The organism is Flavobacterium melibiosi (genome assembly GCF_048158545.1).
In the GTDB taxonomy this organism is placed as follows: domain Bacteria; phylum Bacteroidota; class Bacteroidia; order Flavobacteriales; family Flavobacteriaceae; genus Flavobacterium; species Flavobacterium melibiosi.
Window position 1 is genome coordinate 1 of the sequence record NZ_JBLNKU010000020.1, and the last position, 57,458, is coordinate 57,458.

The 57,458-nt window shown below is 34.6% G+C and carries 32 protein-coding genes; 23 read left to right on the top strand and 9 right to left on the bottom strand.

From position 1 onward, the window contains the following. The 3 genes from ACM55F_RS18005 to ACM55F_RS18015 all read left to right on the top strand — a co-directional run. A partial coding sequence (locus tag ACM55F_RS18005; protein ID WP_416855204.1) for a gliding motility-associated C-terminal domain-containing protein occupies positions 1 to 2,020 on the top strand: 2,020 nt, incomplete at its 5' end. Positions 2,021 to 2,079: 59 nt separating this feature from the next. Further along, a complete protein-coding gene (locus ACM55F_RS18010) occupies positions 2,080 to 2,997 on the top strand; it encodes a PorP/SprF family type IX secretion system membrane protein (protein ID WP_416855205.1) in 918 nt (305 codons plus the stop codon). Between the two features lie 17 nt (positions 2,998 to 3,014). Then, positions 3,015 to 4,880: an OmpA family protein gene (locus ACM55F_RS18015; RefSeq protein WP_416855206.1), complete on the top strand. Its 1,866-nt coding sequence runs from the start codon at positions 3,015 to 3,017 to the stop codon at positions 4,878 to 4,880. Between the two features lie 98 nt (positions 4,881 to 4,978). On the opposite strand, the gene ACM55F_RS18020 is transcribed toward ACM55F_RS18015, so the two are convergent. Then, positions 4,979 to 5,560: a MiaE family protein gene (locus ACM55F_RS18020; RefSeq protein ID WP_416855207.1), complete on the bottom strand. Its 582-nt coding sequence runs from the start codon at positions 5,558 to 5,560 to the stop codon at positions 4,979 to 4,981. A 110-nt stretch (positions 5,561 to 5,670) separates the two neighbouring features. On the opposite strand from ACM55F_RS18020, the gene ACM55F_RS18025 reads away from it, so the two are divergent. Continuing rightward, entirely contained in the window at positions 5,671 to 6,912 is a 1,242-nt protein-coding gene (locus tag ACM55F_RS18025) for a glycosyltransferase (protein ID WP_416855208.1), read from the top strand. A 53-nt stretch (positions 6,913 to 6,965) separates the two neighbouring features. On the opposite strand, the gene ACM55F_RS18030 is transcribed toward ACM55F_RS18025, so the two are convergent. From ACM55F_RS18030 to porU, 5 genes are all read right to left on the bottom strand, one after another. Beyond that, positions 6,966 to 8,615 (bottom strand): pyruvate dehydrogenase complex dihydrolipoamide acetyltransferase, encoded by a 1,650-nt coding sequence (locus tag ACM55F_RS18030; protein ID WP_416855209.1) that lies wholly within the window; start codon positions 8,613 to 8,615, stop codon positions 6,966 to 6,968. 7 nt (positions 8,616 to 8,622) lie between these two features. Then, on the bottom strand, positions 8,623 to 9,621 hold the full coding sequence (gene pdhA, locus ACM55F_RS18035; RefSeq protein WP_416855210.1) for a pyruvate dehydrogenase (acetyl-transferring) E1 component subunit alpha: 999 nt from the start codon (positions 9,619 to 9,621) through the stop codon (positions 8,623 to 8,625). 143 nt (positions 9,622 to 9,764) lie between these two features. Further along, positions 9,765 to 10,247, bottom strand: a complete 483-nt coding sequence (cdd, locus tag ACM55F_RS18040; protein ID WP_416855211.1) for a cytidine deaminase — start codon at positions 10,245 to 10,247, stop codon at positions 9,765 to 9,767. 79 nt (positions 10,248 to 10,326) lie between these two features. Next, positions 10,327 to 11,496, bottom strand: coding sequence for a type IX secretion system outer membrane channel protein PorV (gene porV, locus ACM55F_RS18045; RefSeq protein ID WP_416855212.1), 1,170 nt, complete (start codon positions 11,494 to 11,496; stop codon positions 10,327 to 10,329). Positions 11,497 to 11,534: 38 nt separating this feature from the next. Further along, a complete protein-coding gene (porU, locus tag ACM55F_RS18050) occupies positions 11,535 to 15,365 on the bottom strand; it encodes a type IX secretion system sortase PorU (RefSeq protein WP_416855213.1) in 3,831 nt (1,276 codons plus the stop codon). 210 nt (positions 15,366 to 15,575) lie between these two features. Here porU and gldJ point away from each other — a divergent pair, with 210 nt between their 5' ends. Further along, positions 15,576 to 17,261 (top strand): gliding motility lipoprotein GldJ, encoded by a 1,686-nt coding sequence (gldJ, locus tag ACM55F_RS18055; protein ID WP_416855214.1) that lies wholly within the window; start codon positions 15,576 to 15,578, stop codon positions 17,259 to 17,261. 64 nt (positions 17,262 to 17,325) lie between these two features. Next, entirely contained in the window at positions 17,326 to 18,612 is a 1,287-nt protein-coding gene (locus ACM55F_RS18060; protein WP_416855215.1) for a UDP-N-acetylmuramoyl-tripeptide--D-alanyl-D-alanine ligase, read from the top strand. 62 nt (positions 18,613 to 18,674) lie between these two features. Here ACM55F_RS18060 and ACM55F_RS18065 read toward each other — a convergent pair whose 3' ends face one another. Then, positions 18,675 to 21,539, bottom strand: coding sequence for a triple tyrosine motif-containing protein (locus ACM55F_RS18065; protein WP_416855216.1), 2,865 nt, complete (start codon positions 21,537 to 21,539; stop codon positions 18,675 to 18,677). Positions 21,540 to 21,885: 346 nt separating this feature from the next. On the opposite strand from ACM55F_RS18065, the gene ACM55F_RS18070 reads away from it, so the two are divergent. The 10 genes from ACM55F_RS18070 (at position 21,886) to ACM55F_RS18115 (ending at position 37,736) form a co-directional block, all read left to right on the top strand. Continuing rightward, positions 21,886 to 24,996, top strand: a complete 3,111-nt coding sequence (locus ACM55F_RS18070; RefSeq protein WP_416855217.1) for a SusC/RagA family TonB-linked outer membrane protein — start codon at positions 21,886 to 21,888, stop codon at positions 24,994 to 24,996. Positions 24,997 to 25,010: 14 nt separating this feature from the next. Beyond that, positions 25,011 to 26,519, top strand: coding sequence for a RagB/SusD family nutrient uptake outer membrane protein (locus ACM55F_RS18075; protein ID WP_416855218.1), 1,509 nt, complete (start codon positions 25,011 to 25,013; stop codon positions 26,517 to 26,519). A gap of 14 nt (positions 26,520 to 26,533) precedes the next feature. Further along, on the top strand, positions 26,534 to 27,631 hold the full coding sequence (locus ACM55F_RS18080) for a hypothetical protein (RefSeq protein WP_416855219.1): 1,098 nt from the start codon (positions 26,534 to 26,536) through the stop codon (positions 27,629 to 27,631). 7 nt (positions 27,632 to 27,638) lie between these two features. Beyond that, on the top strand, positions 27,639 to 28,595 hold the full coding sequence (locus ACM55F_RS18085; protein ID WP_416855220.1) for a hypothetical protein: 957 nt from the start codon (positions 27,639 to 27,641) through the stop codon (positions 28,593 to 28,595). Between the two features lie 73 nt (positions 28,596 to 28,668). Next, positions 28,669 to 29,757 carry a family 16 glycosylhydrolase gene (locus tag ACM55F_RS18090; protein ID WP_416855221.1) on the top strand — a complete coding sequence of 363 codons (1,089 nt, stop codon included), beginning with the start codon at positions 28,669 to 28,671 and terminating at the stop codon, positions 29,755 to 29,757. Between the two features lie 117 nt (positions 29,758 to 29,874). Continuing rightward, positions 29,875 to 30,720: an endonuclease/exonuclease/phosphatase family protein gene (locus ACM55F_RS18095; RefSeq protein WP_416855222.1), complete on the top strand. Its 846-nt coding sequence runs from the start codon at positions 29,875 to 29,877 to the stop codon at positions 30,718 to 30,720. A 25-nt stretch (positions 30,721 to 30,745) separates the two neighbouring features. Then, on the top strand, positions 30,746 to 32,182 hold the full coding sequence (locus tag ACM55F_RS18100) for a glycoside hydrolase family 30 protein (protein ID WP_416855223.1): 1,437 nt from the start codon (positions 30,746 to 30,748) through the stop codon (positions 32,180 to 32,182). 27 nt (positions 32,183 to 32,209) lie between these two features. Then, on the top strand, positions 32,210 to 33,667 hold the full coding sequence (locus ACM55F_RS18105) for a glycoside hydrolase family 30 protein (RefSeq protein WP_416855224.1): 1,458 nt from the start codon (positions 32,210 to 32,212) through the stop codon (positions 33,665 to 33,667). Between the two features lie 32 nt (positions 33,668 to 33,699). Continuing rightward, on the top strand, positions 33,700 to 35,448 hold the full coding sequence (locus ACM55F_RS18110; RefSeq protein ID WP_416855225.1) for a cellulase family glycosylhydrolase: 1,749 nt from the start codon (positions 33,700 to 33,702) through the stop codon (positions 35,446 to 35,448). Positions 35,449 to 35,510: 62 nt separating this feature from the next. Beyond that, positions 35,511 to 37,736, top strand: a complete 2,226-nt coding sequence (locus ACM55F_RS18115) for a glycoside hydrolase family 3 N-terminal domain-containing protein (protein WP_416855226.1) — start codon at positions 35,511 to 35,513, stop codon at positions 37,734 to 37,736. Positions 37,737 to 38,251: 515 nt separating this feature from the next. On the opposite strand, the gene ACM55F_RS18120 is transcribed toward ACM55F_RS18115, so the two are convergent. After that, the gene (locus ACM55F_RS18120) at positions 38,252 to 40,894 is read right to left on the bottom strand and encodes a TonB-dependent receptor (RefSeq protein ID WP_416855227.1); all 2,643 of its coding nucleotides are present in this window, start codon (positions 40,892 to 40,894) and stop codon (positions 38,252 to 38,254) included. A 28-nt stretch (positions 40,895 to 40,922) separates the two neighbouring features. Continuing rightward, complete coding sequence (locus ACM55F_RS18125) at positions 40,923 to 43,247, bottom strand: glycoside hydrolase family 3 C-terminal domain-containing protein (RefSeq protein ID WP_416855228.1); 2,325 nt, start codon at positions 43,245 to 43,247, stop codon at positions 40,923 to 40,925. Positions 43,248 to 43,580: 333 nt separating this feature from the next. On the opposite strand from ACM55F_RS18125, the gene ACM55F_RS18130 reads away from it, so the two are divergent. The 7 genes from ACM55F_RS18130 (at position 43,581) to ACM55F_RS18160 (ending at position 57,231) form a co-directional block, all read left to right on the top strand. Next, the gene (locus ACM55F_RS18130) at positions 43,581 to 44,336 is read left to right on the top strand and encodes an NUDIX hydrolase (RefSeq protein WP_416855229.1); all 756 of its coding nucleotides are present in this window, start codon (positions 43,581 to 43,583) and stop codon (positions 44,334 to 44,336) included. A gap of 397 nt (positions 44,337 to 44,733) precedes the next feature. Beyond that, the gene (locus ACM55F_RS18135) at positions 44,734 to 46,188 is read left to right on the top strand and encodes a DUF6377 domain-containing protein (protein ID WP_416855230.1); all 1,455 of its coding nucleotides are present in this window, start codon (positions 44,734 to 44,736) and stop codon (positions 46,186 to 46,188) included. 216 nt (positions 46,189 to 46,404) lie between these two features. Continuing rightward, entirely contained in the window at positions 46,405 to 49,428 is a 3,024-nt protein-coding gene (locus ACM55F_RS18140; RefSeq protein WP_416855231.1) for a SusC/RagA family TonB-linked outer membrane protein, read from the top strand. Positions 49,429 to 49,440: 12 nt separating this feature from the next. Continuing rightward, positions 49,441 to 50,922, top strand: coding sequence for a RagB/SusD family nutrient uptake outer membrane protein (locus ACM55F_RS18145; protein ID WP_416855232.1), 1,482 nt, complete (start codon positions 49,441 to 49,443; stop codon positions 50,920 to 50,922). Between the two features lie 11 nt (positions 50,923 to 50,933). After that, on the top strand, positions 50,934 to 52,409 hold the full coding sequence (locus ACM55F_RS18150) for a SusE domain-containing protein (protein ID WP_416855233.1): 1,476 nt from the start codon (positions 50,934 to 50,936) through the stop codon (positions 52,407 to 52,409). 63 nt (positions 52,410 to 52,472) lie between these two features. Then, positions 52,473 to 54,233, top strand: coding sequence for an endo-dextranase (locus tag ACM55F_RS18155; protein WP_416855234.1), 1,761 nt, complete (start codon positions 52,473 to 52,475; stop codon positions 54,231 to 54,233). 334 nt (positions 54,234 to 54,567) lie between these two features. Next, entirely contained in the window at positions 54,568 to 57,231 is a 2,664-nt protein-coding gene (locus ACM55F_RS18160) for an alpha-L-rhamnosidase-related protein (RefSeq protein WP_416855235.1), read from the top strand. Positions 57,232 to 57,458: the final 227 nt, after the last annotated feature.

Consider the following 57,458-nt stretch of genomic DNA (forward strand, 5'->3'; position numbering starts at 1 on the left):
AACCTTAACTATTAATCCAATACCACTTGTTCCGTTAAGCGGAGGAGATCAAACGGTATGTGCTTCATCGCCAATCACACCACTGACAGCCACTGCAACAGTTCAGCCAGGCGAATCGATAGTTTGGTATGATGCAGCAATCGGAGGAACTATAGTGCCAGATCCTTCTTTAGGTTCATTAGGAACTATTACTTATTATGCTGAAGCGGTAAATAGCACAACGTCTTGTGTAAGTACATCGCGTGTGGCAGTTACTTTAACTTTAAATCCAAAACCAATCGCTCCAATAAGCGGAGGGAATCAAACGGTATGTGCTGCGTCACCAATTCAGACTTTGACTGCTACAGCCACAGCTGAATCAGGAGAGTCAGTAGTATGGTATGATGCATTAACCGAAGGAAATGTAGTATCAGACCCTTCATTAAGTGCATTAGGAAGCATTACGTATTATGCGGAATCGGTGAAAAATGCAACGCTATGTGTAAGCGACTCCCGTACTGCGGTAACCTTAACTATTAATCCAATACCACTTGTTCCGTTAAGCGGAGGAGATCAAACGGTATGTACTGCATCGCCAATCCAACCACTGACAGCCACTGCAACAGTTCAGCCCGGAGAATCAGTAGTTTGGTATGATGCAGCAACTGGAGGAACTATAGTGCCGGATCCTTCTTTAGGTTCATTAGGAACTATTACTTATTATGCTGAAGCTGTAAATAGCACAACATCTTGTGTAAGCACATCGCGTGTGGCAGTTACTTTAACTTTAAATCCAAGGCCTGTCGTTCCTGTAAGTGGTGGAGATCAAACAGAATGTACTGATGGAACATTGACACAAACATTAACAGCGACGGCAACTGGTGATTCTGTAACATGGTATACAGCCGCAGTTGGAGGTAGCATAGTGACTAATCCAACGCAAGTTGGAGTAGGTACAATCACTTATTATGCTGAGTCATCAAACGGTATTTGCCCGAGTCTTACGCGTACTTCTGTTACTTTAACAATTGTTGGAGTGGTGCCAAATCCAGTAGCAACTGACCAGACTGTTTGTTCAAACGGAATAGCTAGTCAAACTATAACTGCAACAGCACTTGGTAATACAATAACTTGGTATACAGATTTAGTGGGTGGAGTTGTAGTGACTAATCCTACTCAAGTTGGTGTGGGAACAGCTACTTATTATGCTGAATCATCAATCGGAAGCTGTTTAAGTGTTTCTAGGACTAGAGTAATATTGACAATAACAGCGACTCCGGCAATACCGACAGCAATAGTTACTAGGCAGCCTACTTGTGCTAATACAACTGGAGAAATAACAATTGCATCTCAGTCTGGTGTTGAGTATAGTGTTGGGAATGGATTTCAGGATAGTCCGATTTTTACTTTGCCGTCAGGTAGCTATACAGTAATTGTACGTTTTAAAAATAATATTGCATGTGAGATTAGCGGAGCTGCCAGAATAATTAATCCAGTTCCTCCAACAATTCAATTTGAAACCATTGGGGATTGTAGCAATAAAGTATATACTTTAACTGCAAATCCACTGTCAGGATCTTACGACCCAAACAATGTATCGTATCAATGGGAAGATAAAGATGGAAATCCTGTGGGAACAAATTCAAATATTCTAAATGTAACCGATGTAATAGCGTCAACTCCCGGTGCACAAGTAGTATTTCCTGTAGCATATACGCTAACTGTGACTTCTGCAAGTACAGGTTGCGCAACAACTGCTACTTCGACTGTTGAATCCATTTATTGTGATATACAAAAAGGGATTTCACCAGACGGTAACGGATCAAATGACACTTTTGATTTAAGATTAATGGATGTTAAAAACCTGGAGATATTTAATAGATATGGTATTAAAGTCTATAATCAATCCAATTATACAGATCAATGGAATGGCCAATCAAATAAAGGAGATGAACTTCCGAGCGCAACCTATTATTATGTTATAGAATTCAATAATGGACAAACAAAAACAGGTTGGATCTATCTAATCAGAGAAAAATAATAGATTAATGTATTTATGCAGGCCTTCAATCGGTCAGCAGAATAATAAAACAAATAGATATGAATAAAATATTTTTGACTTCTCTTTTAGTTCTTATTGCCTATATAGATGTGAAGGCGCAACAAGATCCCCATTATACACAATACATGTATAATATGAATGTTATAAATCCAGCCTACGCGGGATCCAAAGAAAGTATTTCTTTTGGTCTTTTATTTAGAAAACAGTGGGTAAATATTGAAGATGCTCCAACCTCTCTTTCTTTTTCCGGACATACTCCGGTGGGAAAGAATGTAGGTGTCGGATTGTCATTAATTTCGGATAAAATTGGTCCGGTTACCGAGCAAAATGTATTTGGAGATTTCTCGTATACATTGAAATTAGGAGACACACAAAGACTGGCATTTGGTTTGAAAGCAGGAGCGTCTTTTCACAAAGTTGGACTAAGGGATATTCAATCGAGTTTGCCAGATCCTTCAGAAGGTGTTTTTGGGACCGACATTAATGATACTTCTTTGAATTTAGGAACAGGGGTGTTTTATTACACCGATAAATATTACGTTTCTCTTTCAGTTCCTAATATGATAAAATCAGCCCATTTGGATTATAATGGTAGAGAATATGGATCTGATGTATCACACTATTTTTTAACTGCCGGATATGTATTTGATATTAACTATGAATTAAAATTCAAACCGTCCTTTATGTTGAAATCTGCATTTAATGTTTCGCCTTCCGTAGATGTTTCAGCTAATTTTTTATATCAGGAAAAATTCGAATTAGGAGCAACTTATCGATTGGAAGACAGTTTTGGAGCAATGGTGAATTTTGCGATTACGCCTGAATTGCGTATTGGTTATGCTTACGATCATGTGATTTCTGATTTGAAAATAACGTCACCATCCTCTCATGAATTCATCATTTTATATGATTTATTTGAGTCGAAAAAAGTTTCACGTTCTCCAAGATTTTTCTAATATTAAATTAATAGTTAATGAAAAAAAATACTCTATTATTGTTTTTTGTGCTGGTTGGTATTTCACTTTCTGCACAAAATAAAGATACTAAGAATGCAGATAAATTGTTTGAAAGCTACGATTATGTCGAAGCCGCTAAAGAATATCTGTCATTAGTTGAAAAAGGAAATTCGGATGCTTATGTAAGTAAGCAACTTGGTGATAGCTATTATTATATGCACAATACCATAGAGTCCGAAAAATGGTATGCCAAAGCGGTACAAACCAATCAAGATCCTGAGACGTATTACAGATATGCCCAGATGTTAAAATCTAATGGCAAATACACGGAAGCAGATGTACAAATGAAAACATTTGCAGCTTTAGTGCCGGACGATCTGAGGGCTAAACAATTCAATAAAAATCCAGATTATCTTTCTGAGTTATTGAATAAAGAAAAGCTTTTTGTTGTGGACAAAATTTCAGTTAATTCAGAAAGATCTGACTTTGGTGCTATTCTTTATGGAGATATACTTTATTTTGCAAGTGCAAGAAATGAAAACAACAAAATATACAGTTGGAATAACGAACCTTTTTTAGATATCTACCAATCTACTTATAATGCTGCCGGAAGCTATTCAGAGCCAGTTGCTGTAGATGAATTAAATAGTAGGTTTCATGAAGGTCCGGTTACAATGACTAAAGATGGTAGTGTGGTTTATTTTTCAAGTGAAAGCTTCAAAGATAAATTATTTGAGAAAGACAAAACACATAAACTGAAGTTTGGTCAAGTGAGTCTTTATAAAGCAGTTAAAGAAAATGGTAAATGGGGTGTTGTTACTTCACTGCCATTCAATAGTAAAAGCTATTCTATGGGTAATCCATCGATAGACAAAGATGGGAAAGTGCTTTATTTTGCGTCTAATATGCCAGGTTCTGTCGGAGGAACTGATATCTGGAAAGTAACTGTAAATAGTGATGGGACATTTGGGGTGCCAGAAAATTTGGGAAATAAAATTAACACAGCTGGTGACGAGAATTTTCCTTTTGTAACTGAAGATGCTATTTTATATTTTTCTTCAAATGGCTTAATGGGTTTTGGAAGTTTAGACGTTTTTTCTGTAGATTTAAATAAAGATGAGGATCCATATAATATTGGAAAACCTGTAAATACTGAGAAAGATGATTTTGCCTTTACATTTAATAAAGAAAAAAATATCGGATATTTATCCAGTAATCGTAGTGGTATAGATCATATTTATAGTTCTATTCCAGTATGTAAAGGGCAAATTCTTAGTGTGGTAAAAAATGCCAAAACTGGAGAACTATTGGCTAATTCAAGAGTTGTTATTTTGGATTCAATGAATACTATTTTAGATACTCAAATATCTAATGATAATGGCGAAGTTCTCTATAAAGTGGAATGTCAAAAACCATATACCATAAAGGTTTTTAAAGATGGTTATGTTTCGAAATCTTTTCCTGTTGCTAAAATTGAAGAGGGGAAAATTACCGTTGACGCTGTAATAGATCCAGTTGAAGTGATTGTTACTGAAACAGAGATTGTTTTGAAACCTATTTATTTCGAATACAATAAAAGTAATATAACGAAGAAAGGAGCAGCAGAACTTGATAAATTAGTTTATGTAATGTCTCAAAATGATAAATTAAGGATTTATGTTAAGTCGCATACTGATTCCAGAGGAACTGATGAATTTAACTTAGATCTTTCTGAGAGAAGAGCAAATTCTACTGTGGCATATATAGTTTCTAAAGGAATTAGTGTTGATAAAGTAATAGGAAAAGGTTTTGGAGAATCAGAATTTAAAGTGGATTGCCAAGATAACTGTACCGATGACGAACATGCCTCAAACAGACGTTCTGAGTTTATGATTGTTAAATAATTCACTTAGATTGTAAATAACAAAAAAACAGGATACCGTTAAGGGTCCTGTTTTTTTGTTTATTATGTTTTTCAGATTTTGTTGAACCTGTTTTTTAATTAACCGTGGATAGTTTCTTGCTTACCATAGTTAGTGATAATGGAAGTTTCAAATTCAATCCATTCCTTCCAACGTTTATCTACATCAATATTGTCAGCATATTTTCTCGCAAAGCCCAAGAAAGTAGTATAATGTCCAGCTTCTGAAATCATAAGGTCTCTATAAAATGTAGCTAGTTCTGGATCTTTTATGTTTTCGGATAGTACTTTAAAGCGTTCACAACTCCTGGCTTCAATCATAGCAGAAAATAACAATCGGTCACAAAGAGCATCTTTTCGGCTGCCATCTTTTTTCATGAATTTGAAAAGTTCATTAACATAATGGTCTTTTCTTTCTCGGCCTAAAGTCAATCCTTTGCTTTTTATTAAATTATGGACCAATTGTAAATGATCTAATTCTTCCTTTGCTATAATCAACATTTCGGTTACTAATTCTTCTAATTCTGAATTGTAAGTAACTAAACTTATTGCGTTTGATGCTGCCTTTTGTTCGCACCAAGCGTGATCAGTCAAAATTTCTTCGATATTTGATTCGACAATATTTACCCAACGTGGGTCTGTGGCTAATTTTAATCCTAACATCTTATTGGAATTTATTTAATGTAAAATTAGTCTTTTCTAACTGATTTTTCTTTGAAATGATGTTATTGCCATCTAAATAGCATTATTTTGCAATCGAAATTATAACAATTATGAATCAGGTTCAAAAGCTCTTAATTATCGGTTTTGTTTGGCCAGAGCCCAATTCATCGGCAGCGGGAGGAAGAATGATGCAATTGATTTCACTTTTCAAAGAGCAGGGTTTTAGTATTACCTATGCAAGTCCTGCTCAAGACAGTGATTTTATGGTGGATTTACAAGAATTCGGAGTTGATAAAAAATCAATTGAGTTAAATAATTCCAATTTTGATATTTTTGTAAAAGAACTGAATCCAACGGTGGTTTTGTTTGATCGCTTTATGATGGAAGAGCAATTTGGTTGGCGTGTTGCTGAAAATTGTTCAGATGCATTGCGAGTTTTAGACACTGAAGACTTGCATTGTTTGCGCATAGCACGGCAGAAAGCATTCAAGGAAAAGCGTCTATTCAATACAAATGATTTGTTTAGTGAAGAGGTTGCGAAACGGGAAATCGCCAGTATTTTACGTTGTGATTTGTCTCTAATGATTTCTGAATTTGAAATGGAACTATTGGAATCTGTTTTTAAAATCGACAAGGTTTTATTGTATTATTTGCCTTTTTTATTGGAACCAGTCGATAGTGCCGAAATTCCGGGATTACCTTCTTTTGAACAACGAAAAGACTTTGTTTTTATCGGAAATTTTCTTCATGAGCCCAATTGGAATGCTGTTCAGTACTTAAAAGAAACGATTTGGCCTTTAATTAAAAGACAATTGCCGGAAGCTGTATTGAATGTTTATGGAGCATATCCTTCTCAAAAAGTACTGCAATTACACCAACCTAAGGAGGGGTTTTTAATTATGGGTCGTGCTAATGAAGCGCAAGAAGTAGTTAAAAGTGCCCGTGTTGTTTTAGCGCCTTTACGTTTTGGCGCGGGTATAAAAGGAAAATTCTTGGAAGCAATGCAATGCGGAACGCCAAGTGTTACGACTTTTATTGGTTCTGAATCAATGCATGGAGATTTGCCTTGGAATGGTTTTATTACGGACGATGCGGGTGATTTTGCGAATGTAGCGGTACGTTTGTATCAAAACAAATTAATCTGGCTAATAGCGCAGCAAAATGGGATGAAAATTATCAATCAACGGTATTTGAAAAAATTATTCGAAGCTGATTTTTCAAAAAAAATTGAATTACTACAAACCGATTTACAAAAACATCGTTTGACTAATTTTATGGGAGCTATGTTGCAACATCATACTTTAAAAAGCACAAAATATATGTCGCGTTGGATTGAGGAAAAGAATAAATAAAAAATCCCGCTATGAAGTGTCATAACGGGATTCCTAATTTATAAATTAATAGATTACGCTAGCATCGTAACTGGGTTTTCTATAAATTGTTTCAATGTTTGTAAAAATTGAGCTCCAGTTGCGCCATCAATTGTTCTGTGATCACAAGCTAAAGATAGCATCATTGTATTTCCTACTACAATTTGTCCATTTTTTACAACCGGTTTTTCTACAATAGCTCCTACTGAAAGGATTGCAGAGTTTGGTTGATTGATGATAGAATTGAATTCAGTAATACCAAACATTCCAAGATTAGAAACTGTAAAAGTACTTCCTTCCATTTCTGTAGGTAATAATTTTTTGTTTTTAGCTCTTCCTGCAAGATCTCTAACGCTTCCGCCAATTTGAGATAAACTCATAGCATCTGTAAATCGCAATACAGGAACCACTAATCCGTCTTCAACAGCTACAGCAACTCCAATATTCACGTGATGGTTGATGATGATAGCATCTTCTCTCCATTGAGAATTTATTTTCGGATGTTTTTTCAATGCTAATGCACAAGCTTTTATCACCATATCGTTAAAAGATACTTTTGTATCTGGAACGCTGTTAATGATAGCTCTTGATTTCATTGCTTCATCCATAGTAACTTCTATTACTAAGTTGTAATGTGGCGCAGTAAATAAAGATTCTGCTAAACGTTTAGCAATGATTTTTCGCATTTGCGAATTCTTGATTTCTTCTGTGAAAACTTCTCCTGCTGGAACAAATGGTTTTGCAGTAGCTACAGTTTCTATTTTCGCTGGTGCAGCACTTGTCTGCGCTGGAGCAGCAGCAGTTTGTGGGGTAAAGTTTTCGATATCGCTTTTTACGATACGTCCGTTTTCACCTGAACCTTTTACTTGTGTTAATTGAATTCCTTTGTCAGTTGCAATTTTCTTAGCCAATGGAGACGCTAAAATTCGTTGTCCATCAGTTGATGCTTCTTGTACAATTGGTTCTGCTGTTTTTTCAGCTGGTGCCGATTTTGCTTCTTCAGTTGTAGCAGGAGCTTGTGGAGCTTCTCCAGTTTTATAATTTTCAGCAATACCGCTAATGTCGGTTCCTTCAGGTCCGATGATAGCTAAAAGACTATCAACAGGCGCTGTATTTCCTTCTTGAATTCCTATGTATAATAGAGTTCCTTCGTTGAAAGATTCGAATTCCATTGTTGCTTTATCTGTTTCGATTTCAGCAAGAATATCGCCTTCAGAAACTTTATCGCCTACTTTTTTCAACCAAGTTGCAACTGTGCCTTCAGTCATTGTATCGCTCAATCGAGGCATAGTAACTACAATTACTCCTTTTGGTAAAGATAAAGCTGCAGGAGCAGTCGTTTCTTCTTTTTTAGCCTCTGGAGCTGTTGCTGTTTCTGTAGCGGCAGGTTTGGCTTCTTCCGTTGCGGGAGCTGTTTTTCCTGCTATTAAAGCAGAAACATCTTCACCTTCATTTCCTATTATTGCTAATAGAGAATCTACCGGTGCAGTTTCTCCTTCTGGGATACCAATATATAAAAGAGTTCCTTCATTGAAAGACTCAAATTCCATTGTTGCTTTATCAGTTTCAATTTCTGCAAGGATATCACCTTCGTTGATTTTGTCTCCTACTTTTTTTAGCCAAGTCGCTACCGTTCCTTCCGTCATCGTATCGCTCAAACGAGGCATTGTTATTATTGTTGCCATAATTGATTTATAGTTTATGAGGTAAAAATGGATAGTTTTCTTGATCGTATACTACGTCGTATAATTGTTGAATTTCAGGATAAGGAGATTCTTCTGCGAATTTCACACATTCTTCCACTAAATCTTTTACTCTTTGGTCAATTGCTTCGATTTCTTCTTCTGTAGCATATTTTTGATCTTTAATTACGTCTAAAACTTGTGTAATTGGATCAATTTTTTTGTATTCTTCTATTTCTTCTTTCGAACGGTATAATTGTGCATCCGACATAGAGTGACCTCTATAACGATATGTTTTCATTTCTAGGAAAGTTGGTCCGTCACCACGACGTGCTCTGTCAATTGCTTCTGTCATTGCTTCAGCAACTTTTACCGGATTCATTCCATCAACTGGTCCGCAAGGCATTTCATATCCTAAACCTAGTTTCCAAATATCTGTATGATTGGCTGTTCTTTCTACAGAAGTTCCCATGGCATAACCGTTGTTTTCAACAATAAAAACCACTGGAAGTTTCCATAACATGGCCATGTTGAAAGATTCATGCAAAGAACCTTGACGAGCAGCACCATCACCAAAATAGGTCATAGTTACCCCGCCTGTTTCAAAATATTTATCTGCAAAAGCCAGTCCTGCTCCTACAGGAATTTGGCCGCCTACAATTCCGTGACCACCATAAAAACGGTGTTCTTTTGAGAAAATATGCATAGAACCACCCATTCCTTTAGATGTTCCGGTAACTTTTCCCATTAGCTCGGCCATTACGCGTCTTGGATCAACACCCATTCCTATTGGTTGAACGTGATTTCGATAAGCGGTAATCATTTTGTCTTTTGTCAAGTCCATGGCGTGTAATGCACCTGCCAGAACGGCTTCTTGACCATTGTATAAGTGTAGAAATCCCCTAACTTTTTGTTGTATGTATAATGCTGCAAGTTTGTCCTCAAACTTTCTCCAAAGCAGCATGTCTTCATACCACTTTAAATAAACTTCTTTTGTAACTTCTTTCATCTGAATTAATTCTTTTGCTAAAGTGTTATTGTATTATCAATTGGTACCATAACGCAAAATAGTTTCCTCCCACAAATTTGCGAATCGCAAAAATAAGACATTCCAACTAAGAAGTAAAATTTATACGCTAGTTTTTGGCTTTTTTACAAGAAGTTTTTGTCAAACATGAAAGGAAGCAAGTTTTTTAGGGATGCTGATTTATAAATTGCACCTGTTTCTCCCATAAAATAGATTTCGATAGGGGTGTCCTGTTTTATTTCATATTCTGCTATTGATTGCCTGCAAGAACCGCATGGAGGAATTGGCATTGTTGTTTTGTTGGTATCTGAAGCTGCTGTTATAGCCATTTTTATAATTTTTGCTTCAGGAAAAATTGCTCCAGCTTGAAAAATTGCGACACGTTCAGCACAAAGACCAGAAGGATATGCAGCATTTTCCTGGTTTGAACCCAGTACAATCTTTCCATTGTCTAAAAGAATGGCAGTGCCTACTCGAAATTTTGAGTAGGGAGCGTACGCTTTCTTTCTAATGGCTACAGCCTGCCCCATTAAGCTGTAAATATCATTTGGCAAATCTTCAAGAGAATCAAAAACAGAAAATTCTGTTGTAATGGTAATTTTTTTCATTCTTTTTACAGGAAAAAAAATCCAAATTTCAACGATATGAAATTTGGATTTGGAGTTTATATTTTAAAATTTACTTTAACTAATATTCGTCATACTTGTCACCAAAATTAAAAGTAAGTGAAAATCTAAGCGTGTTCTCCAAAGGGTTTTTTACTTTCGATGCCGAGAATAAATACGATACATCCACTTTTACAATATTATATTTAAATCCTGCTCCTAGAGAGAAAAATTCTCTGGCACCTTTTTCTGGGCTTTCATGAAAATACCCCAAGCGCATAGCAAATGAATCTTGATATAAGTATTCGGCACCTACTGCATAAGTGAATTCTTTTAATTCTTCGCTGAAACCATCTGGAGCATCCCCAAATGATTTAAATACACCTGAAACCCATCCGACAGAGCGATAATTTTCATTGTTTTCTGCTCTTTCCTCTGCCGTTACATCTCCGTCTCCATTTAAATCCGGATTTTGTGGAGTTGGTACCAATAATTTATTGAATTCAAGATTTAAAGCTACTTTACTGTAATCATCTAGTATGAAATCAAATCCAGTACCTATTTTTAAATTGGCGGGTAAAAAATTATTACTAAATTCATCATTATCATAACTTATTTTTGGACCTAAATTTTGAATATTAAATCCCGCTCTCCATCTTCCGTTAAATTCGCTATACGCTATTTCTTCTGATTGATAGAAACCTGCTATGTCAACTGCAAACGAACTTGCTGGTGAAGCATCACCATTATCGGTTGCGACTTTTAGACTGGAATGGATGTAGCGACCGGCAACTGCCATAGAGAATCTTTCGCTTAATTTTAATGAATAAGAGCCGTCTAGGGCAAATTCATTTGGAGAAACTATTCTTGGTACTTCATCAGCATTGCCAGTTTCACGTAATTCTATTTCGCCTAAACCAAAATAGCGTAAGCTTCCTGCAAATGCACTTCGTTCGTTAAGCTTGTTGTAATAGGTTAATTGTCCTAATGAAATGTCGTTAACTAAATCAGTAAGATATGGAGTGTAGCTAATGGAAAAACCTTGTTTGTCAATAGCAAAAGCGTATTTTGCCGGATTCCATTGTTGTGAAAAAGCATCGGTAGATGATGCAACACCAATGTCAGCCATACCTGCAGCTCTCGCGTCTGCTGAAACTAATAAAAACGGAACTCCTGTAGTTATAACTCTATCCTGCGCTTTAGCAAGTGAGACAATAAATAAACAGATAAAAACCGACGTAATTTTTTTCATTATTGTAAGAATATTGATTAAACAAATATAGTATATTATTAAAGTATTACAAGTTTTTCAAACTTTTCGGTTTTTTTATTTGTTAAGTTTGATTTTACCGTAAGTTTATAAACATAGACACCTTTTCCTATTTTACTGCCAAAATCATCTTTACCATCCCAAGTGATTTCTTTTGATAAAAACCCTTCGGTTGAAATGATTTGATTTTTCGTCCAAACCACTTTTCCTGTTATTGTCATAACTTGAACCTGTACCTCTAATGGTTCATACGGTCTATTGTGCGTGAACCAAAACTCAGTATAATTGACAAATGGGTTAGGGTAGTTCAATACATGTGTTAATGTTAATGTTTCGTCACCAACTACTACAAACTGAATTTCGGTTAGTATTGGGTTGTTATATACATCCCAGGCTTTGAACGTAATAGTGTGTAATCCCACTGATAAATCACGTAGCGGAAACCGGACTGTTCCATTTGTATAGTCGTCTAATTTTGTTTGGTAATAATCATTTAAAATGTAAGGATTATTCACATCGCCATCTAATATTGCAACAATGTCATGACCAATTCCACTGGCTGTATTTATACCATTTTCATCTTCAAGAAAAGCAAGCAGGAAAGGCGATTCATTAGTTGTGCCCCCCGAAACAAAAGTTTCGTCATTCATATATAACTTCACTCTTGGACTTATATTGTCCGCAACTGCATTTTCGTTAATTCCCCCCACTTTTATACTAGTGTTATAGCCCGTTTCATTTTCTAATATTTGATTTTTTTTTGCGTAAAAACTGATTCTGCCATTGGCTAATGGAATTCTAATATCTCTTGGAACAACAAAGCTAAATTCAAATTTTCCATTGGTAATGGATGCATTTCCTCTAAAAATAGTTTCACCTAAAACATTAAAATTTATTGGCGTGCTATTTCCATCGTTATTGAATGTAGTTCTTGAAATAATCTTGTCAAAAATAGTGGTGGAAACCTCGCCATTGTAGTTCGTTAGCAAGTTGTTGTTTTCGTCCGTAATTTCTCCGGTCAATTTAATCTTTGCTAATGATTTGAAATCATCAATAGGTTGAGAAATGGAAATATCATTTACTTTGGTGAGATTTATTTTAGGTTTGGATATGGCCAGCATTAATGCAGGATCGCCAATATAAAAAACGACGTTAGTCGCAGAGTTTGGATTACTGTTTTTGGAAATTCTTAGTGCTTCCGCAATAGAAGTGTATTGGTTAGATCCAAAGGATAATAAGTTTTTAGAAAGTATGTCGTTGAAATTTTCGGCACTATATTGTCCTATTGATCGTGTTGTAGTAATCATTGCAATAGCTCCTCCCTTTGGATTCCAATAGGTATATTCGCCCGCAGTTGGTCTGGAAGGATTGTCAAAACGAGAGAACTCGCAAGTGATTGTTATGAATAATGGATATTTGTATTGATTGCTTAAGTTTTGACCATCTGATTTTTCCCAAATGCGTTCACTGGATAAACCATCTTCTCCGCCATGTCCCAAATAATTAAATACTAAAGCTCCTTTTTCGAAAGCATTAAAAAAATCTGTTCTCGCCTTAGGATATCTGAAGCCTCCTGCTGAAGCTTCCTGGACGTAGGAGTCTAATATTATTTTATTGATATTCAAAAATGGTTTCTCGGAAGCTATGACATCAGCTAAATTATTTTGTCTGCTTTGTAAACTTGCGTCCGAAGATTGATCTGAGTCATCAGAAACTAGGACGAAATTATTTCTCCAGCTTCCATATGATTTTAAATCATGGTATTCTATAACTTTATTAACCATTTCATCCGCTTGCTTGGTGTCGTTTATCAGCATTCTTCCTACTGCAATATCGATTCCTCCAAAATAAGAGATAATATTTCCTTCATTAGAATCCATTAAACCATAAAAATCATCAGAAGCAAAGGAAGCTTCGCCTGATGTATTACTCCTTAATGAATGATAGATAGGGACAATATTACTGTTGTTGACTACTCGGTTTTTAAAATCATAGGATGCGTCGCCAAAAAGATTTACATATTTTATTTTTTTTTCAGGTGTTGATGCATTGTCATAGATGTATTTTACACAATTTCTGATGGCAGAAATATCCTGTTTTCCTGAGGAGAATTCTTGGTAAACAGATTCAAGAGAAATCACTTTTACATTCAGATTGGAATTTGTGCGATGAAAACTGGCTAGTTTCTCTGCTTGTGTTGTTAAGAAACTCGGAGTTATAATTACGTAATCTATATCTTGAAATTGACCTTGAGCATTTTTAAAAAGTGTTCCTTTTAAGTTTTGATTGGCAATTTTTGTTTTATTGTCTTTTAAAGGGGTGAAATAGTCTGCAGCATCAATGGCGATGTATTTTCTGAGGTCACCCAGATTTGCTTTAAAAGTGAATGAGCTTTGATTTGAATTTTCGATTTTAGTTACATTATACAAATCAGTTACGTCCCAAACTTGTGAAATAGCGGTAGCATCAGAAAGGGTATAGCTTACAATCCCCAGACTTGAATTTGATAAATCGTATTGAAAATGAAATTGCTTTCCGTAACCTTGAAGTTTTCTTTTGGCAATAAGCCGAATATTATCCAAATACCCTTTTGAACCAGGAACGCCGTTGTTATTATAGGTTAATTTTATTTTTACATTTTCAGAACTGCTAAAAGAGGTGTTGTTTGGTAAAAAGCCCAAGTTGAATTCAATGTCGGAATTGAGATTTAATGATGGAAAAGAAATGTTTCCTATTTCCTGGCCATTTGCAGCTATTTTGAAGGAAGTAGGAGTGAAAGCAGCAGCAGCTGTTGTTGCCAAGAGTTTTATGGGCGTTGTTGAATCGTAGTTTGGGAAATTAAACTCAAATTCCTGTTCTTGGTTGATATCAAACGATTCGCCGAACCATTGGCGTCCAAGATGTGCGATATTTACAAGATCTAATTCATGGTATTGGTGGTCATCAAACGTATTTAATGTTACCGAGCTATTTCCGCTAGGCTGCGTCATTTGTGGAATTCTTTTTCCATTATCTCCTTGAACTGTTATGTGATAATAGGATTTTGTAGCGTATAAATTATTAAAGGTCTGGCTTTCATTGTTCCAAGTGTCAAGGCCTTCGCCATAAAACAAGATAAAATCGTCATTATCAAAAATGCCGTCACTTTCTCCAATAATTTGAATAGCGTTTTCGGTTAAATCTTGAGGATAGTAGATGCTGTTTAATAACGGTAACATTTTTCCGCCATTGCCATAAATTTTTATTTTCTTGGGGTTTATACTGCTCATGTTGATTCCTAATTGCTGCAAAAAACTTTTAGAAATTTTATAGACGCCTGATTTTTCAATATAAAATTGATACCAATCCCCAGAAGCTAAAATGGAATTATAAACAACGCTTGTGCTCTTGTCGGATTGTGAAATTTTTGAAGTGTTGCTTTTTATGCTGTAAGAAAATGATTTGATTCGTTTGTATCCAAAGTCATCTTTTACAATTGGTGATAAGGAAAGAAAAGCCTGCTTAATAGCTCTGGAGTTATTGATTTTTAAGGAGGTATTCGGAGTTTTTGGTATGTTTTCCAAAGCCAATTCGCCAAGTTGAGAAATTAGAATTGGTTCGTATACAACATTTGAAATTTGCAAGTCATTTTCATTAAAATCAGCTGACTCTGATATTGGTAGCGTATAAAATATTGCTTTTTTTGAAACATCAAAATAATAGCTATTCCCAGCAAATTGAGGAACATTAATTTTATAATTTCCAAAATAAATTTCTTTTTTTTCTAACCATTCTAAGGACACATCTCCTTTAATTTGAGTAAAAGAAACAAAAGGAATTAGGAATAAATAAACCAAAAGTATTTTTCTCATTATTTTTTTAAACTGGATAGATAGTGAATTATTATTAATGAGTAAAAATAAATCATTTAGTGTGATAGTAAATAATAAATATTATAAATTTGCGTTTCTATTGTATATTTTCTGATAAAATACAGCGGATTAAATTTATTAAAAAAGGACGTTGCAGGTTAATGGTTAATTATTATATTGCGGCACTTAAATTATTACCTAATAAAGAGTATGAAAGTAAACAAAATTATGGCTTTACGATTGATGATATCTATGATGTTGATTGTAGGTCTAGCGAGTTGCAGCAAAAAGTCTAGCTCAAAAAACGCATCACGAGCTACTGGCTGGAATGTGGACGGTAAAAAAGCTTCAGGAGCCCAAAAGCAAGTAGCTGGACCAGGTTTGGTTTTTGTTGAAGGCGGGACATTTACAATGGGTAAAGTTGAAGATGATGTTATGCATGACTGGAATAATACTCCGACACAGCAGCATGTTCAGTCTTTTTATATGGATGAAACTGAAGTTACAAACTTTATGTATTTAGAGTATTTGGATTATTTGAAAAAAGTGTTTCCTCCAACGGAAGAAAATTACAAAAATATATACGAAGGTGCCTCACCAGATACTTTGGTTTGGAGAAACAGATTAGGTTATAATGAAACAATGACCAATAATTATTTGAGACATCCATCTTATGCAAATTATCCTGTCGTTGGGGTAAATTGGATTCAAGCGGTAGAGTTTAGCAAATGGAGAACTGACCGTGTGAATGAAGCTCTTTTAGAAAAAAATGGTTACCTTAAGAAAAATGCTAAAACGGAAGATGTAACAGCCGAAAGTTCTTTTAGTACTGAAACCTATTTGAATAGTCCAACACTAACTTATGGTGGAAATGAGGAAATCGTTTTAAAAGGAGGAAGAGGTGGTAAAAAAGCACCAAAAGCAGGAAAAGACGGTAAGGTTACAGAGCAAAAAAATGTTTATGCACAACGTTCTTCTGGAATTATACTTCCAGAATACAGACTTCCTACCGAAGCTGAATGGGAGTACGCAGCAGCAGCTGATGTTGGTCAAAGAGAATACAACATTTATAAAGGTCAGAAAAAATATCCTTGGTCAGGTAGTTATACTCGTTCAGGAAAAAGACAAAGCAAAGGAGATCAATTAGCCAATTTCAAACAAGGAAATGGAGATTATGGTGGAATTGCAGGTTGGTCTGATGATGGTGCTGATATTACTAATGAAGTTAAAAAATATCCTGCAAATGATTTTGGACTATATGATATGGCAGGAAATGTAGCCGAGTGGGTACAAGATGTTTACAGACCTATTATTGATAATGAATCGAATGATTTTAATTATTTCAGAGGTAATTTATATACCAAAAATAAAATTGGATCAGACGGAAAAGTTGAAATTGTTACAAAAGAGAATATGAAATATGACACTTTGAGTAATGGTAAAATAGTTGCCAGAAACTTTCCGGGTCAGATTGCTCAGGTTCCAGTTGATGAACAAGAGACTTATTTGAGACAAAATTTTGATAAAAGTGATAATATCAATTACAGAGACGGTGATAAACAATCTACCAGATATTATAACTTCGGATCTTCTGAATCAGATGATGACAAAGATAAAGACGAGAAAATCATGTACAATTCACCTAAGCACAATGTTACTACAGACAGTTTAGGAAAAATGGTGAGAAAGTACGATAAGTCAAGTAAAAGAACCACTTTGATAAATGACGAAGTAAGAGTTTATAAGGGAGGATCTTGGAGAGACAGAGCGTATTGGTTAGATCCTGCACAAAGAAGATATTTTCCTCAAGATATGGCTACTGATTACATTGGTTTCAGATGTGCCATGTCAAGAGTTGGTCCAAAAGCAGATAAGAAAAAATCAGCCAGAAATTAATTTTAATATAAAATAGCAATAAAAGCCCTTTGATTAGGGCTTTTATTTTTTTAAATCGTTTCAAATGGATATTAATTACATTCATAGTTTATTTTTAAAATGTAAATCGGTTTCGATAGACACACGTAAGATTGAGTTAAATTCATTATTTGTTGCCATAAAAGGAGAACGTTTTGATGCCAATACATTTGCTAAGGAAGCATTAGAAAAAGGTGCTTCTTATGTGATAATTGATGATGAGTCTTATTTTATTGACCAAAGAACTATTTTGGTTGATGATAGTTTAACAGCACTGCAAAATCTGGCTAAATTTCATCGTGAATATTTGAAATTACCTATAATTGCGCTTACGGGAAGTAATGGAAAAACAACTACCAAAGAACTAATCCATGTTGTTCTTTCTAAAAAATTCAATACCAAAGCGACAGTTGGAAACCTAAACAATCACATTGGAGTTCCATTGACATTGCTTTCGTTTACTTCAGAAACAGAAATTGGAATAGTTGAGATGGGAGCGAATCACAAAAAAGAAATTGAATTTCTGTGTGATTTAGCAAAGCCTGATTATGGTTATATCACTAATTTTGGAAAAGCACATTTAGAAGGTTTTGGCGGTGTTGAAGGAGTGATTGAAGGGAAAAGTGAAATGTATCAATACCTTTCGGCAAATAATAAGCTCGCTTTCATAAATTTGGAAGACCCAATTCAAGTTGAGAAATCAATGTCCTTAAAGGCTTATTCTTTTGGTGTAAATAAAACAAATGCGGATGTAGATATTATATCGATTAAAGCAAATCCATTTGTAGTAATAAGTTATTCTAATCTAACTATTTCAACTCATTTAATTGGCTTATACAATGCGAATAACATCAATGCAGCTCTAACTATTGGAAAGTATTTTAGTATTGACGATGTCGCAATAAAAGAAGCTTTGGAAAGCTATGTGCCTGAAAATAATAGATCGCAACTATTAACAAAAGGAACAAATCAAATTATTCTTGATGCCTATAATGCTAATCCTAGTAGTATGGCTGTTGCTATTGAGAATTTTATACAATTGGATAGTCCCAATAAGATTATGATATTGGGGGATATGTTTGAGCTGGGTCAAGAAAGTCAACAAGAGCATCAGGCAATTGTGGCAATGCTTTTAAATGAGGAAGGAGTAAAATGTTATTTTGTTGGTTCTTCATTTTATACCAATAGAATTGATGGAAATCATTTTTATTTTTATGAGACATTTGAAGCGCTGGCAAGTCATTTAAAAGAGACTAAAATTGAGAATAGTACTATATTGATAAAAGGTTCCAGAGGTATGGCATTAGAACGGACATTGGATTTCTTATCGTAAATCCTTTGATGAAATTGAACTAAAAAGGCCATCATTTAATTTTTGATGGCCTTTTTTATAAATTAAATACTCATTAAAAATCCAATTAGATTTTCTTTCTTATTCAATTCTAATTTCTTCCTTAATCGGTAACGTGCTAATTCAACACCTCCGTTTGAAATATTCATGATTTCGGCAATTTCTTTTGTTGACATGTTCATCAATAAATAGGTTGATAAATCTAATTCTCGTGGAGAAATTGTTGGATATTTTTCTTTCAATCTTTTTAGAAAATCAAAATGGACATTCTTAATGTGTTTTTCTAAATCTTTCCAGCTTTTGTCTGCATTTACTTCCTTCGTAATACTTTTGTTCAGTTTTGTAAATTGGAATTTGGTGGACTCATCAAAGGATTCTACATTAATATCTTTTAGTTTATAGATAATTCCATTCAGGATTTTATTTTTCTTTACAACTTGTAAAGAATTGTTTACTAGCTCTTTGTCTTTTGCTAAAATTTTAATTTGAAGCTTATCATTTTTTAATTTTTCAATTTCTTTTTCCAGCTCGTATTGTTCTTGCCTAATTTTTGATTCTTTTTCCAAATAGAGCCTTCTTTGTTCAATAGTTTCATAGTATTTGTTTTTTCGTATTTTGGTTTTTATTCGTTTTCTAATAAAATATACAGAAGCGATAACAAGTGAAATATAAAATAAATACGCTAAAAAATGTCTGTACCAAGGAGGAGAAATGCAGAAATTTAATGTGGTTTGTTCCGATTGTTTACCATAATTAGTTCTGGCTTTTAACTTCATAGTGTAATCGCCTTCTCTTAGATTGGTGTATTCTTTAATGACATTTGTAGACCAATTGCTCCATTGGTTATCAAAACCCTCCAGCTGATAAGAAAATTCAAGATTCTCAAGATTTTCATACGAAGGAGATGAAAAAGTGAATTTTACATGATTAGAAGCATATGGAATTTTATAATTATCCAATGCTTTTTGGCCATTTCCTAAAACTATGGTGTCTCCGGGGAACGAAAAGCCTCTTATATAGGCTTTTGGTTTTGCTTCGTAATTGGTTAATAAATTAGAATCATAATGAGCTAATCCATCTGTTAAACCAATGAATGTATCATTAGGGCCAGTCGTATTTATGGATAGATTATTGTATACTATATTACCGGTAAGTTTTGAAAAGGGAGACACAATATTTTTGTAATTACCCGTTTTGGTTTTCATTAGGACACCTAATGATTCACCAAAAATGTACCAAATGTTTCCATATTTATCTTGAGTTAAAGTGTTTATTTCTGGAACATTAGCAAATAAATCACTCATTTTTTTATCTTCAAAAAATAAATTTTGTTCGTAGGAATAGTTATAAAAGTGATTGTTTGTTTGAAAATAGACCTTGTTTTCCAACTGTTGTATATTTCCAATTCCTTTTACAGTTTCCGACAAATCTTGATATGTTTTTATAGATTCGAACCTTTTCAGGTCGTTACTTAATGTCATTCTATAGGCTAAGTTGTCTTTTTTTATCCAAATGTTTTTTCCTTCCATTTCAAATGATCCGGATGACTTAGAAAAGCCTTCAATTCTATTTTTAAATTGCCAACCGTTTGGTGTTTTTTCAAATATTGAAAAGCCATTATAATTGGAGCCAATTAAATAATTTGGATGATTGGGAATTTGCATAAATTTCCAATAGCCTATGTTGTCCAATATTTTTATAGTTTTTGCACCCGCAATCAATAGCGCTCCTGTGTTGTGTGAACAAAACAATTGGTCGTCAATCACTTGTATGTTCCATGCTTGTCCGGTAGTTCCTTCTACTAGTTTAAAAGTATCTTCTTTGGTTGAATTATTCCAAGAATGATAAAAAACACCTTGATTAGTAGCTACGTATAGATTCCCTTTATGCAATGCGGTGCCATAAACAGTACTTAGATTGTAACTAAATCCAAAATAAGTAAAAGGAGAGTTTTCATTCACAAAAGAGATTCCGTTATCAAGGCCTAGCCAAAGATTGTTTTTGCTGTCAACAAAAGAGGTGAGAACGGTATTGTTTTGCAACCCTTTTGTGCGGTTGATATGTTGAATAATTTTCCCATTTAAATCACATACAATTATCCCCTCTAAAACGGAATTGAGTACAATGAATTTATCTTTTATTACTACACCACCAAGTGAACTATTCTTTCTAATGAAGACATTCGCTTCGGTATCCCAAGGGATTATTTTTTTATTGTCATAAATAAAAAGACCTTTATTTAAAGTAGCGATTAGCAGCTTATTTTCAGGCAAGGAAAACATACTCCAGATTTCTGTGTTATTTAAAATGGCAGTATTTTTTAGCTGGAATAGTTTTCCGTTTTTGTACTCCAATATTCCCATTGAAATATCTTGGATATAGATGTGGTTTTTTACTTGAAATGAGAATTGGAATCTTTTAGGGGCTTCAAGGATTTTAATTTTTTTGTTTTTGAAGATGTACGTTCTTTCAAATGATTGAAAAATGACTTCATCATTATGAATGTGTATTTTCCAGATAAAATCCATCAGTTTGAGATTACTCTTGTTTATTGTTTTTGATAATGAAAAATAAACCAGTTTCCCTTTAGCATTAGATTTAAAATAGCCAAATTCACTGTAACCTCCCACGAAAATTTTCCCTGAATTATCAATTTTTACACATCGTACAGCTATAGAGTTTGGGATATTGTACTTTCTCCATGATGAGCCATCAAATTGAAAGAGACCGTTGTTGTTAGCAAAATATAAATTACCGTTTTTATCTTGGTCAATATCCCAATTTTGAGTGCCTCCTTTATAATCGGAGCGTTTATAATTTTGAATATCTGGAAGACCAATGTTTTTAACCTGGCTACAGAGTGCTGTGGTTACTAATAAAATTAGAAGATGGAATTTTGTGAATCTCATGATTAAATTCTAAATGTAATGAATTGATTATTATTTAAAAAGACTTCAGTTTCTACTCCTGAATAATATAAAGTAGTGTTGCTTTTAGTTGAATTTTGATAAAAAAAGGAGGTATTCATATATTTTATAAATGTAGTGGTTTTTTTTTAAATTAACATTTGTATAACAGTGTAAAATAAAATTAAATAATTTATAATGAGATTGTTATGTGTGTTTTGATGTGTTTTTGTCAAGTAATAAAAATGACTTTGATGTGTTTTTGTAAGGAAAGATAAATAAGAATATAGAAAAAATAAATATAATATTGCTTCAAATTACTAATTAATTAACCAAAATTTTTAGAAATATGAAATTTACAAAACTGTTCATTTTTTGTCTTTTATCTATTCTATTCTCAGTTTATGCACAAGCACAAGATGTTACTGTAAACGGAAAAGTATATGACGAAAACGGGCTGCCTATCCCAGGAGTAAGCGTTTTAATTAAAGGAACTTCCAAAGCTACGGCTACGGATTTTGATGGGAACTATCAAATTAAGACCGATTCCAAAGGTACTTTAGAGTTCAGCTATTTAGGTTATATTACCGCAAAGGAACCTATTAATGGAAGAAGTCGAGTTGATGTTAAACTTAAACCTTCAACAGAAAGCTTACAAGAAGTTGTCGTTGTAGGTTATGGAACTCAAAAGAAAAGTGTTGTTACTGGTGCAATATCCAGTGTAAAAGCAAAAGATCTTGAGAAAGTACCAAATGGTCGTATCGAGCAAGCTTTACAAGGTAGAGTTTCTGGTGTTACTATTGCTGCCAGTTCTGGGCAACCAGGTTCTGGATCCACAATCCGTGTCAGAGGGGTAACTACTTTTGGCGATGGTGGTAATAACCCTCTTTGGGTTGTTGACGGTGTTGTTGTAGATGGTGGTGGAATAGGATTCCTTAATCAATCTGACATAGAGTCGATTGAAGTGCTTAAGGATGCTGCTTCTGCTGCAATTTACGGTACGCGTGCTGCAACAGGAGTAATTTTGGTTACAACCAAAAAAGGAAAATCTGGAAAAATTTCTGTGAACTACAATGGTTTTTCAGGGGTTTCATCACCAGAAAAAACTTTAAATTTACTGAACGCCACACAATATGGTGCTTTGCTAAATGAAAAATCAGTTGCTGCCGGCGGACCTGCTATATTCCCTAATTTATCTGCTTTAGGTGTTGGTACAGATTGGCAAAAAGCGATTTTTAACACAAGTGCTTTCCGTTATTCTCATGAATTGAGTATCAGTGGGGGAACTGATGTTTCTAATTTTTATGCTTCTTTTGGACTTCAAGAACAAGAAGGAATAGTTTCAACAGAAATTTCAAATTATAGCAAAAAGAATTTCCGTTTAAACTCAACACATAAAATATCTAAAGTATTTACTTTCGGACAGACTTTAGGTTTTTCGAGACAAAAAACAATTGGTATTGGAAATACAAATAGTGAGTTTGGTGGACCGTTAAGTTCAGCAATCAACTTGGATCCAACTACTCCTTTGATAGAAACGGATCCTGTAAAAGCTAATAATGCGCCTTACAGTACGAATCCTGTAATTCGCGATGCAAATGGAAATCCTTATGGAATCTCAAGTTTAGTTGGTCAAGAAATGACGAATCCCTTGGCTTATGCCAAAACAAGATTAGGAAGTTATGGAACTTCAGATGACATTGTTGGTAACGCATATATTGAAGCGGCTATAACAAGTCATATAAAAGTGAGATCAACTTTTGGTGCAAAATTAGCAACATGGGGAGGTCAAGGATTCACACCTGTTTTCTATTTAAGTGCAACTTCAAATGTGCTAAAAAATAACTACAGTAAATATGAAAACAAAAGTTTTGCGTGGAATGTTGAAAACATATTGACGTACACAAATCAATTTGGAGATCATAACTTAACAGTTTTATTAGGTCAGGGATCTTATGTTGATAATATTGGCGGAGGTCTAGGTGCTACATTATTTGGATTGCCAGTGACAAGTTATAAAGATGCTTCTTTTAACTTTGATATCCCACAATCTGACAGAAGTAGTTACACTTACGATTCTACTCATCATAAATTGAATTCTTTATTTTCACGTGTGAATTACGATTATAAAGAGAAATATTTATTTACAGGGATTATTCGTCGTGATGGTTCCTCTCGTTTCGGAGGTAATAATAAATTTGGAATATTTCCATCGTTTAATTTAGGATGGGTTTTAACCAAAGAAGATTTTTGGAAAGAAAGCAAAGTACTTAATACTTTTAAAATAAGAGGTGGTTATGGAGTTGTTGGGAATGATGCCATACCAGATTTTAGATACCTTTCTTTAGTTGAAGGAGGTTATAATTATTCTTTTGGAAATTCAGGGGCAATCACTACTGGTTATGCTAACCTTACACTTGATAATCCGGATTTGAGATGGGAGGAAACTTCTCAGGGAAATGTTGGTTTCGAATCGAAACTTTTTAATGACATAAGCCTTACTGTAGATTTATACAAAAAATCAACCAAAGGGATTTTGCGTCCAATAAATATTCCAGGTTATGTAGGTGTTACGGCAAGTCCAATAGGGAATGTAGCCGATATGGATAATAAAGGAATCGAGGTTGAATTAGGATATAAAAAGACTTTTGGTGACTTTAATTTTTCTGCAAATGGTAACGTTGCTTACTTAGAAAATAAAGTCACTTATGTAGCAACTGATTCCGATTATATTCCTGGAGATGCTTCTTTCCAATCTATGGGACAAGTGACAAGAACGCAAGTAGGACAATCCTATAATTCATTTTACGGATTTAGAACAGCAGGTATTTTTCAAAATCAAGCGGAAATTAATGCTTACACGAATTCATCAGGAGGCTTAATTCAGCCAACTGCACGTCCTGGAGATTTCCGTTGGGTTGATACTGACGGTAATGGTTCAATTGGTGATGATGACAAACAATTTTTGGGAAGTAATATTCCAAAATACACTTTTGGTTTGACATTAAATTTAGATTATAAAAACTTCGATTTGATGGCATTTGCTCAGGGAGCAGCGGGGAATAAAATTTTCCAAGGCTTGCGTAGACTTGATGTAGGAAATGCAAACTATCAAACAATTGCTTTGAGCAGATGGACAGGTGAAGGAACTTCAAATGATTTTCCTAGACTAACTAATGATGATACCAATGGAAATTTTGGAAAAATGTCAGATTTCTATTTAGAAGACGGAGATTATCTTAGACTGAAATTAGTTCAACTTGGATATTCATTGCCTAGTAGTGTGGTGAGTAAAATTGGAGCCAATAAAGTACGCTTTTATTTAACTGCCGAAAACTTATTGACTATAACTAAATACACGGGTTATGATCCTGAAATTGGTGGAGGTGTATTCGGGATAGACAAAGGGATTTATCCACAAGCAAGAACATTTATGCTTGGAGCTAATTTACAATTTTAATACAATCAAGAATTATGAAAACGATAAAATTTAAATATTTATTTATTGCAGCGGCTGTGGTTTCATTCGGTTCCTGTACTGAAGAATTTGTAGATGTAACACCTAAAGGGTCATTTCTTTCGGATAATTATTATGCGAATCAAGACCAAGCAACTGCAGCTCTGGTAGGAGTTTATGATGCCATTAGAAAAAACACAGGTGGATTTGAAAACATGGTGGGAATGATGAATGCTGGTTCAGATGATCATTTTGCCGGTGGAGGTGGTTCTACAGATGGAGCAGGAATTCAAGGTTTTTCTACGCATACCCTTACAGGTACAATAGTTCCCGGAAGTTTTTGGAATGATCATTACCAAGGGATTTTTAGAGCAAACACTTTGTTGTTGAAATTACCGGGTGTTGCAATGCCAGATGATGTGAAAGCGCGATTTTCCGGAGAATCAAAAGCTTTAAGAGCGATGTATTACTTCAACTTGGTTAGATTGTTCAAGAATGTTCCATTATTGTTAGATCCCTTGACCGCTACCAATATGTATGAAGTTGAGCAAGCAACATCAGAAGCGGTGTATGCTCAAATAGAAAAAGATTTAATTGAAGCAATAGGTACTTTACCAACAACTGTTCCTGCTGATACAGAATCTGGACGTCTTACAAAAGGGGCTGCACAAGCCTTGCTTGGAAAAGTCTATTTACAAGAAGGTAAAAAGACGGAAGCTGCAGCTATTCTAGCTTTGGTGAATGGTACGCCGGGTGGAACAAATCAATATGGAAATCGATTGTTGACTAATTTTAGTGATTTATGGGTAGTTTCTAATAAGTTTAATACGGAGTCACTTATTGAAGTTTCCCATACCAGTGCCGGTAATTCTGACTGGGGATTCTGGGGTTCAGGTAGAGACGAAGGAAATTCATTGAATGTAATGATAGGCCCTAGAAGTTATTCAAGACCTTCAGGTTCTACAGCGCCTGATTTACCATCAGGATGGAGTTTTAATGTTGTTACTCAAGATTTATATGATGCCATAAAGTTAGATCCTAGGTTTGGAGCTACAATATTAGATTTGAAAGCTTTGAAAGCTGCCGGTAAAGCAGATTATATTGGAGGATATCAAGATACAGGCTATTTCTTAAACAAATTCCTTCCTCGAAAAGAAGATGTTAGAACTGGTGGTGGAGCAGCAGAATTGAATTACAGACAAAATTCTTATATCATTAGATTAGCGGATACTTATTTAATGGAAGCTGAAGCATTAGGTTCAGGAGCAAGAGCTCAAGCTTTACTTGATGCAGTTAGATCAAGAGTTGGTTTGCCCTCTATTCCGGTTACACTAGCAGCCATTAAAAATGAAAGAAGAATGGAACTTGCAGGGGAAGGACACCGATTTTTTGATCTAGTTCGATGGGGTGATGCAGCTACTAAGTTATCAAACAGAGGTTTTGTTGCCGGTAAAGATGAAATTTTCCCAATACCAATAAGAGAACTTCAAGGAACCAAATTGAAACAAAACCCTGGCTATAATTAATAAAAGATAAAATTATGAAAAAGATAAAATTAATTTTCAGCTTTATACTGGTACTGTTTGTAGCTATAAGTTGTACGGTGGAGGGAATCAGTGATGATACGGCTCTTTTAGGCACAGAATCATCTGCTAATCTTAATAAGATATTTGATATCAGTACGGATAATTCGGGAAAAGTAATAATAACTCCAACAGCAGATGGGGCAATTTCTTTCAAAGTAGAATATGGTCACGGAACCGTATCGTCAGTTACAGTGCAACCCGGAGCTAGTACAACCCATATTTATCCAGAAGGAAAATATACGGTAAAAATTACTGCTACATCAATTTCTGGAGCGACTACTGAGCAAACATTTCCGTTAGATGTTGTGTATAGAGCACCAGAAAACGTAGCTGTTACTTTAAATAAAAACATTCACAATTTAAAAGTAAAAGCCAAAGCAGATTATGCAAAATCGTATTTAGTTTATTTTGGGGATGTTCCTAATGAAGTTGGTACGCCATTATCTACTGATGGAGAAGTTTCTCATGATTATGCAGTTGCCGGAACTTATAATGTAAAAGTTGTTGCGTTAAGCGGAGGTGCTGCCAAAACGGAAAAAACGACACCAACAATTATTTACGATGCTTACGGGTTACCAATTACCTATGAATTAGCGACTCAAAATTATGGAGTTGGTGGAACTTTTGGTGGAATTTCAACAGCAGTAGTAGCAAATCCTTTTCCAATAGGATTAAACACTAGCGCAACTGTTTGGAAATACACAAAAACGACAGGAGCAGAAACTTGGAGTGGGACTTATTCTCCTTTAGATTCTCCAATAGATTTTGCTACAGGAAATAAAATCAAATTATTGATGTATGCAACAGAAGTTGGTAAAAGTCTAAATGTAGAATTAGAATGGGCTGTTGGCGGAACACCTACAAATGGTGTTGCTGTTTTAAAAGTAGCCAATACTGTAGCCAATTCTTGGCAAGAATTAGTATTTGATTTCAGTACAATTGCAGCAATTCCGGCTAATGCCAAATTTACTCAACTTGTATTTAGGTACGATGATTCAGCAAAAGGGTCAGGAGAAGTAATTTACATAGACAATATTAGATTAACTAATTAAAAAAAATATGAAAACAAATATCAAATATATTTTAGGGCTTTTCATAGTAGCACTAACATTTATTAGTTGCAACGAAGAAGAATATAGTTTGGGCGAATTGTCGGCACCTGCAAATGTTGTAATAAATGCTGAGGTTGTCGGAGTAGATGCAGCGCATCCAAATGGTGATGGCTCTGGAAGCGTAAAAATTTCTGTAACAGGAGACAATGCTCTTTCGTATAAAATTGATTATGATGCTAATACTCCATTGGATTTAGTGTATTTACCAACGGGTATGACCACTAAAAAATACACTTCTGTTGGTGTAAACACGTATAGAATAACTGTTGTAGCTTTTGGCAAAGGTGGGTCATCTACTAATGTTACTAAAGACGTAACCGTAAGAAGTGATTTTACTGTTGCTCCAGAAATTGTTACTGCATTAACTAATAATGCTTCAAAAACGTGGGTAGTAGATAAAAGTGTAGCTGGTCATATAGGTGTTGGCCCTTGGAACGTGGCTTCTATCAGACCGGAATGGTGGGCTGGTGGTGTTAATGAAAAAGCAGCTTCTGCAAATTGTTTTTATACAGCCACTTTTACTTTTGCTAAAGTTGCTGCTTCCGGAACGTATTCGTTGCAAGTAGCTACTCCGGACGGTGCATTTACAAAAACGGGTTCACTAACAACTCTTCCGGGTATTCCGGGTTCAGGAGATGAAGGATGTTATAATTATGGTGGCGGAACTTCTGCTTTTAGTTTTATACCAGCATCATCTGGTGCACCGGTAGTGATTACTAATGCTGATAATTCAACGTCTACCCAAACCAGTATTTTATTGTCTGGTGTTGATACTTTCATAGGATATGGTGCAGTTCAAAAAGAATATGAAATTTTGGTTATAACACCAACTTATCTATATGTTCGTGTACAAGGAACCGAAACTGGAAATGCTTGGTATCTAAAATTGAAACCAGCGCTTTAATAAATCATAAAATGTAAGCTCAGAATTGTCAAAAGTTCTGAGCTTTATTTTAATCATAAATAGTTTTTAAAGGATGGGAAATAATCTGGTATTTCAATTTTCGAAAAATAAGAATTATATGTTTTTATTGGCTTTGGCTAATTTTTTCATGTTGTTTTCATGCAGTGGTAGTAATAATACCGAAGAAGGAACGGTAACTGCACCTTCAAATCTTACGGTTTCAGCAACAGTAGCTGGTGCAACGACACAAAATCCAAACGGAGATGGCAGCGGAACAGTAAATTTTAACATCAGCGCAACTAATGCGACTTCCTATAAAATTTTACTTGGTAATGGAGAAACTAAAGAGCTAACAAATGGAAATTTTACTTATACCTATACAACAGCGGGTACAAATACCTATGTTATATATGTGTCAGCATATAATTCAGGACAGTTTGTTTCTTCCACTATTTCAGTAACAGTTTTTGTGGGTTCTGCTTTAGTTTGGTCAGATGAGTTTAATGTCAATGGTGCTCCCGATAGTTCAAAATGGGGTTATGATTTAGGTGCAGGTGGCTGGGGAAATAACGAATCCCAATATTACACAAACAGACCTGAAAACATAATTGTTCAAGATGGTTTGTTAAAAATTAAAACGCTAAAAGAAAGTTTCAGCGGAAGCAATTATACTTCGGCTCGAATTCTTACAAAAGATAAATTTTCGTTCAAATACGGGAGAGTTGAAATTAAGGCAAAACTGGCTTTGGGTGCTGGAACTTGGTCTGCTTTATGGATGTTAGGAAGTAACATAAGCACAACTGCTTGGCCCGCATGTGGAGAAGTTGATATTATGGAACATGTTGGCAACAGCCAAAACAGGGTTCATGGTTCCTTGCATTCTCCCGGACGTTCAGGAAATACACCAGATACAAGTACGGTTATGGTTCCTAATGCTTCAACAGAGTTTCACGTCTATGCTATAGATTGGTCAGCAACATCCATTAAGTTTTACGTTGATAGTCAGCTATTTTATACATTTACTAATTCGGCTAGTCTTCCTTTTAATCAGAATTTTTTCTTAATCATAAATTGTGCAATGGGAGGAAATTTTGGTGGAGCAATAGATTCTAATTTTACGGCTTCCACTTTTGAGGTGGATTATATAAGAGTTTATAATTAATTATATTTTTGTTTAGTTAGGTTCTTCATTGGGAGCTTCTATTTGTAAGTTGGATAGAAGCTCTAATGAAGTGTTATATTTGGTGTCAAATATAAATTCATCAAAAAAACAGTATAAATGAATCAGATAAAAAAAATAATTGTTTCGGTAGTTTTGATGTTAATAGGCGTTTTTTCCAATGCGCAAACATTGAAAGTGATGACGTACAATATCCGCTTAGATGTTGCCAGTGATGGAGAGAATGCTTGGAGTCATCGTAAAGATTATTTCATTTCTCAAATTCAATTTTACAATCCTGATATTTTTGGAGTCCAAGAAGCAAGACCCAATCAGGTTGTTGATATTGCAACCTCACTTTTGGAATACAATAATGTAGGTATTGGAAGAGACGGAATTGGGCAAGGAGAATCGTCCAATATTTTTTATAAAAAAGAAAGATTTACGGTTAAAGAAAGCAATACGTTCTGGCTTTCTGAAACGCCAAATACAATTTCAAAAGGTTGGGACGCTGCCTACAATAGAGTTTGTACGTACGCGCTGTTCAGGGATTTGAAAAGAAAACAACTATTTTGGGTTTTTAATACCCATTTGGATCATATTGGCGAAGCTGCAAGAACCAAAGGAATCGAATTAATTCTTTCGAAAATAAAGGAAGTAAACACCAAAAATTATCCTGTGATTTTCATGGGTGATTTAAACTCAGAGCCTAAAGAAGACAGAATAATACTGCTTAAAAAAACAATGGATGATACCAGAGAAGTTTCGAAAGAGAAACCTTTTGGGCCTTATGGGACATTCAATAATTTTAAACACAACGAACCTGTAACTAAATTGATAGATTACATTTTTATTTCGAAAAACAGTATTTTGAAAGTAAAAAAATATGCCGTTTTGAGCGATTCAAAAGACTTGAAATATCCATCAGATCATTTACCGGTTTATATTGAAATAAACTTTAGATAAAAATATGAATTATATAAAACATACCATGAAAATTTTCATCTTACTAGCCATGTCAGTCATGCTGTCAAAATGTTCTCCGTCTGGAGATACTGTTAATCCGGCTCCAACTCCAGTTCCGCCAGTGGTGGTTACTAATGAAATGGATTTTTGGTTGACAAAAGGCAATCAAAGTGTGGCGCTTCAAAAGCAAACATCAGTTTTAGCATTTGGTACAACCTTTAATAACTATGCAAATATTGAGGTTGATGATGCTAAAACATTTCAAACCATCGACGGTTTCGGATATACTTTAACGGGAGGAAGTGCTCAGGTTATAAATCAATTAAACGCACAAAAGAGACAAGAATTATTAAAAGAATTATTTGGTTCTGATGCTAATTCAATTGCCATTAGTTATTTAAGAATTAGTATTGGTGCTTCAGATTTGAATGCTGCACCATTTACGTATGACGATTTATCAAGCGGACAAACGGATATAAATCTGGACAATTTTAGTTTGGAACCAGATAAAACGGATTTGATTCCAATGCTAAAAGAAATTGTGGCAATCAATCCAAATATTAAAATCATGGCAACTCCATGGTCGCCACCAGTGTGGATGAAAGACAATAATGGTTTTGTTGGCGGAAGCTTGAAACCGGAATATTACGCAGTTTATGCAAAATATTTTGTGAAGTACATTCAAACAATGAAAGCCGAAGGAATTACCATTGATGCCGTTACGCCACAAAACGAACCATTGCATCCTGGCAATAATCCAAGTATGTTGATGATTGCATTACATCAGGCTGATTTTATAAAAAATCATTTAGGACCAGCTTTTAAAGCTGCAAATTTGTCAACCAAAATTGTGGCGTATGACCATAATTGCAACAAACCGGAATATCCTATTGCAGTGTTGAATGATCCAGGAGCGAATCCCTATGTTGATGGTTCTGCATTTCATCTGTATGAAGGAGATATAAGTGCTTTGTCTACAGTTCACAGTGCTTTCCCCAATAAAAACATCTATTTCACGGAGCAATACACGTCTTCTACAGGAAGTTTTGAAGGGGATTTGAAATGGCATGTGAAAAATGTAATTATTGGATCGATGCGAAATTGGAGTAAAACAGCATTAGAATGGAACTTAGCCAATAACGCTTCTTTTGGACCAAATACTCCGGGCGGTTGCACCACTTGTAAAGGTGCATTGACAATTAACAGCAGTGATAGTTTTACAAGAAATGTAGGATATTATATCATTGCTCACGCTTCTAAATTTGTTCCTGCAGGTTCTGTGAGAATTTCGAGTAACTTTAGTGGGAATTTGAATAATGTGGCTTTTAAAACGCCTAGTGGGAAAAAAGTTTTAATTGTTGAAAATGACGGAAACACTTCCGAAATTTTTAATATAAAATACAATGGAAATTGGATAACAACTTCACTGGAAGCAGGTTCAGTAGGAACGTATATCTGGTAAAATAATAATAGCATAATAATTTCTATCATGAAAAGAATAACGACAGTAGCCCTTTTAGCAGTGACTTTTTTGGCTTTTTCGCAGCAAAAAAATAAAACAAAACAAGTGTCTTTTTCTACTAAAGATAAAACGATTACCGTTTATACTACAGCAGAAAACACAAAGTTACGATTGACACAAACCGATAAATTGAGTTTTAGTAGTTCAAAACAACCTTTGGAAACAGAAATTTCTGTTTTTGTGGAGCCTAAAAAAACATTCCAAAATTTTATGGGAATCGGCGGAGCAATTACGGATGCCAGTGCTGAGGTTTTTGCAAAATTGAGCAAAGAGAAACAACAAGAACTTTTGAACGCCTACTATAATAAGGAAAAAGGAATTGGGTATTCCTTATTGAGAACCACCATTCACAGTTCTGATTTTTCTAGTGGAAGTTATACCTATATCAAAGACGGAGATAAGAATTTAGAAACGTTCAATATTGATCACGATAGACAATATCGCATTCCAATGCTTAAACAAGCCATAAAAACGGCTGGCGGAAAATTATTGCTTTATGTTTCGCCATGGAGCCCTCCCGCTTTTATGAAAAGCAATGGCAACATGCTTAAAGGAGGAACTTTACTTCCTGAATATTATCAATCTTGGGCAAATTATTACACAAAATTTATCAAAGCGTATGAGAAAGAGGGAATGCCAATTTGGGGATTAACCGTTCAAAACGAACCTATGGCAACACAAACTTGGGAATCCTGCGTGTATTCTGCAGAAGCTGAAAGAGATTTTTTGAAGAATTTCCTGGGACCAACAATGAAAAAAGAAGGTTTAGGAGATAAAAAAATAGTGGTTTGGGATCACAACCGTGATTTGATGAACCAGAGAGCCAATGTTATTTTTTCTGACCCGGAAGCTTCAAAATATGCTTGGGGAATGGGATTTCATTGGTACGAAACTTGGGCAGGAGGAGAGCCAATGTTTGATAATGTTCGAAAAGTGCATGAAGCTTATCCCTCTAAAAATTTAATGTTTACTGAAGGTTGTGTCGAAAGGTTTGATGCCAAAAAATACCAATTTTGGGCAAACGGAGAACGATATGGAACTTCTATGATTAATGATTTTAATAATGGAACTGTGGGTTGGACGGATTGGAATATTCTTTTGGACCAAAACGGCGGACCAAATCACGTAGGGAATTTTTGTTTTGCACCCATTCATGCAGATACTAATTCAGGAGAATTAATTTACACACCTTCGTATTATTACATCGGACATTTTTCAAAATTCATTCGACCAGATGCTAAAAGAGTCAGTACAGCAGTAAGCCGAAGCAGTTTGATAAGTACTTCATTCCTGAATAAAGATGGAAAAATGGTTACTGTAGTAATGAATCATAGCGATAAAAGTGTTACGTATAATTTAATTATTGCTACTGAGAAAACGGTTGTTGTAATTCCGGCTCACGGAATTCAAACACTAGTGTATTAAATTTTAAACGGTCTTATTTTAAAACCTACTTTATGAAGAAAATAGTTTTAATGGTCTTTATTTCTTTTTCAATTGCCTCGTTTGGACAGGGTTTTTTACATAGAAATGGACAAGAAATTGTCGATGGAAACGGGAAAAATATTGTGTTGCGCGGTTTGGGATTGGGCGGATGGATGGTTCAGGAAGGATATATGCTTCAAACCGGTTCATTTGCAGGTCCTCAACATATAATTAAGCAAAAAATAACGGATTTAATTGGTGCCAAAAACACCAAAGAATTTTATGATGCGTACAAAGCAAACGGAATAACTAAGAGCGATATTGATTCATTGGCGGCTTGGGGATTTAATTCCGTTCGCTTGCCGATGCATTACAATTTATATACGTTGCCACTTGAACAAGAAGTGATTTCCGGTCAGAATACTTGGCTGGAGGAGGGTTTCAAAATGACCGATGATTTATTAAGCTGGTGTGCTGCTAATAAAATATATTTGATTTTGGATTTGCATGCAGCTCCGGGTGGCCAAGGAAAAGATGCTAATATCTCCGATTATGATCCTGCAAAACCATCACTTTGGGAAAGTACCGCCAATCAGGATAAAATGGTGGCGCTTTGGGAAAAATTAGCAGAACGGTATAAAGATAATCCTTGGGTAGGAGCTTATGATATTATCAATGAACCCAATTGGAATTTTACGGGAACGAATCAAAATGGTTGTGATGAAACTTCGAATGCGCCTTTAAAAGCCTTGCAAGTTAGAGTTACAAATGCCATTAGAGCCATCGATAAAAATCATTTGATTTTCATTGAAGGGAATTGCTGGGGAAATAATTACAACGGAATGTTTCCGCTTTGGGATGATAATATGGCGTTGAGTTTTCATAAATATTGGAATCAAAATGACACCGCTTCTATACAAAAAATGTTGGATTACAGAACCCAATACAATGTGCCAATTTGGTTGGGAGAAAGTGGTGAAAACTCTAATGTTTGGTTCAAGGAGGCCATCTCTTTAGTGGAGACAAATAATATTGGTTGGGCTTTTTGGCCAATGAAAAAAATTGAAAATTTAGCTGGAGTTACTTCAGTTACAAAAACTCCGGAATACGATCAATTGTTGCAGTATTGGAATAATGAAAGAGCTAAGCCTACTGTAGATTTTGCCAAAAAAGGATTAATGGATATCGCTGAAAACTTCAAAATGAAAAACCTTACCATCAGATATGATGTTATTGATGCAATGTTCAGACAAGTTCAAACAACCGATACTAAGAAATACAAAAACCATTCTTTGCCAGGGAAAGTATTCGCAACCGAATATGATTTAGGACAAAACGGATACGCTTATTTGGATAAAGATGTCGCTAATTATGACGGTACTAAATTTACCAAATGGAACAAAGGCGGAATGATGCGAAATGATGGAGTTGATATTGAGTCTTGCAATGATACAATGACAAACGGATTTCAGGTTGCCTTTATTGAAGATGGTGAATGGTTGCAATACACGGTTGAGGTAAAAGCAAAAGCTACTTTTGATGTTGCCATTCGTTATGCGAGTGAGGCTTCAGGCGGAAAACTTTATTTAGAAGATGAAAACGGGAGAATTTCTGAAACAATAACAATTCCATCTTCTGGAGGAATAAATAATTGGAAAACGATTACTTTAAAAAATGTGATTTTAAAACAAGGGACGAATAAAATCAAAGCGCGTTTTGAAAAAGGGAATTTCAATTTGAACTTTTTGGAATTTAAAAAATCAAAAAAAATAAAGGCATAGAAGACTATAAACTCGTTTCATACTATTTTATTTATAGCATTGAAACAACTAAGAAATTTGAAATGAAAAAAATAGGAACTACAATTCTTTTATTGGCTTGCTTTCTTGGGTTTTCCCAACAAAAAACAATTGACCAAAAAGTGAATGCTTTGCTAAAGCAAATGACACTCGAAGAGAAAATAGGACAGCTCAATCAATATACAGGAAATAATCAGGCGACTGGACCTATAACCATAAATCCAAATAAGGAAACCGAAATTAAAAAAGGTTTAATTGGTTCTATGTTGAATGTTTTAGGAACTAAATATACCCGCCAATATCAAGAATTAGCGATGCAATCTCGATTGAAGATTCCGTTATTATTTGGTCAGGATGTGGTGCATGGATACAAAACTACTTTTCCACTTCCTTTAGCAGAAGCTGCAAGTTGGGATTTAGAAGCGATGGAACTTTCGGCAAGAATTGCTGCTGTAGAAGCATCTGCAAGTGGAATTCACTGGACATTTGCGCCCATGGTAGATATTGCTCGTGATCCGCGTTGGGGACGAGTAATGGAAGGCGCAGGAGAAGATACTTATTTAGGTTCAAGAATCGCCTACGCCAGAGTTAAAGGTTTTCAAGGAAATTTGGGTGATGTCAATTCGGTAATGGCTTGCGTAAAACATTTCGCTGCTTATGGCGCCGCTGTTGGTGGGAGAGATTACAACTCGGTTGATATGAGCGAAAGAATGCTTTGGGAAACGTATTTGCCTCCTTTCAAAGCAGCACTAGATGCTGGAGCGGCTACTTTTATGAATTCGTTTAATGATATAAATGGAATTCCGGCAACAGGAAATAAATACCTGCAAAGAGACATTCTTAAAGGAAAATGGAACTTTCAAGGTTTTGTAGTTTCCGATTGGGGTTCTATAGGAGAAATGGTCAATCACGGATATTCAAAAGACAATAAAGAAGCAGCATTACAAGCCATAACTGCAGGAAGTGATATGGATATGGAAAGCAATGCGTATCGATACCATTTAGCGGAATTAGTTAAAGAAAATAAAGTGCCAATTGCGTTGATTGATGATGCCGTAAAAAGAATTTTACGCAAGAAATTTGAATTAGGACTTTTTGATAATCCTTATAAATACTCGAATCCGGAAAGAGAACAAGCTGCATTGAATAATCCTGAGCACAGAAAAGCAGCAAGGGATATTGCAGCAAAAAGTATCGTGTTATTGAAAAACGAGAAAAACATTTTACCTCTTTCTAAAGACACAAAAACAATCGCTTTTATTGGACCTTTGGTTAAAGAACACAAGCAAAATATGGGTTTTTGGGCAGTAGAATTACCAGAGCTGGATTATGACAAACAAGTTGTTTCCCAATGGGAAGGTGTTCAAAATAAAATAGGGAATTCAACTAAATTGCTTTACGCCAAAGGGTGTGAAATTGAAGGGGATAACAAAGATGGTTTTGCGGAAGCAATTGCTGTTGCCAATCAAGCCGATGTTGTGATTTTGAGTATTGGTGAAAGAGCAGATATGAGTGGCGAAGCTAAAAGTCGCAGTAATATTCATTTGCCTGGAGTTCAGGAAGAATTGGTAAAAGCGATTCAAGCAACCGGGAAACGTGTCGTGGTTTTGATTAACGCGGGAAGACCGCTTGTTTTTAATTGGACTGCAGATAATGTCCCTGCAATTGCTTACACATGGTGGTTAGGAAGCGAAGCAGGAAATGCGATTGCTGATATTTTGTTTGGCGATTACAATCCTTCGGGGAAATTACCAATGTCTTTCCCAAGAGAAGAAGGGCAGATTCCCATCTATTACAATCATTTTAATACTGGAAGACCAGCTAAAAACGAAACGGAATCCAATTATGTTTCGGCATATACCGACTTAAAAAACAGTGCTAGATTTCCTTTTGGATACGGTTTGAGTTATACTTCTTTTGAATATTCGAATTTGAAGTTGTCCAAAAATAAAATTAAAAATACTGAAAATATAGCCGTGTCATTAAGTGTAACCAATTCAGGAAAAGTGGCAGGAGAAGAAGTAGTTCAATTGTATTTGAGAGACAAAGTAGGTTCTGTAGTCAGACCAATAATTGAACTGAAAGATTTTCAAAAGATAAAACTGAATGCAGGTGAAACTAAAGTTGTGAAATTTATCATTGACAAAGAAAAATTATCTTTTTACAATGCGGAATTAGAATGGATTGCTGAGCCGGGAGATTTTGATTTGATGATTGGTTCATCTTCTTCAGATATTCGTTTGAAAGACACTTTTGAATTGGTGAAATAATAATTATTAGGAAAAAGAATATCTTATTTAGAAAGTTCTTTAAAAAAATAAGAATGAATAAAAGATGATTTTGTTTGTAAAACTGTTGTCGTTACTAAGGAATTAGACGGTTTGAATTTTATTTTTTGTTTTAAAGCATTTGATATTTCTGTTAATATATAGAAATACCTTTTATATTTTAATAAAGCAAAAGGCTTTATAACTGAAAATTAATATATTTGATACGGTATTTTTTAAATTTATTAGGTGTGCTAGGATGTTGAAATTGATGGAAATAAAAATAAAAAAGTATTGACTCTAAATCAATTCTCCTATAAAACTTGTAGTTATGGTATTAAATTAGGACAATAAATTTGATAAAGAGGGAGTTTAAAAAAGAGGTTAGTCTTATGAGATAACCTCTTTTAAATTCTGTTTCAATACTTTTTTCAATTAACAATTCAACAATTATTATAATACTGCTCAGGTTGTAATTAGCTAATCGATAGAGTAGTTGTATTGATTAACCATTTATTTTATTTAAAACTGTAAGATAACGAAGCCCAAAAACTACGAGGTAAAATAGTTCTAGCATACATAGGAGTTCCTTTAGCAACGGTTGTAAAATCCCTAAATTGATCCCCTCTTACATCACCTTCGGTAATAGCTCTAGTATTTGTTAAATTATCTGCCCAAAATTTAGCTTCAAGAGTATTTGTTATTTTGTATCCTACGCTGGCTCTCATAGTAACATATCCCGGCAATTTATAGTTTTGAGCCGGAGAGGTATAACGACTTCCTGTATAGATAATTCCCCAATTGGTATAGAATTTTTTGTAATCATAATTAGCTGCTAGTTCGGTACTTAGAACAGGAACTCTTTCTGTCGCATTTCCAGTAAAACTATAAGTAACATCTCCCATTTGTTGTAATACTATAGGGTTCGTTTTAGTAGATGCTGTATAATCTGTATATTTTGAGTCTTGTAATGTTCCGGTAAGTCTTAAACCTAAGTTATTGGACACCTTATAAGCGATCTCATACTCCGCACTTAGCGTTCTGGTGGAACCAAAAGCTAACAACGCTTGTAATCCAATATTAGTCGGTACATTAATATTAAGGGATACATTTTTAATAGTAGAATAACTAACTGAACTAAACAATGACCAACCATTGTTGGCATATTTATATCCTAGCTCAGCCAAAAGTACTGGGCGTTTTTTTATAGATGATTCTTTATATGCTGCTGCACCATAATCAATAAGTGTTGGGGTGTTGTATGCTCGTGTAAGTCGGGCAAACATAGCAGCGTATTCGTTTATTTTATTATTAAGTCCCGTTGACAATGCCCAGTTGGTATTAGAAACAGAATAATCCGTTCTACCTACAATATTCATGGATGCAGCGGCTGATGTATTTGGTGTGCCATCTGCATTTACACCGTAATAAGGTCTTTTGCCATCAATATGATGATTGTCAACACGAAAACCTAAATCAAGTCTGAACTTGTCATTCAATGCAATTTCATCACTTACATAGCTTGATAAAATACGGGTATTACCAATGCGGATATTTGTTGAAGCCGCTAACATACCATTGCCTGCAAATGGGCCACCGGCAATGAGTAAACGACGGGGTTGATTTTTTAGTTCTTGATTAAAAACAAAAGAATCATTTGGTTCATTGTTTACGTTGTATTGATGTAATCCTAAACCCAAATTAAGACTATGCTTGTTTACTTTCTTTTTAAAATCAAGAAAATTGATAAACTGCTTATCTCTATTCTTCTGCATTACAGCTACTGAAAATACATAATAATCGTCTGGAGAATAAGTAGGGGTATTGCCATCTAAGTAAGAATATTGGGCTGTAGAGCCATATTTCCTTGCCGATAATGGAATGGTTGAATTTACAGTTGTATGGCTACTTTGGTAACGAAAATTATTGTTTATCTGCCAGCCATTGTCAGTAGTGTAATTAAACTGAAATCCTCCTGCGCCCATTTTGGTGTGCATCCCGTCTGAAAGATCGTAATTATTTACCTTTCCAGAAGCTCTCGTATAACTCCATTTTGTATCAATCATATCCATTGATTGTGTGAAAAGGTCATAGTTTGCCAGCGCAGTTGGTTTCCCTGATCCATCATAGGAATAATAACTACCGATGCGCCATTGTATTTTGTCATCAATAAATTTCCCAAGAAAACGTAGGTACCCTTTGTTGTTTTTGAAATGATATGTTACGTTGGCTTTTAGTTGTCCGCCTTCATTTGCAGTATATCCTGGGGGTACAATACCTTTGTCTGTACGATAAAAACCTCCAATATTATATTTTATATTTTCGCTAAAAGCACCGCCTGTATTAGCATCCACTCTATATAAGTCTTGCGAAAGACCGGATGATAATTTTATTTGTCCGTAGCTTTTATTTGCCCCTACATGGCTAATATTATTTACAACCGCACCGGATGTATTCGCCAAAACTATCGATGCATTCCCACCACGTATGGCTTCAATATTTTTAGTGGTAAGATCTGTTTTGTAATATTGGTCAGCAGAAGGAATCGAATTAAACCCGGTAGGTAAAACAGGAAGACCATCTTCTAAAATTCCTAAAAACACATAACCTCCCTGTTGAGGAAATCCACGTACCCATACATTTCCGGGACCATCACCACCACTACTTTCTACAGTAAGGCCAGGTATTGCTCGCAATAAATCGGTACTATTTAGAGGAGATCTTTGCTGAATGTCTTTTGTTGACATTGTAGTAATCGCAACACTCGATTCTATTTTTCGTTTTGGACGACCTCCCGTAACTACTACAGCATCTAATTGCATAGGGTCTTCGACCAATTCCCCATTAAACACGACTTCATTATTCGCTACATCCACTTGACCAGTAGATGATAAATGCCCCATGCGAGTAAAAACAAGTTTGTATTTACCACTTGGTAAGTTTTTAAAATTATAGTAAGACAAGGAATCGACCAAGGTATTTTGATTGGTGCCATTACTGGATGATAATTTAATAGTAACTCCTGAAAGTGATGTGCCGCTTTTGTCTTTTACAAAGCCGGAAATACTTCCTGAACTTTGCGCATGAGTAACAGTTGATAAAATAAATAAACATAGCAGCCAAAAAGTGCTGACTTTGTCATTAAATGGTAATTTCTTCATTTGGTTTTTTTTTGTTAGTTAATGGTTTTTAATTATGATTTGCAGCTTTTAAAATGTCTTGCAAATTTTCTTCAGTAAATTTCCCTCCTGATAATAAAAGAAATTTATTTATTGGGATATCTGCTAACTTATCTTCTAAAAATGAAGCTGCTTTTTTCTTTTCTTCAGTCTCTGCTTTTTTATTGGCTCCTGTAAAATTTTGAATCAGTTGAGCATATAATGCATCACTGTTAGGTGCGTTTTTGAATTCTCTGAATAATGATTCACGTGTAAGAACAATTTGTGCCGTTTTTGTAGACTGAATATCAATAGTTTGTTGTAAAGGTAAATCGCGAGAAGAACCTCCAACACGGATATCAAATTTTCCGGACTTTATAGCCCAATCATGATATTTTGAATTGAAATAAGCAAAATCACGTGAGGTTAAATGGAAAGTAACTGTTTTTTCTTCTCCTGGTAATAAAGCCACTTTTTCAAAATGTTTCAGTTCATTTTCTGGTCTTGCCACTTCACTTTCTTGTTCGTGAACATATAATTCTGCAACTTCTTTACCAGCTACTTTACCAGTATTTTTTACTTTTACTGAGATTACAATGTCATCAGAATCTTTTGCTGCCGTAGTATTGGCTTTAATATCAGAATAAGAAAAAGTCGTGTAACTCAAACCGTACCCAAAAGGAAAGTTAGGTTCGATTTTCTTTTTGTCGTAGTAACGGTATCCAATAAAAATACCTTCGCCATAATTTGCGTTTCCCTCTCTTGAAGGGAAATCCATTGCAGTTGGAGTATCTTCTAAACGCATTGGGAAAGTTTCAGATAATTTTCCAGAAGGGTTTACTTTTCCTGTCAATACATCAGCAATAGCACCACCACCGGCTTGACCCCCAAGATAGGCTTCAACAATAGCAGCAACATCTTTTTTCCAAGGCATTGAAACGGCTGCACCATTCATTAATACTATCACGATATTCTTATTTACTTTTGCTACTTCTGCAATCAATTTGTTATGACCATCAGGCATGTCCATATTTTTTCTGTCTATACCTTCTGAAGAGTCTGGTAAACCTGCAAAAACAACAACTAATTCTGCATTCTTTGCATTTTCTACAGCTTCAGCAATTTTTGCATCATCAGTTTCACCTGATGAATTGTACCCTTTTGAAAAAGAAAATTGAGTTCCTTTTACCATTTTTTGCAATTCATCAAGTGCATTTACTATTTGTGTAGGACGAACTTTTGAACTTCCTGCTCCTTGATAACGAGGTGTTTTTGCAAAATCACCTACGATTGCTATTTTTTTTAAAGTAGCTTTAAGCGGTAATATTGCATTATCATTTTTCAACAAAACAATACATTCGCCACTTACTTGTCTCGCAAGATCATTATGTTTTACTTTATCAACAATAATCCCTTTTTTATGACTGTCTTTTGCTTTTAGCGTAACGGCAACTACATCGGTTACTATTTCATCTAATCGAGCTTCGTGTAAAATTCCTTTTTTTACCGCATCGACAATTTTTTTGTCATTAAAACCACCACTTGCAGGCATTTCTAAACCTAATCCCGCGTCAACTCCTGCAGCTCTTTCATTAACAGCACCCCAATCAGAAACTACAAATCCTTTGAAACCCCATTTTTTCTTTAAAATTTCATTTAATAAATATGAGTTTTCAGAAGAATATATCCCGTTTACTTTATTATAAGAACACATCACGGTCCATGGTTGTGCATTTTTTACAGCCATTTCAAATGCAGGAAAATAGATTTCATTCAAAGTACGTTCATCGATATTAGAACTGTTTGACATACGTTCTGTCTCCTGACTATTGGCAGCAAAATGTTTCAGCGAAGATCCAATACCCTGACTTTGAACTCCATTAATAAAACCTATCGCAATATTTCCTGCCAAAATTGGATCTTCTGAAAAATATTCGAAATTTCTTCCTCCTAATGGGGATCTTTTCATATTTACACCGGGTCCTAAAAGAATTTGGACATCATTAGCCTGGGATTCTATTGCTAATGCTTCACCCATTTTTTGTGCCAAAGCTGGATTCCAAGAAGAGGCAAGTGCCGAGGCCGTTGGAAAACAAGTTGCAGGAACACTATTGGTAAAATCTAATCCTTCTGTTTTACGCAAACCATGTGGTCCATCAGACATAAAAATGGAAGGAATTCCTAGTCTTGCAATAGGTTTTGTTGACCATGCTGTTTCTCCAGAACACAAAGAAGCTTTTTCTTCAAGTGTCATTTGTGCTACAAGTTTTTTTGCTTTTTCTCTATAATCTACAGTTTGGGCATGCGATTGAGCCGACAAAGTAACCCCAATTAGTAGTAAAATAATTTTTTTCATAATCTTTAATTTGGTTGTTTTTTGGTAACTATTTATTGTTTTAAAAGCTTTGTGTTATTTTGACGCAATGTACATATTTTTTCGATTCACAACACATTTCTCATAAAATTTTTATATTTTTTTTACAAATGGTTTTTCTTAGCTAATTTTTGTGGGAATATGGTTTGTTATTGGATAGGTTTGTTTCTTTTGTTCAAATCATTTTCTTTGTTTTTGAAGTAGAGTCAATAGAGTATGGATATTGAAACTTGAATATTCATTTATTTTTTTTAAAAAAATGAACTAAATTGCGACTTTTAAAACGGCATAAATTTAATACTAGAAAAAAATCACATGTTAAAAAATATTTTAGATAACAGGGACGAATATCAGCCAGGTTTATCAATAGACTGTGTCATTTTCGGATTTCATGAGAATCAGCTCAAAGTATTATTGGTAAAAACAAAACACCCAGATAAATGGGCTTTGCCTGGTGGTTTTGTGCCTATTAATGAAGATATTGATCAAGCGGCAGTTAGTGTTTTACATGCTAGAACAGGATTAAAAGGAATTTTTTTGAGGCAGTTTTATACTTTTGGTGCTGTCAAAAGAAATGAAAATCATTTTAGTAATCGAGTTTTAAATTTTGGCGGAATACTTTCGGAAGAGGGGAAGTGGTATTTTAGTCGTTTTGTAACTGTGGGCTATTATGCATTAGTAGATTTAATGCAAACAATTCCTCAACCGGAAGGTAAAAATGAAATTGTGGAATGGATTGACCATAATGTGGTACCGGATTTGATTTTGGATCATAAAGAAATTTTGGATAAAGCATTGGAGACTTTACGAATGGAGTTGAATCTAATGCCGGTAGGATATAATTTGCTTCCTGAAAAATTTACTATTCCTGAACTACAAAAACTATATGAAACTATATTAGGCAGAAAGCTCGATCGAAGAAATTTTCTTCGCAAAATAACTGCCATTGGAATACTTACAAAACTCGATGAAAAGAAGAGCAATGTCGCTCATAAAGCGCCAAATTTATATAGTTTTGACCGAGATAAATACAATGAAGTTGTAAGGAATGGGTTGCATCAAGGGTGGTAGTTTTTAGATTTAGTTTCTTATATTTTGTTTTATGAATTAGTATCGGAGAAATTTAAGGACTCTTTTATGGTTTGTTCTTCTTACTACGGTACAATGCATGATATTCAATCAATTAATTACACTCCGGGATTATATGTTTAGTTTAAAGCTTAAAAACAACAAAGTGATGATCGAATCGTATCCATTAAAAAATCTAAAATTTTTAATTGTTCTTTGTTTCTTAACAACTACAATAGGAATATCTCAAGGAAAAAATATTTTTAAAAATTTAAATCAAATCATTGAAAATTCCTCGAAATATGATCAGAAAAAAAGGTTTGAAATTGATAGCGTTAGAAATATTTTAAAGAAGACTAAAAAAAGTGACTTATTGGTTCTTTATCATTTAAATGAACAAATGTATTACCAATTTAAATTCTTTAAGCGTGATTCGGCATTCTATTATGGTATTCAATCTAAGAATCTGGCATTAGCTATAAATGATAAGTCACTTATAGCTAATGCCAATATGCATCTGGCTGATATTTGTGTTTCATCTGGAATGTACAAAGAAGCTTTAGATTTTTTAGAGCCTTTAAAACGCAATGAATCCAACGGAAATTATGGAACCCTTTATTATGGAATATTAGGCCGTTGTTATAGCGATATGGCGGAATATAGTAACATTCCCTATTTTCAAAAAGAATATATTGATTTAGCTCGAAAATATAGAGAAAAAGCACTTTCATTAACTAAAGAGAGTGATTTTTTTCACTTCTTTTTAAAAGCATTTAACAAGTCAAAGGACAAACGTTTAAAGGAAGCAATTGTTGAATTTAATTTGCTTTTGAAGGGAAATTATAAAGCTCACGACAAAGCTTTGGTTCACTATGTGTTAGGAGATATTTATGAGCAATTAGGAAAAGATGACGAGGCCATTATCCATTTTACGGATGCTGTGATTTTTGATATTGAAACAGCTACCAAAGAATCATTAGCAATTATAAAACTGTCAGAACTTTTATTTAAAAAAGGAGATCTGAAAAATGCTTCAATACTGATTCAAAAGGCAAATGAAGATGCTTTTTTTTACGGAGCGCAACAACGTAAAATACAAGTTGGGGCAATTCTACCACTTATTGAACAAGAGGTTCTCCAAATTGTCGAAAAGGAAAAACAACGTATTTATTGGCAGTATATCATTGTAAGTTCTTTTTTGGTTCTTGCTATTTGTTTTGCTGTAATTATATACTTTCAATATCGAAAATTAAATAAAGCGAAGAAAATTATTGCTGATGCGCATCAAAATTTAAAAAGTATCAACAAGCAATTAAGAAATGTGAATGAAAAAATTAAATCGCGAAATGTAGAAATAAAGCAGGTTAATAAACAGCTTTTGGAGGCTAATAAAATTAAAGAAGAATATTTAGGATTATTTTTCACACAATACGATGCTGTTTTTGAAAAATTTAATTCTTTCATGGGTAGCATAAAAAAGCAAATTGACGACGAAAATTATGAAAAAGTGAAGCATACTATTTCTAGTTACAATCTAAAGCGTGAAAAAGAGAAACTTCTCGAAAATTTTGACATTGCATTTATCAATCTTTTTCCGAATTTTATCGATGAATTCAATTCTTTAATGAAAGAGGAACACAAAATTAAACTGCAAAAGGAACAATTTCTAACTAAAGAATTAAGAATTTACGCATTAATTCGATTAGGAATTACACATAATGAAATTATAGCGCAAATTTTAGGATATTCTATCAATTCAATTTATGCCTATAAAACTAAAATTCGGAATAATTCCATAATAAATAAGGATGATTTTGATCAAAAATTACTCAAAAACACGACTTTAAAGCTATAAAAAACACCTTTTTTCTATATGATGTTTGGGTTGTTTAAAATGGTAAAGTCAATTAAATCAATACTTTATATGTAAAGTTAATGTAAAATTAACCGTTTTTTTCTATACGTTTTTTTTGAGAAGTTTTCTCAAGTTGTTATTTATGCAATTTTGTAATGAAAGTGTTTCACATCGACACAATCAAAACCTATAATAACTAACTAAAATTAATGTATTATGAAAATTACTTCATCAAATAGGGCAAAACCAGCTCTGTTTTTCTTAATTTTTCTTCTTGCTCCTTTCTTACTACTGGCTCAAAATGGAAAAATTAAAATCTCAGGTAAAGTATTGGATGAATCCAACCAACCACTACCTGGAGCAACAGTTATTCTGAAAAGTTCAAATCAAAGTGTCATTACCGATTTTGACGGAAAATTTGATTTTTTAGTACCCGAACAAAACGCAGTGTTTAGTGTTTCCTTTATAGGATACAAGACTAAAGAAGTAAACACAAATGGTAAAACTACTTTAGATATAAAGTTAGAACTAGAATCCGAATCTTTAAATACTGTTGTAGTAATTGGCTATGGTGAGGTGAAATCGAAGGATTTAACAGGTTCGATTTCTACAATTAAATTGGCTGATTTAAGTAAACAACCTGTAGCTAATGTTGGAGATGCAATTCAGGGAAGAGCTGCAGGAGTTCAGGTAATAACTTCTGGAAAGCCTGGAGATAATCCAACTTTTAGAATCAGAGGTACAGGGACAATTGGTAATAATGATCCTTTGATTGTTGTGGATGGTATGCCATTAAACGGTGGACTGAACCAAGTAAACATGAATGATGTGGAAAGTTTGCAAATCCTTAAGGATGCTTCTTCCACAGCAATTTATGGATCAAGAGGTTCAAACGGAGTTGTCATTATTACTACTAAAAGAGGAACTCTTGGAAAATCTTCATTATCATTTGATGTTTCTACAGGAATATCTGAAGCTACTGATGTCCTTCAGGTTTTAAATGCTTCTCAATTTGCCAGTTTACATAATGATATTTTGAATAATGCCGGATTAACACCTAATCCTGATTTTCAGAATCCAGCATCGTTGGGTAAAGGAACGGATTGGGTAGATGCGTTTTTCAGGACAGGTATTCAAAACAATTATACTATGTCTTATTCAGCTGGAAATGAAAAAACAAAAGTGTACACTTCATTGAACATTTTTGATCAAAAAGGAATTATTATAAATACTGATTATAAAAGATATATTTTACAATTCAATAGTGACACCAAAGTCTCTGATAATTTAAAATTCGGGAATAGTTTAAAATTAAATCATGATATAAAATCTCAAGGAGACTATAATATTCAAAATGCTTTAATTTCACTACCAACTCAGCCTATTTATAGAGCCAACGGAAATTTCTCAGGTCCTATTGGACAAGCTATTTATTCAGGAGATGTTGATAATCCGATTGGAAAAGCTACTATAATTGATAATTCGACTAAGGGATATAATATCCAGGGTAATCTGTTTGGAGAACTTACTTTTTTAAAAAATTTCAAATTCAAAACCATTGCAGGTGCTGAAGCTAATTTTTGGAAAACCAGAACTTGGTCACCTACTTATAGTTGGGATACTAAAATAGGCCAAAATGCTTTTTTATCTGAGTCTTCAAATCAATCAATCACTTTGCTATTTGATAATACACTAACTTTTAATAAAAAGTTTGATAACGGATTAAACGTTACAGGTGTAATAGGAACCAGTGCACAGCAAAACAAATTTGAGTTTATCAGTGGATCGATCCAAAATTTCCCTAGTGAAAGTACCCAAACATTGAATAATGGAATATCTCAAAGTTCATTACATGGTAGTAGTTCTGAATGGGCTATTTTCTCCACTTTTACCAGAGCAAATTTTGATTATAAAAGCAAATATTATGTTACTGCTACCGTTCGTAGAGATGGTTCTTCTCGATTTGGTACAGGAAATAAATACGGGACGTTCCCTTCTGCTTCATTAGCTTGGAGAATTTCAAATGAAGATTTTTTTAAATCAAAAAGCGTAAACGATTTGAAATTACGTTTGGGTTATGGAATTACAGGAAATCAAGAAATCGGTAATTATTCATTTTCTTCTAATTATAATACCTATCTATATAATTTCAATGGCAGTTATGTTAGTGCGGCTGTACCAAGCGTTTTGCCTAATTCTAATGTAAAATGGGAAGCTCAAGAGCAATATAATATTGGTGTCGATGCCTCTCTCTTTAATGAGAGAGTTAATATAACCTTAGATGCTTATGTCAAAAACACTAACGATATGTTAGTACCACAATCAGTACCAGTTACTTCTGGTTATTCCGACATCTTTGTACCTTATATTAATGCTGGAAAAATTCAAAATAAAGGTATTGAGTTAGTCATTAATACTAAGAACATTCAGAAAGATAAATTTAGCTGGAATTCTGACTTCGTTTTTTCAATAAACAGGAATAAAGTAATTGATTTAAATGGTGATGCACCATTGATTACGGGAGGTTTAGGATTAAACTATAATGTATCCCGAATTCAAGAAGGATATCCAATAAATGTGTTTTATGGATTTGTTCAAGAGGGCATTTTTCAATCTCAAGCAGCTGTAGATAATCATGCTGTACAAGTTCAAGGGACTTCATCGAGTAACAGCACTTCATCTGGAGATGTTCGATTTAAAGATTTAAATAATGACGGTTTAATTACAGATGCAGACCGAACTTTCATTGGAAACCCTAATCCTGATTTTGCAGCTTCATTAAATAATACATTCACTTATGGTGATTTTAGTTTGAGTGTTTATCTGCAAGGGGTTTATGGTAATGATGTTTTTAATGCCAATAGACTTTATAATGAAGCAATGTCAATTACCACAAATCAATCAACAGCTGTTTTAGGAAGATGGACAGGCCCAGGAACTAGCAATAGCATGCCTAGAGCCATTTATGGTGATCCAAATAATAACAATAGAGCATCCTCAAGATACATTGAAGACGGTTCGTATATGAGAATCAAAAACGTGACCCTTTCGTATAAAATCCCAACAGATTCTATGAAAAAGAAGTTTTTTGATTATGCAAAAGTTTATTTATCAGGCCAGAATTTATTCACCTTCACGAAATACAATGGTTTTGATCCTGAAGTTTCAACTAATGGTATTGATAATAATATATATCCAGTTACAAGAATTGTATCTCTTGGTTTAAATGTTGGATTTTAAAAAATAGAAAAGATGAAATTTATAAAAAAAATAGTTTTGGTATCCGCAATTTTTGCTTGTACCCAATGTTCTAGTGACTTTTTAGATAAAGCACCATTAGACACCATTAATACTTCGAATTATCCAACTAATGCGGCAGAACTAGTAACATTAGTAAATGGTGCCTACCAACCTTTACAATGGCCTAAATTATATAATTTGAGAATGTGGACTACTGATATTATGGCAGGAAATAGTATTGTAGGAGCTGGTGGCGGAACGGATGGTATTGAGACACAAGATATGTCAAATTTTGTAACCAGTACAGATAATCAAGGTGTATTAGATATTTGGAGAGGACCATGGCCAGGTATTTTAAGATCAAATATTGTATTAAGTGTCGCTCCTAATCTAGAGATAGATGAGACCATTAAAAACAGATCTATGGGAGAGGCTTATTTTTTAAGAGCACATTATTATTTTATTTTAGTACGTTTTTTTGGAGATTTACCTTTAATAACGACTCCGCAAAATTCGGACTCAGAGTTATATCCAGCTAGAGTATCTAAAGCCTTAATTTATGAACAAATTATAGCTGATTTAGAAAAAGCTGCTGACTTACTGCCTAACAAAAGTGAGTATTCAGGAAGCAATATCGGTAGAGCAAACAAAGGAGTTGCTCTTGGAGAATTGGCGGAAGTTTACCTTACCCTTGGAAATAACTGGCAAAAAGTAGTTGATTTAACCACTCAGGTTGAGGGACTAGGTTTTGGTTTGAATACGAATTATGCAGACAATTTTAATCCATCAACAGAAAATTCTAATGAATCATTATTTGAAGTACAATATGAGAGTAATGGTGGTTACAGTTTTTGGAATAATGAAAATCAAGCTTCTTGGACAAGTCCATTTATGGGACCAAGAGGAAGTAATTTTGTAGGAGGTGGATTTGGATGGAATCAGCCTACACAAGAGTTTGTAGATTCCTATGAAACTAACGATTCCAGAAAAAATGTTACCCTATTTTATGATGGAGCACCCGCATTTGATGGGAAAACATATCAAACCAGTTATTCAACAACAGGATTCAATGTTAGAAAGTTTTTAGTACCACTAAGTGTTTCTAGCTCCTACGACAACAGTCCTTTAAACTTTCCAATACTGCGTTTTTCAAATATTCTATTAATGAAAGCTGAGGCTTTGAATGAATTAGGACAAACACTCCAAGCAGAAACTCCATTGAATAATGTTAGAAATAGAGCTGGATTACCAAATATTACAACAGGTTTAAGTCAGGCTAACTTCAGATTAGCTGTATTAAAGGAAAGAAGAATAGAATTGGCTTTTGAGGGGCAAAGATGGTTTGATCTTATCAGAGTGAATCAAGGGCAATACGGGCTTGATTTTCTTCATTCAATTGGAAAAACAAATGCAACCTCAAAACATTTATTGTTTCCAATTCCACAAATAGAAAGAGATAGAAATCCAAAATTAACCCAAAATCCTGGTTATTAATAAATAGCGTTATGAAAAAAAATAATTTTATAAAAATACTTTCTATTCTTGGTGCTTTATTTTTAGCATTAATGAATACTTCCTGTGAAGATTTACTGAGCGATTCTATTGTTAATAATAATGATAAATTAACGCTTAAAGTTTCAACTTCAGAACTGGTTTTGGACGAGCGAAAACCGAATGATAATCTAACTTTTAATTGGACAACGGGTACCAATTATGGAACCAGTGCTTCTATTAGTTATGTATTACAAATCGATAAAGAAGGAAATAATTTTGCTACTCCTCTGGAATATGAGATGGGAACCAATAATTTTTCGTTTTCAATCAACTCGGCCACTTTAAATTTTATCATGCTGAATACTTTTGGTGTTCAGCCTGGGGCTGTTCAAAAATTTGAGGCAAGAATAACTGCTAAGGTAGCCAATTCAAGTGCTACAGCTCAAGTGGCAACAACAATTTTTTCAATTACACCGTATTTACCAGTTTCAAAAGACCTGTATATGGTGGGTAGTGCCACTGTTGTCGGTTGGGATGTATCCAATGCGATACAGTTAACACCCTCAACTTCATCGCCAGGAAAATTTATTTTTCTAGGGACTTTGAGTTCAGGATCTTTTAAACTTCCCGTTAGCAGAGATGGCTGTTGGTGTCAGGATTTCTATACCAAAAGTGCATCGGCGGATAATATGATGGTACACAATATTGGAGGTAGCGGACAAGATTTACAATGGCAAATAACCCAAGGAGGACAGTATAAAATAACGGCTGATTTGTTGAATCTGACTATTACCATTGAGGCCATAACCGGACCTTCATTTACACAAATTTGGATAGTTGGTGATGCATCTCCAAGTGGTTGGACTGTCGATTCGCCTCAGGCATTTACCCAAAGTCAGGATAATCCATCTGTATTTACTTATGAAGCCAACTTCGTGGAAGGAGATTTTAAAATTCTTGCGGGTTCTTTAGGAAACTGGTGTGGAGAATGGTTCAGACCGTTAACGAATGGACAGGCTTTATCATCAACAGCTGTTGCCCAAAATTCCGGTTGTGACGTGGATAATAAATGGAAAATAACGGCAGCAGAGGTAGGTAGATATAAAATAACATTGAATACGCAAACGAATGCCATTAAAATCCAAAAAGTCAATTTATATATTATAGGTGACGGTGGTCCAAATGGATGGAATATTGGAAGTCCCTCAGCAATGAGTTATAGTAACGGTAATTTTGTCTATAACGGTCCTTTGGGCGACAGTAATGCAACGGGAGAATTTAAAATTTCAAAATTCTATGGTGATTGGTGTGATGGTGATTGGATTAATCCTGCAACAGCAAATCAATCTTTATCGAACGGAAATTATATTATTACCCATGGTTGTAATGGCCCAGATAATAAATGGAAATTACAAACTGGTGATGCAGGAAATTACCAAATCACTATCAATCTTGATACGCAATCGATGACTATTACGCATCAATAAAATAATTTTAGCTCTGGTTATTAAAATAATAACTAGGGCTATTTTAAAACTAAATTTCAAGCGATGAAACGAAAAAATGCAAGTATATTAAAGTCACTATTATTGGCTTTACTCTTTATCAATTGCGATAATAACGATAAGAGTTTTAATTATACTCCCGAAGAAGTTGCTACAACGACACAAGTAGTAGTTAAAACCGACAAGGCAAAATATGCTCCCGGAGATGCAATTGCTTTTAGTATTGATAAGCTGTCTGAAAACAGTATAATCAGATATAAATACTTAAACACAATCCTGTCAGAACAGCCTTTGACCAGTACCAATTGGACTTGGACTCCGCCATCTGGCGATTATAAAGGCTATTTGGTTGAGTTGTATAAAAAGGTTGACGGAGTTGAGGTTATTGTGGGAACGGTTGCCGTGGATGTATCGTCTGACTGGACCAAATTCCCGAGATATGGTTTTTTATCTGAATTTGGTGCTATGAGCGAAAGCCAAATTACAGCAACTATTGATAACCTCAAAAACTACCATATCAATGCGCTACAATATTATGACTGGGGGAACAAGCACCATTCGCCGTTGAAAATGAACGGAACCAGTCCTGCGACAAATTGGTTGGACATTGCAGGCAGGCAAATGGCTTTCAGTACCGTTAAAAATTATATTGACAAAGCACATGGTATCAATATGGCTTCCATGAGTTATAATTTGCTTTACGGAGCTTGGAGCGATTACAGTGTTGACGGAGTTTCAAGCCAGTGGTTTTTGTATAAGGACCAGAATCATTCCAACATCGATAAACATGATTTACCGGATTCTTGGCAAAGCGACATTTTGGTGACCAATCCCGGAAATACTGATTGGCAAAACTACATTTTCGAAAAAACAAATCTGATATACCAGAATTTGAATTTCGATGGATGGCATTTGGATCAGTTGGGAGACCGAGGAAATGTATATGATTACAACGGAAATTCAGTAGCGTTGAATGAAACGTTTACTCCTTTTCTGCAAAATCTGAAAGCAAAATTTCCGAATAAGAAAAACATGCTCAATGCAGTTGCACAATACGGACAGTCGAATATTTTAAGCGCACCGGTTGATGTGGCTTACACCGAAGTTTGGGGGCCACGTGACGGTTACAAGGATCTTGCTGAAATTATTAAAGAAAACAATACGCTTTCAGATAATAACCTGAATACGGTACTTGCTGCCTATATGGATTATGACAAAGCAAATGGAACTGGGTTTTTTAATACTCCTGGGGTGTTATTGACTGATGCCGTTATCTTTGCTTTTGGGGGTTCTCATTTGGAATTAGGAGAACATATGTTGGCAAAAGAATATTTTCCTAACAATAATTTGCAAATGGATGGGGAATTGAAAAAAACGCTTCCAAAATACTACGATTTCCTGGTTGGTTACCAAAATTTATTACGTGATGGTGGTACCTTCAATAATCCGGTTTTAATTTCAGGAGATGGAAAAGTAAGTCTGAATAGTTGGCCTCCCGCTTCTTTCAGTGTTTCCGTAGTAGGTAAAAAAGTGGGGAACAAACAAATTGTTCATTTGATTAATTTTTCTAATGCAAACAATTTAAATTGGAGAGATACCAATGGAGAGCAAGCAGTTCCGGTCATAAAAAAGAATCTGACCATGAATCTGCAAAATAATCAAACCGTTTCTAAAGTTTGGTATGCTTCCCCTGATTTGGATGGAGGAGCTTCAAAAGAACTTAGTTTTAGTCAAGTCGGTAGTTATCTGGTATTCAAGATCCCATCGCTGCAATATTGGGGAATGATAGTAGTTGAGTACGAATAAGATTAATAGTTTGTTCTTATACTGCTTGTCTTCTTCGATTAGTTGAATTGTATTCCCTTTTGTAAAAACGTCCCATTATTTAAATTTTAATTGGTTTGTAATTTGTTTAAATAAATTTGTAGATGAGGATTAGTGGATACATTTGAAAATTATCACTTCAACAATAGAAAAGAAGGAGATAGGCAGTTTTTTTTATCAACCCAGATTCAGTAATAGATTTCTATTGCTGCATCTGGGTTATAAATTAACGGATGATTTGTTTTTAAATTTATCTTTGTTAATTCGTGTCTCAATTAAAAGACGTTTTAAATAGTAATACCAATAAAAACTACTCATGAAAATAAAAATTAATTTTTTAGCGATTTTGGGAATAGTCGTTGCTGCTATAGTTGCTTCGTGTAAAAGTGATTCGCCTCTATTATATAAATCCCAAAATTTCACCTTATACAATAATAAAGTGGTTCAAGGTAAAAATGTTGCAAAAGTACTCTCACCAACATCGATTAAATCAAATTATAAAAGTACCGAAAATGAAACTTATCCAAATCTGATTTCATTTAAGTTCAGTATCAATGAAAAAGACAATGACTTAGCTCAAGGAGTAAATCGTCAAATTTTGGTTACCAATCAAAAAGTTTCAGAAATGTACGTTTTTGGACAGCCACAATCAGATAAAATTGATTCCCCAAAAGGGATTTTACCGGCAGATACCGATTTTACTTTTAAATTGGACATGAGAGCCGTTTTTCAACAATTCAAGGAGAAAGGATTTTATCAATGTCAGGATGGATCCAAAATTGCCCAAGCCGATTTCAAAGGTGTTTATATTGCCGGCGGGGCTTTGCCGCTTACCTGGGATTTTGTAAACTTGGAAGAACGTGGACTTAAAATGACAGATGCTGATAGTGACGGTATTTTTGAAATTACGTTAAAACTAAATCCATTAATTCCAATCGAGGATAAAACATGGAAATTGGCCCAAGATATTTCGACTAAAGCTACTTATACATCACAACAACCTATCGTGGATGCTTTGTATAATCTTTCATTAGAAGAAGCAAAATTAGCCATTGAACCGGACAGTACTTTTAGAACCGGAGCAAAATGGGCGGGTGTTTGGACAAGAGATATCAGTTACAGTATTATTTTGGCATTTGCTTATCTAGAACCGGAAGTGGCCAAAATAAGTTTGCTGAAAAAAGTCAAAAGAGACCGAATTATTCAGGATACGGGTTCTGGAGGTGCTTGGCCAGTTTCTTCTGACCGAACCATTTGGGCATCAGCTGCATGGGAAGTCTATAAAACAACAGGGGACAAGGAATGGCTGAAAAAGACCTATAGAATAATTAAAAATTCAGCAGCGGATGATTATAAAACGATTCGTTCCACCCAAACCGGTATGTATTCCGGAGAATCTTCTTTTCTGGACTGGAGAGAGCAAACCTATCCGAAATGGATGTCGAACATGGATATTTATGTGTCACAAAATTTAGGTACTAATGCGGCGCATTATCAAACGCATCAAATTTTATCCAAGATGGCAAGCATTTTAGGAGAGCCTCACCAAGAGTATGATGCGATTGCTTCGCAGATAAAGAAAGGGATAAACGAACAATTATGGATGGAAGACAAAGGGTATTACGCCCAATATCTTTACGGAAGAAATTTCTTGATGCCATCCAAACGTTTTGAAGCTTTGGGGGAAGCCTTAGCTGTTTTATTTGATGTTGCCGATGCAAAACAAAGTAAAATGATTTTGTCCCAAAGTCCTATAACGGAATATGGGGTAACTTGTATTTATCCACAAATCCCCGGGATTCCTCCGTATCATAATGATGCTATTTGGCCTTTTGTTCAATCCTATTGGAATTTGGCTGCAGCCAAAGTTGGAAATGAAAAAGCTCTAAATCACGGTTTGGCTTCGGTATATAGAGCAGCCGGTTTATTCTTGACAAACTATGAAAATATGGTGGCAGACAATGGTGATTTTAAAGGAACCGAAATCAATTCGCACCGCATGTTGTGGAGTATGGCAGGGAATCTTTCTATGGTGTATCGTGTTTTTATGGGAATGCATTTTGAAGAAGACCGATTGATTTTCGCACCGGTAATTCCAAAAAATTATGGAGGAACAAGAAGTTTGAAAAACTTTAAATACCGAAATGCCAATCTGGATATCACAGTTGAAGGATATGGAAATACGATTGCTTCTGTTACCATTGATGGAAAAGAAGTCGAGAAAGCCATTATTCCGATGACTTTTGCAGGGAAACATACCGTGAACATCAAAATGAGCAATAATGATTTTTCAGCCGACGCTATTAATTTGGTTGAAAATAAATTCACTTTAGCGAATCCTATTACAACTCTCAGCGGAGATAAAATAACTTGGCAAAACGATATAAAGGCGAAAGGATACAACGTTTATAAAAACGGAAAACTGCTAGAAAAAACTACTGTTCCTACACATCAAATTTCAGACAATAATTATGCGGAATATGCGGTTAGTGCGGTTGATGCAGCAGGGCAGGAGTCTTTCCTGAGCGAGCCTTTGGTATACAGTAAATCGCAACCGCTTGTTATTGAGGCAGAAGATTTTGTTGTCAAATCTGATTTGAATTATATGAATTATTCCGGGAAAGGTTTTGTTGCCGTTTCAACTGATACTAACACCAAAATTAGTCTTCCAATTGTAGTTGCAGAAAGTGGAGAATACTTCATAGATATAAAATATTCTAACGGGAGTGGTCCTTGGAACACCGATAACAAATGTGCCATTCGTTCTTTATATCTCAATAAAGACTATGTTGGGGTAATGGTTTTTCCTCAAAGAGGAACCAATGAATGGTCGGATTGGGGATTATCAAATTCACATAAAATCAATTTGGTAAAAGGGAAAAACAAATTAGAATTGGTTTTGGAAGCTTGGAACAACAATATGAATGTGGATGTCAATCGTGCAATGATTGATTATATAAGATTGTATAAAGTGCAATAAAAATGAAAAGGTGTTTTTATAAAGCCTGTTTTTTAAAGAATAATAAAAAGCATAAAGGCTGTCCAATAGGGCAGCCTTTATGCTAAAAATAATAATTTATAATGTTCTTTTAACCCGTTGGGTGTAATTATTTGAAGTAAAATAAACGGATTAGATATTGGTCAAGATACTGAATTTCAGTATCTTGATGTCGCCAAACAAACCAATATCTATGTCAAATATAGTGA

Coding starts and splice junctions, on each gene's coding strand:
- ACM55F_RS18105 (WP_416855224.1), top strand. CDS start 32,210: ATGAAAAGAATAACGACAGTAGCCCTTTTAGCAGTGACTTTTTTGGCT.
- ACM55F_RS18015 (WP_416855206.1), top strand. CDS start 3,015: ATGAAAAAAAATACTCTATTATTGTTTTTTGTGCTGGTTGGTATTTCA.
- ACM55F_RS18155 (WP_416855234.1), top strand. CDS start 52,473: ATGAAACGAAAAAATGCAAGTATATTAAAGTCACTATTATTGGCTTTA.
- porU (WP_416855213.1), bottom strand. CDS start 15,365: ATGAGAAAAATACTTTTGGTTTATTTATTCCTAATTCCTTTTGTTTCT.
- ACM55F_RS18150 (WP_416855233.1), top strand. CDS start 50,934: ATGAAAAAAAATAATTTTATAAAAATACTTTCTATTCTTGGTGCTTTA.
- ACM55F_RS18080 (WP_416855219.1), top strand. CDS start 26,534: ATGAAAAAGATAAAATTAATTTTCAGCTTTATACTGGTACTGTTTGTA.
- ACM55F_RS18095 (WP_416855222.1), top strand. CDS start 29,875: ATGAATCAGATAAAAAAAATAATTGTTTCGGTAGTTTTGATGTTAATA.
- ACM55F_RS18120 (WP_416855227.1), bottom strand. CDS start 40,894: ATGAAGAAATTACCATTTAATGACAAAGTCAGCACTTTTTGGCTGCTA.
- ACM55F_RS18030 (WP_416855209.1), bottom strand. CDS start 8,615: ATGGCAACAATAATAACAATGCCTCGTTTGAGCGATACGATGACGGAA.
- ACM55F_RS18010 (WP_416855205.1), top strand. CDS start 2,080: ATGAATAAAATATTTTTGACTTCTCTTTTAGTTCTTATTGCCTATATA.
- ACM55F_RS18020 (WP_416855207.1), bottom strand. CDS start 5,560: ATGTTAGGATTAAAATTAGCCACAGACCCACGTTGGGTAAATATTGTC.
- ACM55F_RS18070 (WP_416855217.1), top strand. CDS start 21,886: ATGAAATTTACAAAACTGTTCATTTTTTGTCTTTTATCTATTCTATTC.
- cdd (WP_416855211.1), bottom strand. CDS start 10,247: ATGAAAAAAATTACCATTACAACAGAATTTTCTGTTTTTGATTCTCTT.
- ACM55F_RS18110 (WP_416855225.1), top strand. CDS start 33,700: ATGAAGAAAATAGTTTTAATGGTCTTTATTTCTTTTTCAATTGCCTCG.
- ACM55F_RS18085 (WP_416855220.1), top strand. CDS start 27,639: ATGAAAACAAATATCAAATATATTTTAGGGCTTTTCATAGTAGCACTA.
- ACM55F_RS18075 (WP_416855218.1), top strand. CDS start 25,011: ATGAAAACGATAAAATTTAAATATTTATTTATTGCAGCGGCTGTGGTT.
- gldJ (WP_416855214.1), top strand. CDS start 15,576: ATGAAAGTAAACAAAATTATGGCTTTACGATTGATGATATCTATGATG.
- ACM55F_RS18160 (WP_416855235.1), top strand. CDS start 54,568: ATGAAAATAAAAATTAATTTTTTAGCGATTTTGGGAATAGTCGTTGCT.
- ACM55F_RS18065 (WP_416855216.1), bottom strand. CDS start 21,539: ATGAGATTCACAAAATTCCATCTTCTAATTTTATTAGTAACCACAGCA.
- ACM55F_RS18100 (WP_416855223.1), top strand. CDS start 30,746: ATGAAAATTTTCATCTTACTAGCCATGTCAGTCATGCTGTCAAAATGT.
- ACM55F_RS18130 (WP_416855229.1), top strand. CDS start 43,581: ATGTTAAAAAATATTTTAGATAACAGGGACGAATATCAGCCAGGTTTA.
- ACM55F_RS18060 (WP_416855215.1), top strand. CDS start 17,326: ATGGATATTAATTACATTCATAGTTTATTTTTAAAATGTAAATCGGTT.
- ACM55F_RS18140 (WP_416855231.1), top strand. CDS start 46,405: ATGAAAATTACTTCATCAAATAGGGCAAAACCAGCTCTGTTTTTCTTA.
- ACM55F_RS18145 (WP_416855232.1), top strand. CDS start 49,441: ATGAAATTTATAAAAAAAATAGTTTTGGTATCCGCAATTTTTGCTTGT.
- ACM55F_RS18090 (WP_416855221.1), top strand. CDS start 28,669: ATGGGAAATAATCTGGTATTTCAATTTTCGAAAAATAAGAATTATATG.
- ACM55F_RS18115 (WP_416855226.1), top strand. CDS start 35,511: ATGAAAAAAATAGGAACTACAATTCTTTTATTGGCTTGCTTTCTTGGG.
- ACM55F_RS18125 (WP_416855228.1), bottom strand. CDS start 43,247: ATGAAAAAAATTATTTTACTACTAATTGGGGTTACTTTGTCGGCTCAA.
- pdhA (WP_416855210.1), bottom strand. CDS start 9,621: ATGAAAGAAGTTACAAAAGAAGTTTATTTAAAGTGGTATGAAGACATG.
- ACM55F_RS18135 (WP_416855230.1), top strand. CDS start 44,734: ATGTATTACCAATTTAAATTCTTTAAGCGTGATTCGGCATTCTATTAT.
- porV (WP_416855212.1), bottom strand. CDS start 11,496: ATGAAAAAAATTACGTCGGTTTTTATCTGTTTATTTATTGTCTCACTT.
- ACM55F_RS18025 (WP_416855208.1), top strand. CDS start 5,671: ATGAATCAGGTTCAAAAGCTCTTAATTATCGGTTTTGTTTGGCCAGAG.